The sequence below is a fragment of the Proteus genomosp. 6 genome (assembly GCF_040139785.1).
GTDB lineage: Bacteria > Pseudomonadota > Gammaproteobacteria > Enterobacterales > Enterobacteriaceae > Proteus.
The window spans coordinates 168206-225876 of record NZ_JBEEVJ010000002.1 but is presented as its reverse complement, the minus strand read 5'-3'; the positions used below and the strand labels follow the sequence as shown (position 1 = coordinate 225876).

At 38.4% G+C, this 57671-nt stretch carries 51 protein-coding genes, 2 tRNA genes and 1 pseudogene (2 of these 54 running past the window's edge); 35 read left to right on the top strand and 19 right to left on the bottom strand.

All coding sequences use genetic code 11. The features are described 5' to 3' along the window. Positions 1 to 600: the 5' portion of a YtjB family periplasmic protein gene (locus ABN212_RS03575; RefSeq protein WP_196532861.1), read on the bottom strand. The gene continues 129 nt to the left of window position 1, outside the view; only the first 600 of its 729 coding nucleotides appear in the window; the start codon lies at positions 598 to 600; its stop codon lies beyond the left edge, outside the window. Between the two features lie 109 nt (positions 601 to 709). On the opposite strand from ABN212_RS03575, the gene serB reads away from it, so the two are divergent. The 4 genes from serB (at position 710) to ABN212_RS03555 (ending at position 5893) form a co-directional block, all read left to right on the top strand. Further along, positions 710 to 1687, top strand: a complete 978-nt coding sequence (gene serB / locus ABN212_RS03570) for a phosphoserine phosphatase (protein WP_109374385.1) — start codon at positions 710 to 712, stop codon at positions 1685 to 1687. Between the two features lie 38 nt (positions 1688 to 1725). Further along, complete coding sequence (gene radA / locus ABN212_RS03565; RefSeq protein ID WP_075672711.1) at positions 1726 to 3117, top strand: DNA repair protein RadA; 1392 nt, start codon at positions 1726 to 1728, stop codon at positions 3115 to 3117. Positions 3118 to 3128: 11 nt separating this feature from the next. Continuing rightward, positions 3129 to 4373, top strand: a complete 1245-nt coding sequence (gene nadR / locus ABN212_RS03560; RefSeq protein WP_109374384.1) for a multifunctional transcriptional regulator/nicotinamide-nucleotide adenylyltransferase/ribosylnicotinamide kinase NadR — start codon at positions 3129 to 3131, stop codon at positions 4371 to 4373. A gap of 380 nt (positions 4374 to 4753) precedes the next feature. Then, positions 4754 to 5893: an ElyC/SanA/YdcF family protein gene (locus ABN212_RS03555; protein WP_198620698.1), complete on the top strand. Its 1140-nt coding sequence runs from the start codon at positions 4754 to 4756 to the stop codon at positions 5891 to 5893. A 98-nt stretch (positions 5894 to 5991) separates the two neighbouring features. Here the strand turns inward: ABN212_RS03555 and ABN212_RS03550 are convergent, their stop codons facing one another. The 4 genes from ABN212_RS03550 to ABN212_RS03535 form a co-directional block, all read right to left on the bottom strand. Next, the gene (locus tag ABN212_RS03550; protein ID WP_198620699.1) at positions 5992 to 6486 is read right to left on the bottom strand and encodes a type II toxin-antitoxin system YhaV family toxin; all 495 of its coding nucleotides are present in this window, start codon (positions 6484 to 6486) and stop codon (positions 5992 to 5994) included. A 10-nt stretch (positions 6487 to 6496) separates the two neighbouring features. After that, entirely contained in the window at positions 6497 to 6829 is a 333-nt protein-coding gene (locus tag ABN212_RS03545) for a type II toxin-antitoxin system PrlF family antitoxin (protein WP_198620700.1), read from the bottom strand. A gap of 271 nt (positions 6830 to 7100) precedes the next feature. Continuing rightward, positions 7101 to 7451, bottom strand: a complete 351-nt coding sequence (locus tag ABN212_RS03540; protein WP_198630393.1) for a type II toxin-antitoxin system RelE/ParE family toxin — start codon at positions 7449 to 7451, stop codon at positions 7101 to 7103. Between the two features lie 14 nt (positions 7452 to 7465). Further along, on the bottom strand, positions 7466 to 7735 hold the full coding sequence (locus ABN212_RS03535) for a hypothetical protein (RefSeq protein ID WP_072069015.1): 270 nt from the start codon (positions 7733 to 7735) through the stop codon (positions 7466 to 7468). A gap of 231 nt (positions 7736 to 7966) precedes the next feature. Here ABN212_RS03535 and ABN212_RS03530 point away from each other — a divergent pair, with 231 nt between their 5' ends. The 5 genes from ABN212_RS03530 to ABN212_RS03510 all read left to right on the top strand — a co-directional run bounded on the left by ABN212_RS03530 (position 7967) and on the right by ABN212_RS03510 (position 14221). Then, the gene (locus ABN212_RS03530) at positions 7967 to 9526 is read left to right on the top strand and encodes an alpha/beta hydrolase-fold protein (RefSeq protein WP_349442883.1); all 1560 of its coding nucleotides are present in this window, start codon (positions 7967 to 7969) and stop codon (positions 9524 to 9526) included. A gap of 187 nt (positions 9527 to 9713) precedes the next feature. Beyond that, positions 9714 to 11153, top strand: coding sequence for an alkaline phosphatase (gene phoA / locus ABN212_RS03525; protein ID WP_196532858.1), 1440 nt, complete (start codon positions 9714 to 9716; stop codon positions 11151 to 11153). 420 nt (positions 11154 to 11573) lie between these two features. Further along, positions 11574 to 13199, top strand: a complete 1626-nt coding sequence (locus ABN212_RS03520; RefSeq protein WP_109374378.1) for a Na/Pi cotransporter family protein — start codon at positions 11574 to 11576, stop codon at positions 13197 to 13199. A gap of 2 nt (positions 13200 to 13201) precedes the next feature. Then, complete coding sequence (locus ABN212_RS03515; protein WP_198620702.1) at positions 13202 to 13750, top strand: GNAT family N-acetyltransferase; 549 nt, start codon at positions 13202 to 13204, stop codon at positions 13748 to 13750. A 207-nt stretch (positions 13751 to 13957) separates the two neighbouring features. Continuing rightward, the gene (locus ABN212_RS03510; protein ID WP_198620703.1) at positions 13958 to 14221 is read left to right on the top strand and encodes a DUF1435 family protein; all 264 of its coding nucleotides are present in this window, start codon (positions 13958 to 13960) and stop codon (positions 14219 to 14221) included. A gap of 66 nt (positions 14222 to 14287) precedes the next feature. On the opposite strand, the gene ABN212_RS03505 is transcribed toward ABN212_RS03510, so the two are convergent. The 3 genes from ABN212_RS03505 to rsmC all read right to left on the bottom strand — a co-directional run bounded on the left by ABN212_RS03505 (position 14288) and on the right by rsmC (position 15682). After that, positions 14288 to 14374, bottom strand: a tRNA-Leu gene (locus ABN212_RS03505). A 35-nt stretch (positions 14375 to 14409) separates the two neighbouring features. Next, positions 14410 to 14496 (bottom strand) — tRNA-Leu (locus tag ABN212_RS03500). Positions 14497 to 14665: 169 nt separating this feature from the next. Next, positions 14666 to 15682 (bottom strand): 16S rRNA (guanine(1207)-N(2))-methyltransferase RsmC, encoded by a 1017-nt coding sequence (rsmC, locus tag ABN212_RS03495; protein WP_198620704.1) that lies wholly within the window; start codon positions 15680 to 15682, stop codon positions 14666 to 14668. 129 nt (positions 15683 to 15811) lie between these two features. Between rsmC and ABN212_RS03490 the strand changes: the two genes are divergently transcribed. From ABN212_RS03490 to deoD, 13 genes are all read left to right on the top strand, one after another. Continuing rightward, complete coding sequence (locus tag ABN212_RS03490; RefSeq protein ID WP_023582915.1) at positions 15812 to 16222, top strand: DNA polymerase III subunit psi; 411 nt, start codon at positions 15812 to 15814, stop codon at positions 16220 to 16222. Beyond that, positions 16191 to 16637 carry a ribosomal protein S18-alanine N-acetyltransferase gene (rimI, locus tag ABN212_RS03485; RefSeq protein WP_109374374.1) on the top strand — a complete coding sequence of 149 codons (447 nt, stop codon included), beginning with the start codon at positions 16191 to 16193 and terminating at the stop codon, positions 16635 to 16637. Before ABN212_RS03490 ends, rimI begins: the two co-directional genes overlap by 32 nt. 633 nt (positions 16638 to 17270) lie before the next feature. Continuing rightward, positions 17271 to 18113, top strand: a complete 843-nt coding sequence (locus ABN212_RS03480; protein ID WP_349442880.1) for a type IV toxin-antitoxin system AbiEi family antitoxin domain-containing protein — start codon at positions 17271 to 17273, stop codon at positions 18111 to 18113. Further along, on the top strand, positions 18113 to 18349 hold the full coding sequence (locus ABN212_RS03475; RefSeq protein ID WP_349442879.1) for a hypothetical protein: 237 nt from the start codon (positions 18113 to 18115) through the stop codon (positions 18347 to 18349). The genes ABN212_RS03480 and ABN212_RS03475 overlap by 1 nt, the downstream gene beginning before the upstream one ends. A 277-nt stretch (positions 18350 to 18626) precedes the next feature. Continuing rightward, on the top strand, positions 18627 to 20216 hold the full coding sequence (gene prfC / locus ABN212_RS03470) for a peptide chain release factor 3 (RefSeq protein ID WP_349442877.1): 1590 nt from the start codon (positions 18627 to 18629) through the stop codon (positions 20214 to 20216). Positions 20217 to 20795: 579 nt separating this feature from the next. Further along, positions 20796 to 21140: a BON domain-containing protein gene (locus tag ABN212_RS03465; RefSeq protein ID WP_198620706.1), complete on the top strand. Its 345-nt coding sequence runs from the start codon at positions 20796 to 20798 to the stop codon at positions 21138 to 21140. Between the two features lie 129 nt (positions 21141 to 21269). After that, positions 21270 to 22334 (top strand): patatin-like phospholipase family protein, encoded by a 1065-nt coding sequence (locus tag ABN212_RS03460; RefSeq protein ID WP_109372965.1) that lies wholly within the window; start codon positions 21270 to 21272, stop codon positions 22332 to 22334. Beyond that, a complete protein-coding gene (locus ABN212_RS03455; protein ID WP_198620707.1) occupies positions 22327 to 23121 on the top strand; it encodes a TatD family hydrolase in 795 nt (264 codons plus the stop codon). Before ABN212_RS03460 ends, ABN212_RS03455 begins: the two co-directional genes overlap by 8 nt. A gap of 342 nt (positions 23122 to 23463) precedes the next feature. Next, positions 23464 to 24765 carry a NupC/NupG family nucleoside CNT transporter gene (locus tag ABN212_RS03450; RefSeq protein ID WP_109372967.1) on the top strand — a complete coding sequence of 434 codons (1302 nt, stop codon included), beginning with the start codon at positions 23464 to 23466 and terminating at the stop codon, positions 24763 to 24765. Between the two features lie 519 nt (positions 24766 to 25284). Further along, positions 25285 to 26064 (top strand): deoxyribose-phosphate aldolase, encoded by a 780-nt coding sequence (gene deoC, locus ABN212_RS03445; RefSeq protein WP_109372968.1) that lies wholly within the window; start codon positions 25285 to 25287, stop codon positions 26062 to 26064. A 70-nt stretch (positions 26065 to 26134) separates the two neighbouring features. Then, positions 26135 to 27457, top strand: a complete 1323-nt coding sequence (deoA, locus tag ABN212_RS03440) for a thymidine phosphorylase (protein ID WP_198626229.1) — start codon at positions 26135 to 26137, stop codon at positions 27455 to 27457. A gap of 66 nt (positions 27458 to 27523) precedes the next feature. Then, a complete protein-coding gene (gene deoB / locus ABN212_RS03435; protein ID WP_349442876.1) occupies positions 27524 to 28750 on the top strand; it encodes a phosphopentomutase in 1227 nt (408 codons plus the stop codon). Between the two features lie 77 nt (positions 28751 to 28827). Continuing rightward, positions 28828 to 29544, top strand: coding sequence for a purine-nucleoside phosphorylase (gene deoD, locus ABN212_RS03430; RefSeq protein ID WP_100158856.1), 717 nt, complete (start codon positions 28828 to 28830; stop codon positions 29542 to 29544). A gap of 83 nt (positions 29545 to 29627) precedes the next feature. Here the strand turns inward: deoD and ABN212_RS03425 are convergent, their stop codons facing one another. Next, entirely contained in the window at positions 29628 to 30077 is a 450-nt protein-coding gene (locus ABN212_RS03425; protein ID WP_196532848.1) for a hypothetical protein, read from the bottom strand. Positions 30078 to 30770: 693 nt separating this feature from the next. Between ABN212_RS03425 and ABN212_RS03420 the strand changes: the two genes are divergently transcribed. Continuing rightward, entirely contained in the window at positions 30771 to 32507 is a 1737-nt protein-coding gene (locus ABN212_RS03420; protein ID WP_198620710.1) for a pyridoxal phosphate-dependent decarboxylase family protein, read from the top strand. 171 nt (positions 32508 to 32678) lie between these two features. Here ABN212_RS03420 and ABN212_RS03415 read toward each other — a convergent pair. The 4 genes and pseudogenes from ABN212_RS03415 to ABN212_RS03400 form a co-directional block, all read right to left on the bottom strand. After that, a pseudogene (locus ABN212_RS03415) lies at positions 32679 to 32936 on the bottom strand (DksA/TraR family C4-type zinc finger protein); the annotation flags it as partial. Between the two features lie 158 nt (positions 32937 to 33094). Then, positions 33095 to 34255 carry an MFS transporter gene (locus ABN212_RS03410; RefSeq protein WP_099660231.1) on the bottom strand — a complete coding sequence of 387 codons (1161 nt, stop codon included), beginning with the start codon at positions 34253 to 34255 and terminating at the stop codon, positions 33095 to 33097. Between the two features lie 27 nt (positions 34256 to 34282). Next, on the bottom strand, positions 34283 to 35581 hold the full coding sequence (locus ABN212_RS03405; RefSeq protein WP_198632379.1) for a hypothetical protein: 1299 nt from the start codon (positions 35579 to 35581) through the stop codon (positions 34283 to 34285). A 39-nt stretch (positions 35582 to 35620) separates the two neighbouring features. Further along, positions 35621 to 36808: an ROK family transcriptional regulator gene (locus tag ABN212_RS03400; RefSeq protein ID WP_349442875.1), complete on the bottom strand. Its 1188-nt coding sequence runs from the start codon at positions 36806 to 36808 to the stop codon at positions 35621 to 35623. Between the two features lie 285 nt (positions 36809 to 37093). On the opposite strand from ABN212_RS03400, the gene ABN212_RS03395 reads away from it, so the two are divergent. Beyond that, positions 37094 to 37498, top strand: coding sequence for a Rap1a/Tai family immunity protein (locus ABN212_RS03395; protein ID WP_198620714.1), 405 nt, complete (start codon positions 37094 to 37096; stop codon positions 37496 to 37498). A gap of 106 nt (positions 37499 to 37604) precedes the next feature. Here ABN212_RS03395 and pyk read toward each other — a convergent pair whose 3' ends face one another. Both pyk and ABN212_RS03385 read right to left on the bottom strand, forming a co-directional pair. After that, on the bottom strand, positions 37605 to 39056 hold the full coding sequence (gene pyk, locus ABN212_RS03390; protein ID WP_349442874.1) for a pyruvate kinase: 1452 nt from the start codon (positions 39054 to 39056) through the stop codon (positions 37605 to 37607). A 65-nt stretch (positions 39057 to 39121) separates the two neighbouring features. Continuing rightward, positions 39122 to 40459 carry an MFS transporter gene (locus tag ABN212_RS03385; protein ID WP_151436087.1) on the bottom strand — a complete coding sequence of 446 codons (1338 nt, stop codon included), beginning with the start codon at positions 40457 to 40459 and terminating at the stop codon, positions 39122 to 39124. A 313-nt stretch (positions 40460 to 40772) separates the two neighbouring features. Here ABN212_RS03385 and ABN212_RS03380 point away from each other — a divergent pair, with 313 nt between their 5' ends. The 10 genes from ABN212_RS03380 (at position 40773) to ABN212_RS03335 (ending at position 53294) form a co-directional block, all read left to right on the top strand. Beyond that, on the top strand, positions 40773 to 42062 hold the full coding sequence (locus tag ABN212_RS03380) for an ABC transporter substrate-binding protein (RefSeq protein ID WP_109372977.1): 1290 nt from the start codon (positions 40773 to 40775) through the stop codon (positions 42060 to 42062). Positions 42063 to 42119: 57 nt separating this feature from the next. Then, positions 42120 to 44495, top strand: coding sequence for an ATP-binding protein (locus tag ABN212_RS03375; RefSeq protein WP_198620716.1), 2376 nt, complete (start codon positions 42120 to 42122; stop codon positions 44493 to 44495). Beyond that, positions 44473 to 45750, top strand: coding sequence for a sigma-54-dependent transcriptional regulator (locus ABN212_RS03370; RefSeq protein WP_196532842.1), 1278 nt, complete (start codon positions 44473 to 44475; stop codon positions 45748 to 45750). Before ABN212_RS03375 ends, ABN212_RS03370 begins: the two co-directional genes overlap by 23 nt. Positions 45751 to 46973: 1223 nt before the next feature. Beyond that, complete coding sequence (locus ABN212_RS03365) at positions 46974 to 47540, top strand: fimbrial protein (protein ID WP_109372980.1); 567 nt, start codon at positions 46974 to 46976, stop codon at positions 47538 to 47540. 93 nt (positions 47541 to 47633) lie between these two features. Next, entirely contained in the window at positions 47634 to 50129 is a 2496-nt protein-coding gene (locus ABN212_RS03360; RefSeq protein ID WP_198626226.1) for a fimbria/pilus outer membrane usher protein, read from the top strand. A gap of 26 nt (positions 50130 to 50155) precedes the next feature. Next, a complete protein-coding gene (locus tag ABN212_RS03355; protein WP_198620718.1) occupies positions 50156 to 50902 on the top strand; it encodes a fimbrial biogenesis chaperone in 747 nt (248 codons plus the stop codon). Positions 50903 to 50906: 4 nt separating this feature from the next. Next, on the top strand, positions 50907 to 51392 hold the full coding sequence (locus ABN212_RS03350) for a fimbrial protein (protein WP_109372983.1): 486 nt from the start codon (positions 50907 to 50909) through the stop codon (positions 51390 to 51392). Positions 51393 to 51408: 16 nt separating this feature from the next. Next, the gene (locus ABN212_RS03345) at positions 51409 to 51900 is read left to right on the top strand and encodes a fimbrial protein (RefSeq protein WP_198630311.1); all 492 of its coding nucleotides are present in this window, start codon (positions 51409 to 51411) and stop codon (positions 51898 to 51900) included. Continuing rightward, positions 51900 to 52436 (top strand): fimbrial protein, encoded by a 537-nt coding sequence (locus ABN212_RS03340; protein WP_349442872.1) that lies wholly within the window; start codon positions 51900 to 51902, stop codon positions 52434 to 52436. Before ABN212_RS03345 ends, ABN212_RS03340 begins: the two co-directional genes overlap by 1 nt. A 6-nt stretch (positions 52437 to 52442) precedes the next feature. Next, positions 52443 to 53294, top strand: a complete 852-nt coding sequence (locus ABN212_RS03335) for an MrpH family fimbial adhesin (protein WP_198620722.1) — start codon at positions 52443 to 52445, stop codon at positions 53292 to 53294. 106 nt (positions 53295 to 53400) lie between these two features. On the opposite strand, the gene dhaM is transcribed toward ABN212_RS03335, so the two are convergent. The 4 genes from dhaM to ABN212_RS03315 form a co-directional block, all read right to left on the bottom strand. Further along, a complete protein-coding gene (gene dhaM / locus ABN212_RS03330; RefSeq protein WP_349442870.1) occupies positions 53401 to 54849 on the bottom strand; it encodes a dihydroxyacetone kinase phosphoryl donor subunit DhaM in 1449 nt (482 codons plus the stop codon). Between the two features lie 41 nt (positions 54850 to 54890). Continuing rightward, complete coding sequence (gene dhaL / locus ABN212_RS03325; RefSeq protein ID WP_198620724.1) at positions 54891 to 55523, bottom strand: dihydroxyacetone kinase subunit DhaL; 633 nt, start codon at positions 55521 to 55523, stop codon at positions 54891 to 54893. 29 nt (positions 55524 to 55552) lie between these two features. Continuing rightward, on the bottom strand, positions 55553 to 56617 hold the full coding sequence (gene dhaK, locus ABN212_RS03320) for a dihydroxyacetone kinase subunit DhaK (RefSeq protein ID WP_349442868.1): 1065 nt from the start codon (positions 56615 to 56617) through the stop codon (positions 55553 to 55555). A gap of 272 nt (positions 56618 to 56889) precedes the next feature. After that, positions 56890 to 57150: an ogr/Delta-like zinc finger family protein gene (locus ABN212_RS03315; protein ID WP_109372990.1), complete on the bottom strand. Its 261-nt coding sequence runs from the start codon at positions 57148 to 57150 to the stop codon at positions 56890 to 56892. Positions 57151 to 57654: 504 nt separating this feature from the next. On the opposite strand from ABN212_RS03315, the gene ABN212_RS03310 reads away from it, so the two are divergent. Further along, positions 57655 to 57671, top strand: partial view of a hypothetical protein gene (locus tag ABN212_RS03310; RefSeq protein WP_198626222.1) — the 5' end (the start) only. 319 nt of this gene lie beyond the right edge of the window; 17 of the gene's 336 nt are visible here — the first part of the coding sequence; its start codon is at positions 57655 to 57657; its stop codon lies beyond the right edge, outside the window.

The following is a 57671-nucleotide window of genomic DNA, read 5'->3' as shown; positions in this document are numbered from 1 at the left end:
TAATAAATACGGCGATTGTTGCCAATGAACAGGTGTTAATTGAAGAAGGTTATGAGAAAGCAAAAAGCCAATGGCTAGTGCGACCAATAACATCACACGTAATAAATTCGTGGTGTTATCCACTTGGCTAGATTCAGTGACAAGCTGATGAGTATCCAGTGTGAGCCTTAAAAAGCCTTTGGGTTTATCTTTACCCGGCACAGGCACAACAAGCTGGTGATTAAACGAGCCCCCACTTTTTTGCCCTTCTAGTGCTAATCGCTCTTTAACCGTGACATTTTCACCGCTATGCGCTATTTGTGTGCCATCTTCTAAATAAAGGCTGGCATCAAGTACCCGACTATCATGAGTTAGATGATTTAAATTAGCCATAATGAGGGGATTTACGTTATCTTTGCTACTGTCATCTATATAAGTGGATAAAGAGAACGCAACTTGTTCTGCCAGCGTTTTTGCAAGCTCTTCAAACTGAGTAATACGGGCATGCTGATTAGCACGGCTAAAATAAGACGCGCCTTGCATAAGAAATGCCAATAGTGCGATACAAATCAGTATAATCGCCGTTTTTTGGAGTTTGAATTTTAGTTTGTCTTTAAGCATGTTCATCCTTTTGCGTAAGCAAGTATATGCATGTTGCCAGATGAGCCAGAGATAGAATAGGCTGAATAACGATTATTTTGTTCCGACAGGGGAAAACAGGAGAATAAGTATGTCAAATAGTCTGACCTATTGCTATTTACCGGATGAGATCCGTAAATGGCCAGGTCTGCCGTTATCACTCAGTGGTGAAGAGGTGATGCCACTGGATTATCGTGCGGGTGATAGCGGATGGTTACTTTATGGACGTGAACTTGATAAGAAAAGAATAAGTGAGTTCCAACATAAATTAGGCGTGGCAATCGTGGTGGTTTCTTCATGGCGCATTGACGATTACCAAGTGGTACGTATCGCAGGTAGTCTAACCCGTCGAATTCGCCGTTTATCTGATGAATGTGGCCTAGATGTCGTTCCTCTAGGTGAAATTCCTCGCTTACGTTCTCCAGGACTTTTAGTGATGGATATGGATTCAACGGCGATTCAAATTGAATGTATTGATGAAATAGCCAAACTTGCTGGCGTGGGCGATAAAGTTGCAGAGATAACAGAACGTGCCATGCAAGGGGAAATGGATTTTAGTGAAAGCTTAAAGTTGCGTGTTGCTGAACTGAAAGGCGCTGATGCATCTATCTTGCAAAAGGTGATGGATGATTTGCCTCTTATGCCGGGATTAACCAGCTTAGTGCGTAAACTTCAGGCGATGGATTGGCATATTGCTATTGCGTCAGGTGGCTTTACTTATTTTGCGGATAATTTAAAACAAAAATTACGCTTAGTGTCTGCTGTTGCTAATCATCTTGAAATTAAAGATGGCAAGTTGACAGGTAAAGTCAAAGGTACGATTGTTGATGCGAAGTACAAAGCACAAGTGTTAGCGCGTTTAGCGAAAGATTTAGAGATCCCAATGGAGCAAACCATTGCCATTGGTGATGGGGCAAACGATCTTAAAATGTTGAGAAAAGCAGGGCTTGGTATTGCTTATCATGCAAAACCTAAAGTGTATGCTCAAGCAAAAGTCGCTATTCGTCACGCCGACCTAATGGGTGTATTGTGCGTTTTAAGTGGTGGTCTAAAACACGAAGAGCGTTAAGCGCGTTTTTCTAAAATTGTTATTGTTGGGAGAGATGTGTGGCAAAAGCAGCAAAAAGAGCCTTTGTATGTAATGAATGTGGTGCAGATTATCCTCGTTGGCAAGGGCAATGCTCTGCTTGTCATGCGTGGAATACAATTACAGAAGTGCGCCTTGCTGCCGCCCCTTCTTCCCGTAATGAGCGCTTTAGTGGATTTGCGGGTGATGCAAAAGGCGTTAGCCGAGTTCAAAAGCTCTCTGAAATTAGCCTTGAAGCCTTACCGCGTTTCTCAACGGGCTTTAAAGAGTTTGATCGCGTATTAGGTGGTGGTGTAGTCCCTGGAAGTGCCATTTTAATCGGGGGAAGCCCGGGCGCGGGTAAGAGTACCTTATTGCTACAAACCATGTGTCGTTTAGCAACGGAAATGAAAACGCTATATGTTACAGGTGAAGAGTCACTCCAACAGGTAGCTATGCGTGCACATCGATTAGGTTTACCGACAGCAGAGCTAAATATGTTGTCAGAAACTAGCATTGAGCAAATTTGTTTAATTGCCTCACAAGAACAACCTAAATTAATGGTGATTGACTCTATTCAAGTGATGCATATGGCAGATATTCAATCTTCACCGGGTAGTGTTGCTCAAGTGCGAGAAACCGCTGCTTATCTAACTCGTTTTGCTAAAACCAATGATGTTGCCATTATCATGGTTGGTCATGTGACAAAAGATGGCACATTGGCAGGGCCTAAAGTATTGGAACACTGTATTGACTGTTCTGTCATGCTAGATGGTGAAACGGATTCTCGTTTTCGTACCTTACGCAGTCATAAAAACCGTTTCGGCGCCGTTAATGAGTTAGGCGTTTTTGCGATGACAGAGCAAGGATTACGAGAAGTGAGCAATCCATCTGCTATCTTTTTAAGTCGAGGTGATGAAATCACATCAGGTAGCTCTGTTATGGTTGTGTGGGAAGGTACAAGACCTTTGCTGGTGGAGATACAAGCCTTAGTTGACCACTCAATGTTGTCCAATCCTCGCCGTGTTGCAGTGGGATTAGAGCAAAATAGATTAGCTATTCTGCTTGCTGTTTTACATCGTCATGGCGGGTTACAAATGTCTGATCAAGACGTTTTTGTGAATGTGGTTGGTGGGGTAAAAGTCACAGAAACCAGTGCAGATTTAGCCTTGTTATTGTCATTAGTATCCAGTTTTCGTAATCGTCCTTTACCTCGTGATTTAGTGATATTTGGCGAAGTCGGACTTGCAGGTGAAATTCGACCAGTCCCTAGCGGACAAGAGCGTATTGCAGAAGCAGCAAAACATGGATTTAAACGAGCGATTGTACCTAGTGCAAATATGCCGAAAAAAAATCCCCCTGATATGAAAGTGTATGGTGTGAAAAAGCTGTCAGATGCGTTATCTGTCCTCGATGATTTAGAAGATTTCTAAAGGAGTGAAATATGGGACCTTTTGATTATATCAAACAGGCTATCAGAAAAAATGGTTATACTTTACAACAGGTTGCTGATGAAAGTGATATGACAAAAGGCTATCTTAGCCAATTAATTAATAATAAAATCAAAAGTCCCAGCGCTCAAAAGATGTCGGCATTACACCAATTTTTAGGGTTAGAATATCCCGTAAAAAAGAAAACGATTGGTGTTATTTTTGGTAAGTTTTATCCGCTTCATACGGGGCATATTTATTTAATTCAACGTGCTTGCAGCCAAGTAGATGAATTACATGTTATTTTATGTCATGACGAGCCTCGTGATAAAAATCTATTTATCAACAGTGCAATGTCACAACAGCCAACGGTGAGTGATAGATTGCGTTGGTTATTACAAACCTTTAAATATCAAAAAAATATTCGTATTCATGAGTTTGACGAGCACGGTATAGAGCCACAACCCCATGGCTGGGAAATGTGGAGTGAAGGGATCAAAATGTTTTTGCGAGAAAAGCAGATAACCCCTGATTTTATCTATACCAGCGAACGAGAAGATGCGGATCAATATAATGCTTTCTTGGGGATTGAAACGGTTTTGATTGATCCTGAGCGTTCATTTATGAATATCAGTGGCAGTCAAATTCGCCAAGCACCATTTAAATATTGGGAATATATTCCAACGGAAGTAAAACCCTTCTTTGTGCGCACAGTGGCGATTTTAGGCGGTGAATCCAGTGGTAAATCCACGTTAGTCAATAAGCTCGCCAATATTTTCAATACCACCAGCGCATGGGAATATGGTCGTGATTATGTGTTTTCTCACCTTGGTGGGGATGAAATGGCCTTACAATATTCCGACTACGATAAAATTGCATTGGGACATGCTCAATATATTGATTTTGCTGTTAAATATGCAAATAAAGTGGCATTTGTTGATACGGATTTTGTCACCACACAAGCATTTTGTTTACGTTATGAAGGTAAAGAGCATCCCTTTGTTCAAGCGCTGATTGATGAATACCGTTTTGATTTAGTTATCTTGCTAGAAAACAATACGCCGTGGGTAGCAGATGGCTTGCGTAGTTTAGGCAGTGATAAAGAGAGACGTTATTTCCAAACCTTACTGATGGAAATGCTCGATAAAAATAATATTGAATATATTAAAGTTAATTCCCCTGATTATGACGAACGTTTCTTAAGTTGCGTTGAATTAGTGAGAGAATTATTGATGATGCAATCAAAGCATATTGAATAATATAAAGATTAAAAACGCCATTAGTGGCGTTTTTTACATTGAATAATAAAAATAATTACTCAATTTTAAACGTCTCTCTTCCCTCTAAAGAATAGATCGTTTGTATTCTTTATCACTGATGATCTATCAGAACAAAATCACTTACCAAAAGATAAAAATATATAAAAAAATCTGTCAAATAAGCTATCTACGTAATAATGCTATTTTTTTCAATAAGGTGAAAAAGATTACTGAAAATTAATGCAGGGATCTCTATTATAGATAGCAGGTATAGATTTATCGGTGTGTATTTCTTTTGCCATTAGGTGTGGGGAGTCACACTCTCTATCTTCATTCGCTCAGGTGAAGAAGCAGACTATTTTTCGTAAAAGGACAAGATAATGGCGCAACCTTCCCGTGTTTCACTTCATATCAAGAAAACAGTCATTTCGTTAGCGATCGCTGCTTTAGGTTTTACCGTCTCATCAAATGCATTGGCTTACCAAAAAGTTCATCAACCAGATAATAGCTATCAACAGTATGTCTCTCAGCGCCAAACGGTTGATAGTTTGATCCAAGATGCATTAGATGCTTTTAAGTCACCAGCGCGTGTCTCTGATGCTGGCTTTACGGGAAAACTGCCATCCAATATGGAAATTGTGGCGCAAAAACTACAGCAAGCTTATAAGTTAGAACCTTATCGCCTCGATTTATTATTTAGTACCGCGAGTGCTTATATCTATAACAATGATGTTTCTCGCGCAATTACGATTTATAAACAGATTTTAGAAGCGGCTCCTGATGATATTGATGCGCTAATTTATGTCACTTCATGGACTCGTTTTGAAGGTAAAGATAAAGAGAGCGAAGCGTATTTCAATAAATTGAAATCATTAAATCCAGCAAAAGCAGAAGAAATTAGTCGTTTCTTTGCACAAATTGATCGCGTTAGCAAAATGCCGTTAAGCGATAAATTAACGCCTGCTGATTTAGCGAAATTGAAGAAAACCAAAGATAATAATGCGATTGTGACATTAGGTTATGCGTTAAATCCTGATGGCACTATGAATAAGATTTTAATTGAGCGCTTAAATAAAACTTTAGAAGTCGCTAAACAATTGCCTGAAGCAATGATTGTTGTGACTGGGGGCGTACCTAAAGCGCACCAAACTGAAGGTAAGTTAATGGCAGATTGGCTGGTGAAAAATGGGATTGCACCAGAACGTATTTTCCAAGAGAACTATGCGCGTACAACTGTCGAAAATGCGTTATTTAGCCGCTATGCTTTAACCAAACATCGTATTAAAACAGCAGTGATTATTAGCTCTGGTAGCCATGTTCGTCGTGCTGACGCAATTTTCACTATCGCAAGTTGGCAAAGTGGTCCAAGTGATATTACTTACTTAACGGTTGTCGCTCCTGATAAACCATTAGCTGAATTACAAAAAGCCAGTAAATCAGATATACAGGGCATTTATCGTGATGGCTTAAAAGCGCTAGGATTATGGAGTTTCCGCAGCTATCCATTAGAAGAGCGTTGATTTAGATAAATATTGAATAGTGAAAGAGCCCAAAGATGAAGTAACTCTATAACGTTGGGCTCTTTTTTGGCGAATAAAAGTAACTTTAATAACACTCGCTAGTGATTGAAAAAATCTTGAGTTGAGAGCGTTTCTGATCCTGCTGTGGCAGAAGCTTCTTTTAGCAAGGTTTGCCAATCATTTGGTGGTTTTCCTGCTTTTAGTTTTGATGAAAATACTTTATATGCATCACTTTTAGAATCGTAAGCACGCAGTGTATTAAAATCATTGACCCAACCAATAACGATGATCTTATGTTCTTCACTGCATCGAAAAAATAAACGAAACTGTTGCAAGAACTTAGCTCTAAACCAATGTTTATTATTAGGCCCTAATGTATTTCCTTGGTGAAATATAGGATCGAGCGGATTTCTGGCTATACGCTCTTCTATTACTTTTTTGATTGCTGTAAGTAGTTTAGTTGCGTTTTTTTTCTTATACCCACTTGGATCTGATGCTTTCAATTTTTTGACATTTTCGACCAATTCAATAATCTGGTCTAAAAAGCATTGGTGAAAAAAGATTTTCCAGCCGTTAATTTCTAAAGTATCCATTCCACCTCTGCTAGTCAGTAAGTGGTGCGTCTAAGTCAATTTCAACGCCATCAGTAAGCTCTTTCACCTCAGTCCATAATGTTGCAGGTACTGATTTGATATGCTGTGGATTTTTCTTCATATCTTTTTCAAGGAAAGAGAGAAATTCAGATATAACTGGATCATCTTGTTCTTTTTCTTGTCGAGATATAATGACTCTACCCCCAGGTAATAGAGAATATTCGATTAATTCTCCAGGTTTTAGGTGTAAAGCATCCCGAATGGCCACAGGAATTGTGGTTTGACTACGCTCAGTGAGTCGAGATTCAGCACGTAGAGACACATCCTCAATATTTAGGATCATCTTGTTTCTCCTTAACTTTATCCCATGATCAGATGAGTTTTTTAAACTATCGGGGATTTGCAAGTCAGAGTATTGTAATGCAAATGCATTGTGTAATGCAAATGCATTGTATGGGATTGCAACAAGATAATTTTAAACGACGGCTTAAAAGCGTTGGGCTTATGGAGTTTCCGCAGCTATCCATTAGAAGAGCGTTGATGGGAGCGTTTTAACGTTAATTAACTTAGAAAGAAAGTCTCCTCAATAACAAAAATGATTGAGGAGGTTTTCATCATTTTTTCAATATTAAACAACGATAAAGCATTCCTTCAATATCTTGTTTTGTACTTATAAAAAGTAATATATCGACCGTATTATTTTCTTCATTGAATTCATATAAACAACGAAACTGACTGTTTACATCAATACGTTCACGAATAGCGATCCCTTTATCTGCCAACATTGCATTATAACGATAACGGGTAGGATCTTGAGAAATAGCATCAATAGCTGAGTCAAAAAGTTGATCTATAAATACAGCAGCGTTTTCACTGTTATTGGTGCAACTGAGTTTAAATGATTCCGCATCTTTTAATGACCATAGAGCCGTCTCTGATACTCTAATGTTTACAGTTTTTTTCAAAAGCACCTCTAATATTAAGTTCGAGATCCACGTAGTTTTCTTTTGACATCTTCAGGAGACATAACTTGCTCATTTGCTATATCTTCTTTCGCTATCATTACCAATTTCAATAGAGCATTTGATTGACGCTCTTTTTCTCTTTCTTGTAACTCCAGTTGTCTTTCTTCGGCTGTTTGTACAAAAAGCTCCGCTTGACCATTTTTTGTAATATAAACACCACCTTGAAATAATTCTGGATTACCAAGTCCTTCTCGAGCTAGTTTTTGCGACATCGTTATAGACATAATAATTACCTTCATTTAATTGCTATTCATATGCAAGATAGACATAAATAGCGAACTCCTATAATTATTGACTTTATCTTGCTATCACATAGGGAGTGATAATGATTATTTTATTATTTTTCGCTGGGGTGTCAAATTTATTATAAATTTGTACACGCTTAATTTTTATTGAATTGATAACAATTATCATTACTATTGTTTCTCACAATAGTTTATAACGAGAATAATAAAGTGAGAATTCCTCTGATGATATGTGCATTAATGGCATCTTTCCCTAGTTTTTCCAATTGCTTAACCGTAACCGAAGGCAAAGAAATAACAGGTCAGTTTGATAACAACAACACGTTGTGTTTTACCACGCAACTAGAGAGTCAACGTTATGCCGAACTGAATGTGAAAGGGATACAAAACCTGCGATTAGAAACCCCAAATGGCACACATATCCGTAGCTTATTAAAAGATATTCCTGCGGATGGGCAACAAAAAGTGCGTTTTTTATTGCCTGAAACCGCAAGTTATCAATTAGTTGCACAGGGTGAAAAGGGAAAATCATGGCAACTCATACTGACAACACAGCCTTATCAACCTTTAGATAAAGATGCGAAAATTGCACCTATTAGTCCTCGTTTACAAACACTTGCTCAACAACTCAATCAACAAAGTATTCAGGCATTTTGGCAACAAGTACGCCATGGAGGTACACCCCTTATTGAGCCTTATGATAAGGATAAAAAGTTAGTCACTTTCTTATGGCAAGGTACAAAGAAGAATGTCTATTTATTGGGATCACCAGAGGGTAATCATGATCCATTAACCCATTTAGCCAATAGTGATATTTGGTATCGTAGCTATATCGTACCTAACGATACATTAATGCAATATAAATTAGCGCCTGATGTGCCTATCATTGAAAATGCAGAGCCATTCGAACAACGTCGCGCTATTTTAACCACAGCACAGGCAGATCCGCTGAATTCTCAAGATTCACCAAGCAAATCTGAGGATATTTATAATCACTTTTCTTTATTATCGTTAGATAGTCAACGTGAATGCCAATTGCCTGATATTCTTGATAGAAAAATGAAAGGCAACACAGAAATTGTGCGTTTTCACAGTCAGATCTTAAATAACGATCGTGAAATAGCGCTTTACCAGCCCGCTCAAAAAATGGAAGTACCTCGACTCTTAGTGTTATTTGATGGTCAAACTTATCGTCGTCAATATGGTATTGATCAATTTTTTGATAAGCAGATCGAAGACGGGAAATTGGCGCCGATGATGATCCTCTTTGTTGATAGCATTGATAGTGATCGTCGTAGTATTGAATTACCGCCTAATCCTGATTTTTATCGCTTTTTAGCCGACGAATTATTTGTTTGGTTGGAAAAAGAGAAAGGTATTCACGTATCAGGAGAAGAAACCATTGTGGCAGGTTCGAGTTATGGAGGATTAGCGTCTTCATGGGTGGCATTTAATCGCCCTGATCGCTTTGGTAAAGTGCTGAGTATGTCAGGCTCTTATTGGTGGGCGCCTGAAAATGAAGAGCCTGAATGGCTTATTCGACAATTTGAGCAAGCAGATAAAAAGCCATTACAGTTTTTCTTAGAGGCGGGGTTATTTGAAAACCGTGGTGATAAAGGGGGGATTTTAAATAATAATCGCCATCTTAAACGGGTTTTAGAACAAAAAGGTTACCCAGTTCAATCGCTAGAAATGGCAAGTGGGCATGATTATATCTCTTGGTGTGAAACGCTATATCTCGGTGCGAAAGCATTAACTAAAGAACATTAATATTGATAATGACAGAAGCTTATGAGTGATGATAAACGGCATAAGCTTCTAATTTGTCACCAACCTGTCATAAAGCTGTCATCAAAATCGCATTTACTCTTCATTTCTCTGTCATTTAACTGCCGTAAGCTTTTCCTGACTTAAAACATTAACCCTGTTTTTTACTTTAGAGTGCAAGGAAAAAGCTATGTCTCATCGTTACCAACGTTCTATTTTATCCGTTATTGTAACAACGCTATTAGCTGGCGCGAGTTTCTCTTCTTTTGCTGCTCCCGTTGCTGCTGATGCCATTTTAGCTCAAGATCGTGCAGCAAAAGGTAATATCACGGAATTTGGCGGTGCTCGCCGTATGACTCAAGATCAAACTGAGGCATTAAAAGCCGCTTTAAATAATAACCAAGCGAAAAATGTAATCCTCTTTATTGGTGATGGTATGGGGGATTCTGAAATCACCGTTGCACGTAACTATGCCGAAGGTGCGGGTGGTTTCTTTAAAGGTATCGATGCCTTACCTATTACGGGTCAATACACACACTACGCTTTAGACAGAAAAACCCAAAAACCTAATTATGTAACAGACTCGGCCGCTTCTGCGACAGCATGGGCTTCGGGTGTGAAAACCTATAATGGTGCATTAGGGATTGATGTGTTTGGTAAGGATCATCAAACTATTTTGGAATTAGCAAAAGCCAATGGAAAGGCGACAGGGAACGTGACAACCTCTGAAATTCAAGATGCAACACCTGCGGCTCTGTTCTCGCATGTAACAGGACGTAAATGCTATGGCCCTGTTGAAACCTTAGAGAAATGCTCAACAAACGCATTGGAAAATGGCGGTAGAGGTTCTATCTCTGAGCAATTATTAGTGACTCGCGCTGATGTCACATTAGGTGGTGGAGCAAAAAGTTTTGCTCAAACGGCTGTAGCGGGTGAATACAAAGGCAAAACGTTAGAGCAACAAGCCATTGAGCGTGGTTATCAAATCGTGAAAGATGCCAAATCACTCGATGCGATTACGCTTGCGAACCAAGATAAGCCTGTACTAGGTTTATTCCATGAAGGCAATATGGCAGTGGCATGGGAAGGCCCTAAAGCGACTTACCACGGTAATTTAAACAACCCACCTTTAGAGTGCAAACCTAACGCTAAACTTGATCCGAATGCGCCAACACTGGCACAAATGACCAAAAAAGCGATCGATTTGCTGAAAACCAATGAAAATGGCTTCTTCTTACAAGTCGAAAGTGCCTCTATCGATAAGCAAGATCATAATGCGAATCCTTGCGGACAAATTGGTGAAACTGTTGCGCTAGATGAAGCCGTACAAATCGGTTTAGATTTTGCTAAACAAAACGGCGACACTCTGATTATCGTGACTGCTGATCATGCGCATTCAAGCCAAATTATTGAAGCTGATGTGAAATCCAGCGGGTTAACACAGGCACTTATCACTAAAGATGGTGCGGTTATGGTGGTGAATTACGGTAACTCAGAAGAAGAGTCTCAAGAGCATACAGGAGCACAATTACGCGTTGCCGCTTATGGTCCACATGCGGCTAATGTGGTTGGGTTAACTGACCAAACAGATTTGTTTTTCACAATGCGTGATGCGATGGGTCTGAAGTAAGTTCAAGTTGAATTTATAGTCTGTCTGAACTTGTAGTCGAATTGCCTTACTAAATTGTTGTATTTTCGCGCGACTTAGAGAGATACCCTCTAGTCGCGTTTTTTTATTAAGAATTGAGTCTGCTAAAAATAAAATGATAATAAATCAATAGGTTATTTATAGTCTGATTTTGAAAGTGACACTTTCTCTGCTATAATTAGCAGAATTCACACATTAATCCATATAATATTCTCAACTTCTCCATTGATTATTGCACTTAAGTTGCAATATCTTTTTGTCTAATAACCCAATGTGTTATTAAGGCATTACCAGCAAATATCTTTTCTCAGAGCGTTATCTGCTCATGGTCTTTCTCTTTTTTATGAGATTGAAGGAGAACAGAGTCAAACAAACAACGATAAGAATAAGGTTATTTTTTCTATGCTGACACTGCTTCATTTACTCTCATCTGTCGCGCTTCTTGTCTGGGGAACACATATTGTTCGTACAGGTATTATGCGTGTTTTTGGCTCTGATTTACGCCGAATTTTAGGTAAAAGTATTAATAAAAAATCCAACGCCTTTCTTGCGGGTGTGGGCGTAACGGCATTAGTGCAAAGCAGTAATGCGACGGCACTTTTGGTTATCTCTTTTGTGACGCAAGGACTGATTTCGATTACACCAGCACTTGTTATTATGCTAGGCGCGGATGTGGGTACTGCGTTAATGGCGCGTGTGCTGACATTTGATCTCTCTTGGTTATCGCCACTCCTTATCCTTATCGGTGTTATTACTTTTTTAAGTCGTAAAAAAGAGCGAGTAGGACAACTAGGACGTGTGGGCATTGGTCTTGGTTTGATTTTGTTGGCTTTACAACTCATTGTGGCATCGGCAGAACCTATTATGCACGCAAGTGCAGTCCAAGCTATTTTTACCTCTCTCAGTGGCGATACTATTTTAGCGCTATTGGTGGGGGCACTCTTTGCAATGGTGAGTTACTCGAGCCTTGCGGCAGTGTTGTTAACGGCAACATTAAGTGCAACAGGGTTAATGCCATTATATATCAGCCTTTCCATTGTAATTGGCTCAAATATTGGTAGTGGGTTGCTTGCATTAATAAGTAGTCGGGGACAAAGCGTTGCCTCTCGACAAGTTGTGTTGGGAAGCTTATTTTTTAAACTGATTGGCGCATTGATTGTTTTACCATGGATAACGTATCTTGCTTCTGAAATACAAAAATATGGCTTTTCACCGGCTGAAGTCGTTATCTATTTTCATGTTATTTATAATCTTGCTCGCTGTATTTTGATGATCCCTTTTGTCGGCATAATGGCGAAATTATGTCAGCGACTCATTCCTGAATTACCGACCACGGGCTCTGAAATGGCACCGCGTTATTTAGATCAATCCGCTATTGATACGCCTTCATTGGCAATTGCTAATGCGGTTAGAGAATCACTACGATTAGGTGATGTTATAGAACAAATGCTGCAACGTTTTACTGCGTTAATGGAAGGCGATCGTCAGCAAAAAAGGGAAATTAGCCAGTTAGAAGAAGAGGTAGAATTACTCCACAGCAGCATTAAATTGTATATGGCACAAATTCAACAGCATGATCTAGGAACTGAAGATTCTCGACGTTGGGCTGAAATTATTGATACAGCGATGAATTTACAACAATCATCCGCTATTATTGCGCGTATGTCGGCTGAAGTGGTTAGCAAAGGTTTAAATCACCACTTGTTTTTATCGGAGGAAGGACGTCGTGAATTACAGACACTCCTTGAGCGTCTGCAAAGTAATCTGAATCTGGCGATGTCGGTATTTGTTTCCGGCAACATGGAACATGCTCGTAAATTACGTCGAGCAAAACATCGTTTCCGTTTACTCAACCAGCGTTACTCGTTTGCCCATGTAGAACGTCTTCATTTGCATAATATGCAAAGTATTGAAACCAGTTCACTGCATACCAGTTTGCTCGGTGATATGAAACGGTTGAATTCCTTGTTCTGTGCTGTGGCTTATCACGTACTAGAACGAAGTGAATCATCATCAGAACAGGTTTAATAATGAAATACATTATTCGTCAATTAACACGAAATGAAATTCCACAAGTATGGGCAATTGATAGAACCGAGCTTATTGAAAAGCTATATGTCTTAAAAGAAGGAATATTGCTTTTATCAGAGCAACGCTTTGATATGAAAGGTTGGCCAGAAGGTGAATCAGAACATTACACACCTGTTTTACTTGAAAGTTTTGATCGAGGAGCGCCTTTTTGGGGTGTTTTTAAACAAGATCAGTTGGTCGCGGCGGCAAGTGTTGATCCACAAAAACGGGGTCAAAATGGCACTTTACTTCAACTCTCTTTTTTACATGTTAGCCACCAGCAACGAGGGCAAGGTTTAGCACGAATATTATTTGATTATTGTGTGGAATATGCGAAGAAAAAAGGGGCTGGTGGATTATATATCTCATCAACACCTTCTGAAAATAGCGTGAATTTTTATCAGCATTTAGGGTGTCGTTTAATTGATATTCCTGATCCTGAGCTTTATGAAAGAGAGCCTGAAGATATTCATTTAGTCTTTCATTTTATCGAGCCAAATAACGCTTAATTTTGTTTATTGACTATGATAACAACATAATAAAATGAAATGCTTTATCGTGAAAATGATAAGGCATTTTTTATGCCTGAGACTAAAGAATACACATAACCATTTAAAAAATAAGGATATAAGGTAAGTTTTTTTCTTTATATAAGTTGATTTAGCATAAGTGTTATATATAATAATGAAAATCATTATCATTAATGGTGAGTTATTATGGCTAAATCAACGCGCTTATCTCCAGTTACGTCTTGGACATCTCGCATTAGTTTATGGGAAATGTTGGCGGTTTCTTCTTTACTAACAGTGATCACGCATTCTATTGCAGGAACATCCGCTTTTACGCTGGTTTTAGTGGTTTCAATGCTGTTATCAACCTTGATGCTGTTCCATAAAAAATTACAAATGTGGGTAATGATCCCCGCAGGCGTTGTATTAACCTACAGTTTGATGACACTTTTAGTCGCGTATCATGGATAGAGAAAAGAATACTCGGTGTGTAATCGAATGGGTGTTATTACAAGGAAAAAATAAAGGCTCATTGAGTGGTGCGAAGAGGGGGACTTGAACCCCCACGTCCGTAAGAACACTAACACCTGAAGCTAGCGCGTCTACCAATTCCGCCATCCTCGCAGTTTTACTCAATCATTTTTGCTCTACAAATTGTTTGGTGCGAAAGGGGGGACTTGAACCCCCACGTCCGTAAGGACACTAACACCTGAAGCTAGCGCGTCTACCAATTCCGCCACTCTCGCAATATCAACATCATCTGTGCAGATAGGTGGCGAATTTTATGCTTTTTATTTTTGGCGTCAATTATTTTTTATCAATAAATTATCTTGGTGATGAAAAATAAAACACCTTGGAGCATTACTTAAAATCAGTCCAAAAATAAAGCCCTGTTATAAATAACAGGGCTTGTGATTACTCTTTTTTAGTTGCTTGGTAAACTTTGAATTTACCTGTTGATGCAAGCACTTCATGAGAGCCAAATACATGATCCAGTATATCTGGATAAGGGATAAATGAATTCGCCACAATGCGTAATTTACCGCCTCTTTTTAGATAATTTGGTGCAAGGCGAATAATATCTTCAGCTGCTTCATAGCTTGTACCTAAACCATCATGGAAAGGTGGGTTTGAGATTATCCAATCATAAGTCTCTTCAACTGCTGAATAGACATTACTTGCAATCACTCGACCTTCTAATTCATTCACGTTTAAGGTAGCGATACTAGAAGAAATTGCCGCAGCATTCACATCACACAGTGTTAGTTTCAACATTGGGTTTTTCTTGCCAAGTACAGTAGCAAGAACACCACAACCACATGCCATATCCAGTAAATCTCCAACCATTGCATCATCAAAAGTTGATAGTAATAAACGGCTACCCTCATCTAATGCATTTTGGCTAAATACACCCGGTAATGCCATTACAGTAAGATCGTCATGGCGATAAGTTTGCCACCAGTTATTACGGTCAAACAGTGTTTGATATGTTTGAGTACCAAAAAATAAGCTACAACGGCGTGCTGAATCTATTTTTTTAAGTTTAGCGATACCGTTCATTAATTCTGTGGCACTTTTAACACCGCTACGGTTTTCACCGACGATAAAGATTTCAGTACCCACTTGTAAGTTAGAGCAAAGGCTACGCAGTTGGAAAGTGGCTTCGTTTTTATTTTTAGGCCAAAAATAGATCAAGGTATTGCAATATTTCACAAAGGATTGATCAGCAACTAAACCAAAGAGTACGTTATCACCCATTGATTTTAGTAATGGTAGCCATTGGTGATATTGGTTGGTATATGCTCTGACACTTTTCGCCTGAATTTGCGCCGCGAAAGTATCTTGAAGATCACCTGCAATAAGTACATGCCTGTCTGCGAAATGATCTAGGTGACGAAGAATAACTTCGCTAGCAGGGGACAGTGAGGACATTATGATTATTACTCCTTAAAAAACATGAGACGCATGATATCAGATATAAAGAAACCGACGCTATTTATTGGCGTAGTTTATGCCCTCTGATACTATGTACCGTTGTTCTACACTTGATAGGTAAGCATAATGAGCCGTAAAGACAGAATGTTATCCCAACTTGGAATTCGTCAGTGGGTACTTCGTAAGCCTGCTGTGTTAAAAGGCGAGCATTCTGTTCAATTTCCGGATACAACACGTTTACTTATCATTACTGATGATACCGTTGATCTAAATAACGGGCTTTTCTCTGATATTTTTAGCGCCATGGGGATAGATAAAGACGAAATCTATTGTATTACAACAGATGATGTGAGCATGCTCACAGAATCATTTGATCTTCCCTGCTGGTTATTAGGCACTGATCTCATACTTCCCTCTGAATATACTTCTCTGAGAAGCCCTTCATTACATCAGTTATATTTTGATGCTGATGCAAAACGCGATCTTTGGAAACAAATCTATCAATATGAAGACCATTTCACTCTTAAACCCTGCTGATTTACCTTTAGCATGGCAAATTGAAAAATTAAGTCACTCATTCCCTTGGAGTGAAGAAACATTTTATAGTAACCAAGGAAGTCATTATTTTAATCTGAAAATTTGCATTGATAATATTATTGTAGGTTTCGCAATTACGCAATTAATATTAGATGAGGCAACACTTTTTAATATTGCAATCCATCCTGATTATCAGGGAAAAGGTTATGGCAAAGCGCTTTTACTAGAACTAATTGAAAAACTTGAGAAAAAAAATATCACCACCTTGTGGTTAGAGGTGCGAGAATCTAATGAAAAAGCGTTCAATCTCTATGAATCTATAGGATTTAATTTCGTTTCGAAACGCAAAAACTATTACCCAACAAAGACGGGGAATGAAGATGCGATTATCATGGCTTATCCTATTTCTTTCTAATTAAATTTTTATTTAAGTTAAATTTTAAACGCCTTCTATTAGGCGTTTTTTATTTTATTTAAAGTATTAGAATTTTATTTTTTATTAATTGTATTTAAAATTTATCTTTATTTTTACTTAATGTAAATTTATAAAGTTAATTTCACTTTTGTCATCGTTTAATTTTAAAACACTAGGTGATTATCACGGTGTTAAAAAGGTGAATAGTATTTAAAATAAGTAAATTGAGTATTTATTTTTGTTTTAAATAAAGTGATTGATCTCTAAATATAGAAAAATTAAATCTAAATAAAGGTGTATTTATTTTGGTTTTTATATTCAATCCCAATTTTAACCGAAAATAAATAGGCTAATTCTTTGCTTTATTAGTAGCTCAAAAAGGTAACTTGTAAAATTTTTAGTAAACATCGGTATGCTGAGAGTTTCAATGAAAACAAGGTTACTCTATGAGGCGATAGTTAGATTGGTTCTTACAAAGCAAACAAACCAAAGCATTGCAGATGTTACTCGCAGACTGAACTAAGTAAGCCTTCTAGGTTTTAGTAGTGTGGGTTTAAAAATTGGCTATTATACGGCGATTTTCGCCGTGAAATGATAAAAAGATAAACTAGAGAAAGGATTTGGTGTTTAGAAATGATTAGTCATTCCCTGCGAGAAACGGTGAAAGAGTCTTATAAACAGTCTCTTAAAACTCTTTTACCTTATGGCATGTTAGCTACAAAGAAATGGCTTGCAGAGCAGGGCTTGAGTGCGCATTCATTAGATAACGCTGTCAAAACCGATACGTTATTGCTACTAGCTACAGGTGTTTACAGCCAGTATTCCCGATCTGTCACTTGGGAAGGCGTAGTAGCTTCTATGCAGCGTATGATGGGTAAAAGTGTAGATGAACAACTTCCGCCTGTTGTGGTAGGTGGATTGTCAGCGCTTTCCATATCTGGTTTGTCACAATATTTGTCATTAGGGAGTACACCTCATATTCATTTATATGCAGCGAGAAAGCTTCCCTCCTGGCTTGCGAGACTGTCATTACCAATTAAGTTCGAAGGGCATAGTACAAGTAAACTTTGGTCTGATAGCTTATTCAAAGATAGAGCATTTGTTAAAGAGTATAAATGGGAAGAGCAATTGCCACCTGTGTATTTTTCATGCTCGGAAAAAGCCATATTGGAGGTGTTGGTGGATTTGCCTGAAAGTGAGCCATTTGAACATGCCGATGAGTTAATGCAGGGGTTGGTGAACTTATCTCAAAGAAAGCTTGATACGCTCTTAAAAGCATGTAAAAGCGTAAAGGCCAAACGCTTGTTCTTTTGGCTTGCAAAACGCCAAGCTTATCCTTGGTTTGATAAGTTAAATGTAGAAAATTACGATTTAGGCTCAGATAAACGTGTTGTTGCTAAAGGTGGAAAGTTGGATACAGAGTATCTAATAACAGTACCTCAGCATATGGCATTGGCAAGTAAAGGATCAGTTTAGTGGAACTAGAAGCCGTAAGGGTGCGCCTAGTAGACCTCATTCACCAAGGACTGACCAATATTGAAAAGGCTTTTTTGCTATCCTTCAAAAATCGAAAGCCCAATTGGTCTTTACTCAGCTTGGATGGAGCCAGTGAGCTTCTTGCCATCAAATGGAAACAAATTAATTTGGCAAGAATGCCGAATGAAAAACATGCACAAGCCCTAGAAAAGCTGAAAGATGTTCTCGGTATATGATTTCTAAAAAATAGACATTTATGTCGTGTTGAACACTTCCATGCCGTGCTCCTGTTACAATATTAACTGTTACAAGATCGAGTATTGCAGTTTAAATTGTAGAAATGGTAACCAATTACGCAACCATTGATTGTTTATACTGACAAGATAGGCGAAAATAAGCGCCAATTAAGATTAACTTACGGGTTGAATGTCTTTATAGTCACTTTAATTGTTACTTATAGCAATATATCAGTGTTTTACATTCTCTCGTCTATCAACTAGAAGATCACCATTGATGTCTAATCCTATTTTTCAGCAAGAAGTTGCTCGTCGTAGAACTTTTGCCATTATTTCCCACCCCGATGCGGGTAAGACAACCATCACTGAAAAAGTGTTGTTATTCGGACAAGCAATTCAACGTGCAGGAACCGTAAAAGGCCGCGGTTCAAATCAGCATGCAAAGTCTGACTGGATGGAAATGGAAAAACAACGTGGTATTTCTATTACAACCTCAGTCATGCAGTTCCCTTATGCAGATTGCTTAGTTAACTTATTAGATACTCCGGGGCATGAAGACTTCTCTGAAGATACTTATCGTACTTTAACCGCAGTTGACTGCTGTTTAATGGTCATTGACTCCTCTAAAGGTGTCGAAGATCGTACTCGTAAGTTAATGGAAGTAACACGTTTACGTGATACCCCAATTCTGACCTTTATGAATAAACTCGACCGTGATATTCGTGATCCAATGGAAGTCATGGACGAAGTTGAAACAGAATTAAAAATTGCGTGTAGCCCAGTTACTTGGCCTATTGGTTGCGGAAAGCTCTTCAAAGGGGTTTACCACATTCTGAAAGATGAAACTTATCTTTATCAAACAGGTCAAGGTCACACTATTCAGGATTCTCGTGTCATCAAAGGGTTAGATAACCCTGAGCTTGATGAAGCTATTGGTGATGATTTAGCAAGTCAATTACGTGATGAATTAGAATTAGTATTAGGTGCTTCTCATGAATTTGATCATGAGGCATTTTTAGTTGGTGAATTAACTCCAGTGTTCTTTGGTACAGCATTAGGTAACTTTGGTGTTAACCATATGCTTGATGGCCTTGTAAAATGGGCGCCAGCACCAATGCCACGCGAAACCGATGTGCGTAAAGTTACCGCTTCTGAAGAAACGTTCACAGGTTTCGTCTTTAAGATCCAAGCAAATATGGATCCTAAACACCGCGACCGTGTTGCATTCTTACGTGTTGTATCTGGTATGTATGATAAAGGCATGAAACTGCATCAAGTTCGTCTCAAAAAAGATGTGATAATTTCAGATGCATTAACCTTTATGGCGGGTGACCGTTCTCATGTTGAGCATGCTTATCCTGGGGATATCATTGGTCTTCACAACCACGGAACCATTCAAATTGGTGACACCTTTACTCAGGGTGAGATCCTGAAGTTTACAGGTATTCCAAACTTTGCCCCAGAATTGTTCCGCCGTATTCGTTTACGTGATCCGTTAAAACAGAAACAGTTACTTAAAGGATTGGTACAGTTATCAGAAGAGGGTGCTGTACAGGTCTTTAGACCATTGGCAAATAACGATTTAATCGTAGGTGCCGTGGGTGTGCTTCAGTTTGATGTGGTTGTTGCAAGACTGAAGAGTGAATATAACGTTGAAGCAATTTATGAATCCGTTAACGTTTCAACAGCACGCTGGGTTGAATGTAATAACGAGAAAAAACTCGAAGAGTTTAAACGTAAAAATGAACAAAACTTGGCACTTGATGGCGGCGATAATTTAACTTATATCGCACCAACGATGGTCAACTTGAATTTAACGCGTGAGCGTTATCCTGAGGTTGAGTTCCATCAGACCCGTGAACACTAAATACTCGTTCTTACTCGTCATACTTCAAGTTGCAGCGTTGTTGACTACGTTCATTCGCACTAGTCACATACTGATGTATGCTCCTAGCGACTCATTCAGTTGTCGCCTAGTTGCACCTTGAATTATTTAGAGTAAGGGGGCTGTTATTTGAATATTTAACTCAATGAAAAGGCTATATTTTTAATATAGCCTTTTTTGTTTTTTTACCTCATTGCACATTATTTAACAATAACACTCTGTGAGATACTCGATTTCTCTATCAAATTCGTTTTGTATACCCTGAATATCCTGCCCAAAGCCCTTCTTCATTCGGAATTACTCTTTTTTTTTTCTGCTAAAATTATACTCGTTTTTATACTTATTTATAAATAAATGTAAAATTTTTTATAATTTTATGGGTTGTTAATAGAATAAAATCATTAGGATTAGTCTTTATTTGTTATTTTTTGCTTTATTAAATGCCAATAGATTATTAGTGTAATAGCTTAGTTTGTTAAAATTTTTTAGTACTTAATAAAAATACACATATTAAAAATACACATATTTCCTATCGCAGTTATTGTGATTAGGGGGAGAGCAATGAAACAATATAAAACGCTAAAATTAGCGTTAGTAATGTCAATGGGCTTAACTTTTTTCAGTATGGGCGCGTCAGCCGAAACATCGTGGTATAGCGAAATTAATACTGTAACGAATAACACAGGGCAGAATCTAAGCGATACTTCTATTTCTAATAAAATTAAAGATACGCTATTGGCAATGCAAGATATCGATAGTGACAATATTTCTATTCGTACTGAATTTGGGCATGTCTTTCTTTCAGGTTTTGTTGATAGTAAAGCGCAAGAAGAAAAAATATTGCAAGTTATTGAAAAAATTGCAGGTGTTAAAAGCGTAGACTCAGATGTAAATATCAAATCATAAATATGATTTTCTTTTATATTCGTCATATTCTAAGAAGATATTGTCTAAATTATTTATATGAATACGTAAAAAGAATGACGCCAAAAAAATGTGAGGGTATCCTTTGTTAAGTTGTATAAAGGAGACATTATGGGGAAGTATATACCTGTCACATTAAATAATATTACAGCACTCGAATTTCAATCATCACTGCCACAAGGTAAAGTTGCTTTAGTTTGTGAAGGCGGGGGGCAACGCGGGATCTTTACTGCGGGTGTTCTTGATGAATTTATGCGTTCACAGTTTGATCCCTTTGATATTTTACTTGGGGTATCTGCGGGAGCGCAAAATTTATCTGCTTTTGCCTGTGGTCAGCGTGGGTATGCACGTAAAATTATTAATCGCTATACAACCAATAATCAATTCTTCAATCCTATTCGCTTTGTTCGTGGCGGTAATTTACTCGATCTTGATTGGTATATAGAAACAACGGCTAAAGAAATGCCTCTTGATATGCCAACAGCATTACGCCGTTTTGATGCGGGTCGCGAATTTTATATGGTGGCAAGTCGTTCTGATAATTTTCAGGCAAATTATTTTCAGCCCGATGAACCGACTTGGCTTGAGATAATCAAAGCATCCAGTGCCATTCCTGCTTTTTATCGTAATGGTGTCTTATTTCATGATGTTGTTTATCATGACGGCGGTATCAGCGATGCTATTCCTGTGAGAGAAGCTTATCGACGTGGTTGTCGTACTATTGTCGTTGTTCGTACCGTTCCTTCTGAATATCAATACACAACAGAATGGGTTGAGCGTATGGGAAAATGGTTTGAAAATAGCCGTTTACAGCGCTTTATGGCGATGGCTCAAGTCCATATCGAAACCTATACCGACACAATTAAATTTATCCAATCTCCCCCAGAAGATGTTGTTGTTATTGAAATATATCCACCAACTACATTGCAATCTAGTGCATTAGGAAGTCGTTTAAATGCATTAAATCATGATTATCATGTGGGTAGACGTTGCGGGCGTTATTTTCTGGCGACAATTGGCCAGCATTTTTCTAAGAAAAAATTCAAACAGTACGATAGAAAAGTCTTTAGTTTGTTTGAACAAGAAGCGAAGGCTGATAAAGCGGAGAATGCTTCCATTATTCAACAAGGAACTCGGAGCGTACATCCTGACGTGAGGCAAATTCAGAATGAATAAATTTATTGATACTCACTGCCATTTTGATTTTCCGGTTTTTTATGATGATATTGCCAACAGCTTGTCACTAGCACATCAAGCTCATATTGAAAAAATAATTATTCCCGCCGTTGCACGTTGGAATTTTGATGTTGTTGCAGAGTTAGCGAATAATCATCATCAATTATATTGTGCATTGGGGTTACACCCTTTATATATTGAAGAGCACACTGAACAGCATCTCTTGGAATTAAAACAGAAATTAAAAACAGCTTCTCGTTGTGTTGCCATCGGAGAGATAGGACTTGATGACTATATGGATAATCCTCAGCCTGAGAAGCAAGAGGCGTTTTTAATTGCACAGCTTAAACTAGCGATTGAATTTGATTTGCCTGTGATCCTACATTCACGTAAAACCCACGATAAGTTAAGCGCACTTTTACGCCGTTATGATGTGCCTCGCAAAGGGGTTATTCATGGTTTTGCAGGAAGTCTGCAACAGGCAGAAAAGTTTATTCAGCAAGGCTATTTTATTGGCGTTGGTGGAACTATTACTTATGAGCGAGCACAAAAAACTCGCCGCGCAATTGCCTCGTTACCACTAGAATATCTGTTATTAGAGACAGATGCTCCTGATATGCCTGTGAGTGGTTTTCAAGGTGAACCTAATCGCCCTGAGCGTATTCAGAACGTTTTTTCCCAACTCTGTGAGCTGCGTCAAGGATCACCAGAGGTGATCGCAGAGCAACTCTATCTCAATAGCCTACAATTATTCCGATTAAAAGATAACACCTCGTCTTTATCCTAAACTTATTTAATCAAAAAGATTAAAAATACGCCTTATTTTAATTGTACTTATACAAATAAAACGTTCATTTATTTCTGCTATTTAAGATTAAAGCCATCATTTGTTAATCGAATGATATTTTTTTTAAATTAGCCTATTCAATAAGTGCGTTTTTTAGGTTTATTTATGTGATCTACTTCTCATTTGTGGGTTTTGTGTTGCTTTTTTCAAGCGCTATTTGTGATGGATATAGAGGGTTCTTTTTCTGGACTAGGTATAATTATCTGGCAAAAAGAGTCAATAATCTCAGGCTAGAGCATTATTGATAATCCATTAAATTTTTATGTGAACAGGGATCCTTCAATGCAACTCATTATGAGCTTGGTCGGAATGGCAACATTAATATTGATAGCCATTCTATTTTCCAGCAATCGACGTGCAATTAGACTACGTACAGTTGGTGGCGCATTCCTTATTCAGATTGGCTTAGGTGCATTTGTTCTTTATTCCGACGGTGGTCGCGAAGTGCTTCTTGCGGTTTCTGATGGTGTTAAGAATGTTATTGATTACGGCAATAATGGGATGAGCTTCCTATTTGCAGGCCTAGTATCAGATAAAATGTTCGAGTTGTTTGGTGGTGGCGGTTTCGTATTCGCCCTACGCGTACTGCCTGTTATCGTGTTTTTCTCCTCTTTAATTGCTGTGCTGTATTACCTCGGCATTATGCAAATTGTGATTAAGATTCTTGGTGGTGGTTTACAAAAAGTCCTTGGTACATCACGCACAGAATCGATGTCTGCAACAGCCAATATCTTTGTGGGTCAGACCGAAGCTCCGCTTGTTGTTCGTCCTTATATTGCAAGAATGACAACCTCTGAGTTATTCGCTGTTATGTGTGGTGGTCTTGCTTCTGTTGCGGGTTCTGTTCTTGCTGGATATGCAAGCATGGGTGTGCCATTAGAGTATTTGATTACGGCATCATTTATGGCAGCACCAGGTGGTTTACTCTTTGCTAAGCTGTTGATCCCTGAAACAGAAACGCCAGACGATCAAAAAGATGCGCTGGATAAAATGACCGATGAAGAAAAACCAGCAAATATTATTGATGCGGCCGCAGCTGGCGCATCTTCAGGTCTACAACTGGCACTTAACGTCGGTGCTATGTTACTTGCTTTCGTTGCGTTAATTGCATTAGTCAATGGTATCTTAGGTGGCATTGGTGGCTGGTTTGGTTATGAGAATTTCTCATTAGAATTAGTATTAGGTTGGGTTTTTGCACCTATTGCTTTCTTAATCGGTGTACCTTGGAGTGAAGCGACCGTTGCTGGCTCATTTATTGGTCAAAAACTAGTTATTAATGAATTCTATGCTTACTCTGAATTTAGCAAATATCTACAAGATGAAGCTCAAGTTGCTGCATCAGGCTTAATCATCTTATCAGAGCAAACAAAGATAATTATCTCCTTTGCACTGTGCGGTTTTGCTAACCTCTCTTCCGTTGCTGTACTGCTAGGTGGTTTAGGCGGAATGGCTCCAAATCGCCGTAAAGACGTGGCTCGTTTAGGGATGAAAGCCGTACTTGCTGGTACACTCTCTAACTTAATGAGTGCGACGATTGCAGGTTTCTTCTTTGCATTAACCGCAATGGCTGTTGTTGCTGCTTAATTGATTTTGATTATAAAGAGCAGATGGGTTTTGCCTGTCTGCTCTTTTATGTTTGTTTTCTGCTGTAATGTTAACTACTTTTATTGTGAGAGATATTTCGCAATTTGTATTGAATAGGGTCAATAGCGATATCATTTCATATTGATCTCGCTTTTTTTGCGTTATAAAGACGACTTAGAGGCGTTATTCGAGTAACATTAAACCAGAAAATGACCTAATTGTGATGTTGGTCACACTTATATGTCATTGTTTGCAAGTTGCATTTGATTAGTGTGACGTAAAGCACATCTAATTGTTCCTTAGCGTGTTCAAATAAGATGTGCTGAAACTTCATGGAATGGCGAAGGCTCAATGACGGGTCGCCGAAGTGAGCATAGCGCGGTGAGAGGGAGCTCAGCTGTCGTTGTAGCGCAAGTTACAACAACATCTTCAAGGAACCAAGTCCGCTCGCCAACAAATTTAATCGCTAACCTTAAGCGTACGCCCAAAAGGGCTTGAGAAACATCGTTGGAGAGTTTTATGACAGATTTAACCGCTGCAGCGCGCCTTGCGCTGTCTTTGATGGATTTAACTACATTAAATGATGACGACACTGATGCAAAAGTGACTGCATTGTGTCATCAGGCTAAAAGCCCTGAAGGGAATACTGCCGCTATTTGTATCTATCCACGTTTTATTCCGTTAGCACGTAAAGTGTTACGCGAACAGGGTACTCCAGAAGTCCGTATCGCAACCGTAACTAACTTCCCTCATGGTAATGATGATTTAGATATCGCATTAGCAGAAACCAACGCGGCATTAGCTTATGGCGCAGATGAGGTTGACGTAGTTTTCCCTTACCGTGCATTTATGGCAGGTAACGAGCAAATCGGTTTTGATATCGTTAAAGCATGTAAAGAAGCTTGCGCAGACGCGGGTGCTTTACTGAAAGTAATTATTGAAACGGGTGAGCTGAAAGATCCAGCGCTTATCCGTAAAGCATCTGAAATTTCAATCAAAGCAGGTGCTGACTTTATTAAAACTTCCACAGGTAAAGTACCTGTAAATGCAACACTGGAAAGCGCTGAGTTAATGATCCAAGTGATCCACGATATGGGTGTTGGCAAAGAAGTTGGTTTCAAACCAGCGGGTGGTGTACGTACCGCTGAAGAAGCTGCTCAATACCTTGCATTAGCTAACCGCATTATGGGTGACAACTGGGTTGATGCCCGTCACTTCCGCTTTGGTGCGTCAAGCCTGTTAGGTAATTTATTAGCCACTTTAGGTCATGGCGAACAAAAATCGTCTAGTGGTTACTAATCCATTCGTGAAATACGCCCACTTTTCGTTATTGTGGGCGTTACCAATGCTATAAAACCAGGAGGTTGCAGTGTTTCTTGCCCAAGAGATTATTCGTAAAAAGCGTGATGGTCATCCTTTAACTGAGGAAGAAATTCGTTTTTTCATTAATGGCGTCAGAGATAATACTGTTTCTGAAGGTCAAATTGCTGCCTTAGCAATGACTATTTATTTCCACGACATGACAATGCCAGAGCGTGTTGCTTTGACATTAGCTATGCGTGATTCCGGTTCAGTACTGAACTGGAAAAGCTTAAACTTAAATGGCCCAATTGTTGATAAACATTCAACCGGTGGTGTGGGTGATGTTACTTCACTGATGTTAGGGCCAATGGTTGCTGCTTGTGGTGGTTATGTTCCTATGATTTCTGGTCGTGGATTAGGCCACACAGGCGGAACATTAGATAAGCTTGAAGCAATACCGGGCTTTGATATTTTCCCTGATGATGAGAAATTCCGCGACATTATTCGCAATGTCGGCGTTGCCATCATTGGACAAACTAATTCATTAGCACCTGCTGACAAACGCTTTTATGCTACCCGTGATATTACTGCTACAGTTGATTCAATCCCGCTTATCACTGCATCTATTTTAGGTAAAAAATTAGCTGAAGGCTTAGATGCATTAGTGATGGACGTTAAAGTTGGCTCGGGTGCTTTTATGCCGACTTATCAAAAATCGGAAGAGCTGGCTGAGTCAATTGTCCAAGTAGCAAATGGCGCTGGCTGTCAAACCACTGCACTGTTAACTGATATGAACGAAGTATTAGCTTCTAGCGCAGGTAATGCGGTTGAAGTTCGTGAAGCGGTTCAATTCTTAACAGGCGAATATCGTAATCCACGTCTATTTGAAGTCACTATGGCGCTGTGTGTTGAAATGTTAGTATCAGGTCGTTTAGCGGATGATCGTCAACAAGCTCGCCAAAAACTGCAAGATGTGTTGGATAACGGTAAAGCAGCAGAAGTCTTTGGTCGTATGGTTACAGCACAGAAAGGCCCAACTGATTTTGTTGAAAACTACAATAAATACCTGCCAACTGCGGTATTAAGTAAACCTGTATTCGCTGAGAAAACCGGATTCATCACAGAAATGGATACACGTGCATTAGGTATGTCTGTTGTGACATTAGGTGGTGGTCGCCGTAAAGCGACTGATGCTATTGATTACAGTGTTGGCTTAAGCGACATCGCAGCACTTGGTGCTGAGATCAATACGGATACACCTTTAGCAATGATCCATGCTAACAGTGAAAAGTCATGGCAAGAAGCTGCGGCTGAAGTCCGTAAAGCGATGGTAATTGGTGACAGCAAACGCGAAGCTTCACCAATGGTGTACCGCCAAATCAGCGAATAAGAACTCAATTACGATTTATAAGTGACATATCCGTAGCCTACGGAGAATGACACAGGAGAGAGAATTATGAAACGTGTACATATCATGGTATTAGATTCCTTCGGTATCGGTGCTGCCGGTGATGCGGAGAAATTCGGTGACCAAGGTTCAGACACTTTAGGGCATATCGCACAAGCGTTTGCTGACGGTAAAGCAGATAGAGACGGCCGTAAAGGTCCTCTTCATTTACCTAATCTTTGCCGTTTAGGTTTAGGTAAAGCTGCGGAAGAATCAACAGGTAAATTCCCTATCGGTTTAGACAAAAACGCAGATATTATCGGTGCTTATGGCTACGCGAGTGAAATCTCTTCTGGTAAAGATACTCCGTCAGGCCACTGGGAAATCGCAGGTGTTCCTGTTCTATTTGATTGGGGATACTTCAAAGAACTGAAAAATTCATTCCCACAAGAGCTGTTAGAAAACATCGTTAAACGTGCCAAATTACCTGGATACTTAGGTAACTGCCACGCATCTGGTACAGTGATTCTGGATGAACTGGGTGAAGAGCATATGAAAACTGGTAAGCCGATTTTCTATACCTCTGCTGACTCTGTATTCCAAATTGCATGTCATGAAGAAACTTACGGTTTAGATGAATTATATGAGCTGTGTGAAATTGCTCGTGATGAACTAAACAAAGGCGATTACAACATTGGTCGTGTTATTGCGCGTCCATTTATCGGTGACAAACCAGGTAACTTCGCTCGTACAGGTAACCGTCATGATTTAGCGGTTGAGCCACCAGCACCAACGATGTTGAAAAAACTGGTTGATGAAAAACAAGGCCACGTTGTTTCTATCGGTAAAATTGCTGACATCTACGCAAACGTAGGTATCACTAAGAAAGTGAAAGCAACGGGTATTGATGCTCTGTTTGATGCGACACTTGAAGAAATAAAACTTGCGGGTGATAACACTATCGTCTTTACCAACTTTGTTGATTTTGACTCCTCTTACGGTCACCGTCGTGATGCTGTAGGTTATGGTGAAGCACTTGAGTTATTCGATCGTCGCTTACCAGAACTGATGGAACTGGTAAAAGAAGATGACATTCTTATTTTAACCGCAGACCACGGTTGCGACCCAACTTGGCCAGGTTCTGATCATACTCGTGAGCACATTCCTGTTCTGGTTTATGGTCCTAAAGTTAAACCAGGTTCATTAGGCCATCGTGAAACCTTCGCGGATATCGGTCAAACTGTTGTGAAATACTTCGGTTTATCACCAGTCGATTACGGTAAAGCGATGTTCTAATTTTATTTCGGTAGGTATAGCAATATACCTACCGAATAATATTTAAATAGTAAAAAGATCAATTAAAAGGAAGAGTTATGGCTACCCCTCATATTAACGCAGAAATGGGCGATTTTGCTGATGTCGTTTTAATGCCGGGCGACCCGCTTCGTGCTAAATACATCGCTGAAACTTTTTTACAAGATGTCCGTCAAGTAAATAACGTTCGTGGTATGTTAGGTTTTACAGGTACGTATAAAGGCCGTAAGATTTCTGTTATGGGTCACGGTATGGGTATTCCTTCTTGCTCAATTTACGCAAAAGAATTAATTACTGATTTCGGTGTAAAAGTGATCATCCGTGTGGGCTCATGTGGTGCGGTATTACCAGACGTTGAACTACGTGACGTTGTTATCGGTATGGGTGCATGTACAGACTCTAAAGTTAACCGTCTACGTTTCAAAGACCAAGACTTTGCCGCTATTGCAGATTTTGAATTAGTTCAAAATGCAGTATCTGCAGCTAAAGCAAAAGATATTAAAGTTCGTGTTGGTAATATCTTCTCTGCTGATCTGTTCTACTCTCCAGATCCAGAAATGTTTGATGTTATGGAAAAATACGGCATCCTTGGTGTTGAAATGGAAGCTGCTGGTATCTATGGTGTTGCTGCTGAATATGGTGCAAGAGCACTGACTATCTGTACTGTCTCTGATCACATCAAAAAAGGGACACAAACTACAGCAGAAGAGCGTCAAACGACTTTTAACGAAATGATTGAAATTGCATTAGAATCTGTTCTGTTATTAGAAGACTAATCAATACATCTCGTTGCTTAATAATAGTAAAAACCCAATTCTTTGAATTGGGTTTTTTTATGTCTAATCAATAATATGGCAAATTAAGGTGCATAAATATAGGTTTCTAAATAAGGATCCATTTTAATTGAGTAATTTTTTAAATTATCCAGGCTTGGTGTTAATGGCCCTTTGCACTCTTTTTTACTGATAATATTATTGTCTTTATAAACAATAACACCATTAAATTGCCATCCTCTACCTTCACCGTCGTAAACAACGTAGCTGTAGTTCCCATTCTTAAATCGAACATAAGTCGATGCCCCTGCAACAAACATCTGATGCCCGTAAAAGACATTATTATTGGGTTGTTGAGGTACTGGTAGTGTTATCTCTGTTTTAGCAAGTGTGCCATAACGATACACAGGGGGTTTTCCCTGTTCAGCGGATACACTGACATACTTACCATTTTCAAGTTGGCAGGTAAATTCTTCAGCATGGACACTTGCGGATAATAATACGAATACAGCAACAACAGCCATATGTGCTTTCATATTGTGTTCTCCGTTAATTACCTACTCTATTACTTTAAGTATCGGCAAAGAAAACAAAATATGTAGAGTAAATATTCTGATTATTTAGCCAAGTTACTAATTTTCATTTTAACCAATATTTGTTTTATTTCCAGAATAATCAACTGTGATAATTTCTTTGTTTATTTTTTCATTGAATGTTATCTGCCAAATCAGCCTTATCCGATATTTTATACCTAATAATAGTTAAAATTAGAATTAATTTGCTAATTATGAAAAATATCATAGTGATTTCTTTTGATTTTGTTCTTTTTAATTAAATTAAATGTAATTTTCACTGTGCCAATTGTAGAAATAACAGATTAATTCAATTAATTAAATTAAGAGTTCAGTAATATCAGTTGGTTAGCATTCTATTGTTATATTTTGATTATATTTCAAATAGTTAATAGTATTGCAGGTGATTATTTTTGTTTTTATCTTTATTTTCATTGTGATGTCAGTCACATAAGCATATAAATGAAATAATCACATCTGTAAATTTAACTTTCCGAAAATTTCTATTGTATTGATATTAAATAAAATATTTTGTTTTATGTGGTTGCCAGCAGAACCTATGCGATCGCATGAAGCACTAACTAATTTAATTAGAAAATGTATAGTATTGCTATGCAATCAATTTAAAATTTTGTCGGTTTCTATTTGGAGAATATAGTGAAAAATCAAGATTTATTAGGTCTATCTTCTGCTAACATTCTAAATGCGGAATTTGAGAAGAAATACCACGACGTTATTGCTCACTTTTTCAGCCGAGATCCGAAGTATTGGCCGATATTTCAGGATAAAACCATCCAATCGATTACACAGTTTAGAAAAACAACGACTAATGATAATGACCAATTACAGCGTTATTCTAATGGGCCACAATTACTTGAACGTTTAATGGCAGATACACAAATCCAACAAAACATTAATTACCCAGAAAACGATCCTAATGAATTACTGATGTTAGTTTCGACACTGTGTAAAAACTGGGAAAACCCACTCGCTGTTGAAAACGTTATTGCGATGCCAAGTGATCCAGGTGTTTATGGATCAATCTTAGGATTAATGGGCAATCCTAATATGGTGTATTGCGAATATTCAGGTGTTGCTGATGCGTTAGAAAAAGTGACGATCAAAAAAGTCGCAAAATTAGTGGGATACGATCCTGAAGTTGCCTCTGGTGTATTCACTCAAGGTGGCACCATGTGTAACTTATATGGTTATCTTTTTGGCTTACGCAAATCTATGCCAAATTCTAAACATTTAGGTATGGCAGCAGATCAAGACTATCGCATTATTAACTCTCAAGGTGGTCACTATTCAAACATGACCAACCTTGCACTATTAGGTGTTGATGTCGATAACAAAACGATCCGTATTAAAGTATCTGAAGATAATACGATTAATCTAGAACACTTAGAGCGTGAATTAAGAGCCTGCTTTACTGTTAAGTGTAAAGTGCCAACTATCATGTTAACCACAGGCACAACAGATACCTTTGGTGTCGATGATGTGAAAGGTGTTTGTGAATTACGTGACCGCTTATGTGAAGAATTTGAGATCCCTGTTAAGCCACATGTCCACGTTGATGCTGCCGTTGGTTGGCCGATTATTTTCTTCTTAGAATATGACTTTAGCGGTAACCCTCTAGCAATTAATGATGTCACTTTAGAAGGCTTACGCCAGAACGTTGAGAAATTCAAACATCTGAAATATGCCGACTCTATCACTATCGACTTCCACAAATGGGGATATGTACCTTACACCTCAAGCTTAGTACTAGTGAAAAATGGTAATGACTTCGTTGCACTGGAAAACGATCCTGAAAACTTCACCTATTTTGAGCACGAATTAGAAGGTCAAACCCACTTACAATCAACTATTGAATGTACACGTAGTGGTGTGGGTATTTTTGGTGCTTATTCTGCGATGCACTATATGGGCATTGAAGGTTACCAAACTATTATTGCCCACTGTTTGCAAAACGCGAACTATATGCGCCATCAGTTATTAGAGATGGGCAATGCAAAAGTGATTGTGCCACAAAACCAAGGGCCAAGTGTTGGCTTTAAATTGTATGATCCAAACTTAGTGAAAGATCCTAATGTTGCTTTTGATCTAGAGTTAACGTGCGCTACAGACAAAGAAGCGTATGATTTTATGGTTCACAATACTCAGTGGCATAGAAAACTTTTCTTACAGCGTGGTAGAGAAGGCTTATTTACTAACTGGGTTGATTCTATTGCTTGTTCTAAATATGCAAAAAATAACCGTTATATTTATCTTCCAGGTGAAAAAGCGGTATTTATGAACCCAAATACTGAACGCGCACATATTGATAATTTCATGAAGATTTTAACTGAAATGAGTCAAAATATGAGCTGGAAAAAGGCTGCAAAAATCTAATTAAATCCTTGTCTGATTAAATAAAACAAACTGTACTTTAGTAGAGGAAACTCATATTAAGGTACAGTTTTTGTTTTATATGATAATAGTTGCAGATTATCTGAGTTGGCTATCTTTACTACCACGGCGATTATATCCACTAAAGGCATTATTCTTTTTATCAATTACCTCTTGGCTATCTTTACTACCACGGCGATTATATCCACTAAAGGCATTATTCTTTTTATCAATTACCTCTTGGCAATTTAAACAATAACGTACGCCAGGAACGGCTTTTTGCCGAGCCACAGAGATTGGCTCACCGCACTCATCACAAAACGCAGCGCTTTCGCCGTGTGTCATTTGATTGCGAGCTCTTGCAATTGCATCATCAATGGTGGCATCGATTTGCTCTTGAACAGCACTATCATTAGCCCATCCACTTGCCATCATATTCTCCTACTTTAACAGTGAATATAAACATTATTATTGGGGCTTTGGTGAAAAAATCAACAGAGAGAAAGGGGAAATGCGTCTTAGGATATTGCAAGAGAAATAAAAAACCCCTCATGCAGAGGGGTAAATTTTAGAGGCATAATACGTCGTTGTTATTGTTTTTGTTCTCTAATAAACAGAGAAATAATAAAGAAGAGGGCGACGAATACGATAATTAGGTTAAAGCCAACAGAAACATTATAGCTTTCTGAAACCTGACCGATTAATGAACCAGCTAAGGCTCCGCCCAATCCTGAAGCAACATAAATAAGTCCCATCACCGAGCCACTTTTGCTGGTTAATTTTGTAGCAACCGCTGCGGCTGTTGGAAATAGAACAGATAATGCAAAACCAAACACCATAAATAGATAAACAACATCTTGCACAAAAATACGGCTGACAATAATGGCTATCAGAGAGAACAGTGAGAACAGAATAAGCGTTTTGCGATCACCTAATGCAAGGTTAATAAAGCCACCAATAAAGCGACCGATGGTAAATAAGAAAGCAAAACTAGAAATAACATAAGCCGCTGTTTCTGCTTTTTGCGCATTGCTCATATTCCCAATATCCATAGAGGTATAGAAAATAGGGAAGAAGTTTAAGAACGCGGCTTCGGCGGCAACATATAAAGTGATAAATAAAATAACCAGTAACAGTGACTTTTGTGTCAGTAACTCTAAAAAGTCACTGAATTTCATATCGACTTGTGCGCTACTTTCTATTTTTAAGGTGCTTAATACTAAAATAATCACAGCAACAATAACGGCAACACCCACATAAAAGGTACGCCATGAAATAGAGTGTGAGAAGAGATATTGTAAAATAAGTGGGGTGACAATCATCCCTACACCAAACATGGCGTTAGAGACGTTAAACATCATCCCTGCTTTCTCTTTATAGAAAGTCGGAATAACCGTCACGATAGAGACAAGCATCGAGCCAATCCCTAAACCAATCACCAGATAAAAGCCAAAAAATAGCATCACATTGAAAGCAAGGCTGGTTCCTGTTAAACCGACAGCCATCATTAATGAGCCAATAAACATCATGACTTTTAACCCTTTCTTATCGGTAAAATAGCCCGTTAATAAACTGGCGACTAAAAAGCCGATTTGGAAAAAGGTAATTAATGAGCCTACTTGGCTCATATTTAATGAAATATCATGTTGAACCTGTTCGAGAATAAGCCCTTTTGTATTTTGAATGCCACCGAGTAAAAACATCGTGACAAACAGAAGGAAAAAAACTTTCCATTTTTGTTGTTTAGCCATAATTTGATCCTGATTTTCCACGGTGTATTATTTTTTAACTGTGTTGTTATAAGAGTTATTATTAGGTGTATTGTGTTCACCAATCGCATCAAATAATTCTTGCGTCGCCCATCCGTAGCAATAATAAAGCAGAGAATCACATGCACTTTCTTCTGCAGCAATAACCGCTTCAATTAATTGAGAGGCTGGTAAATTCCACATTTGAATACCGCTATAAATAAAGGTCTTTGGCTGTGAAAGCTGGCGAACTTTATTATTTTGTTCTGCAACAAAGTGAATAGGGAAGCCTTGCTGTTTAAAGGTTTCATATGAAATATCATAAGGTAGTTCAAATAAACGTTTAAACGCAGTAAATGCACGCTCTTGGCTTTCACTGTCATGAGCAAAATGATTAATTAACCCTTGAACATCTGCACCACCCCCTAATTTATGATAAGGGAAATGTTTGAGTGTTGAAGAATAACGCGTTAATTCATGATAGTTCTGACCTAAGATCCAACTGTAAGCGGGTGGCCACAAATCGAGCCATAACGTAATTCCACCTGCTGTTTGTTTTGCATCAGACAGTAATCTTTCAACCAATTGAGTCACACTTTGTTGGCGAAATAGTTGCCATGCTTTTAACAGAGGTTCTTCTTTTAATGCGGTAACAGGCGTTTCGAAATCCCCTTGTTTTAATGAATCAGCTAAAGCAGCAAGGCGATGTTTGATTTTATTAACGGGTAAACCTTGTTGCACCATTTTCTTTTCACAGTGAGGGCAAAAACAGGTAAATAACCCTGCTGGATTCACTTCTTTGCCTGCCCAATCAGGGAATCGAATTCGATCAATTAAAAAGGTGTCATAACCGTAGTTTTGTTTTAATGCTGTGAATGTCTTTTGCCAAAGTTGTGCAACATCGGGAGCGTTAGGGCAGAGCCAATGCGCTTGTGGACGGCCTTTAAAGTCCACTACTTGATTATGTTCTACATCCCCGATGAAGTCGCCATTAAGAATATTAGCCCATGGAATGACTTTATATTTTCCACCATCAGTGGCTTTTTTTATCGTCATTAGCGGATCTGCACCCGATAAAATTGTGGGATCAACACGTTGGCTTAGACGAGGAAAATCGGTATGAGTATTGATGTGTAATGTACCTGTTCCCATAACCACATTATGAATAGGGTTATGAGGCAGATCGCCAACAGGGTAAGGGTTACGTTCAAAAATCGTATTAATTTCGACAAATAAATGCTCAACATGCTTCATACCGTCAAGGCGTTGAAGAATAGCGGGCATGCCTTCGTCTAAAATATCATGTGGGTGAAGATGTATTCCTGCCATGAGTCGCTCCCATCTCGTTTAAAGACTTTTTTATTAGGGTTATCTCAATTGGATCTCGGGCATAAATTGAATTGATGGATAAACCGTAGCTAAGGCGAGAATAGCAATGCCATAAAGCGGGCCTTTTTCCCATAATTCAGAAAGCTCGATATTCACTTTGGTGTTAGCAAATAAATGTCTATCTAGATTTGCCTGAACACGCGGTAAAAAGGTGTCAGCAGAACGGGTGATCCCGCCTGTTAATACCACTTTTTCCAGATTTGCAATGGCGACTAAATTCATAATGCCGATAGCAAGATAATCTGCCATTTCCTCAACTAAGGATTGAGCAAGCGGATCACCTTGTTGTGAGGCTTGAATAATCTCAATCGCACTAAGATTTTCCCCTCGCAAGCTCGCCATTCGCTCACTTAAACCTGAGCCGGAGCAGAAACTCTCAAAGCACCCTTTATTGCGCCAATTACGAAAAAGATGATCACGAGCAAACATCATATAGCCGATTTCACCAGCCGCATTGTTTGCGCCGCGGATAACTTTTCCATCCACCAGCAAGGCGGAGCCTAATCCTGTGCCAATACCAATCAGTGCACAACTGTGTGTATGACGGCAGCGGCCTTTCCACATTTCACCCACAAGTGCTGCACGAATATCATTTTCGAGTACAACGGGTACATTGAGTTTTTCTGTAAGCTGTTGTGCTAAAGGTAAGTTATCCCATTGAGGTAAGTTAGGGGAGCCTTCTAGCACAACACCATTTTTGATATCGATGATCCCTGGTGTGGCGACACCGATAACATTGATCTTTTGACGGTCTACGCCGCTTTTTTCGATCACATTTTCAATACTTTGTGCAAATTGCGTAATAAAGTCATCACGGTCGTCAGTATCAAAGGTAGGTTCTTGATATTCATACAACAATTCGGCATCTAAGTTAAAAACCGCATAAGCTATCTTGGTTCCACCTAAGTCAATGCTGACACCTAAAGTGTGTTGAGGATCGAAGTTAACTAAAATACCTTTTCTGCCTTGTCCGGCTGGCGAACTGACTCCGCTTTCATAAACGATTTTTTCTTCAAGGAGATCGTTAATAATTTCAGACACCGTCGCTTTTGTAATTCCGCTAATTTTGGCTATCTGAGCCCGTGACAAAGGACCTTGATGACGAATGACATTTAATACAAGCGAGGCATTCATTTGCCGTAATGTATTGGGTACGTTCGGTGTCACGTTACTACTCCATTTGTTTAGAAACAAAACTAAAAGATGTTTTTTTTATATAAAATCGTCTGTGTTTGACAGTTATGCACCGTTTTATTTACTTTGTAAAATATAAACCAACTAATTAGTTTAGAAACCATCCTAAATGAGTTTATGATCACAATTTGATGAGTTTGATTTGCACAATGTGATCCTCTAAAAAATCTTCAGTGTATATATTCACTGCACATATTCTTAACGCAATAAAACGGCTAGAATTAAATCCATATCTATTGAAATAAAGAGAACATTAGAATGAAAAAAGGAATGTTATTAAAGGGGATAATAGGGATGTTATTGTTATTCCCAGTGTATTCACAAGCGATAACGCTGAGTGCTTATCTTCAAGTTAAACAATTGCTTACTCAAGATAATCCTGCTAATAAACAATTAGAGTCCGTGACACAAGCTTATTTAAACGGTATTGCGAATGGATTGAATTTTTATGCTGTTGCTGTGAAAATTGAGAATCAAAATAACGATGATTTTCGTCCTCTTTATTGCCCACCGCCTAAAATAGAACAAAATGGAGATTTTATGGTTAAGCATATTGATGCTTATTTAGATAAAAATCCCATTGTTAAGCAGAAACAAAAAAATGCACCCATAGAATTGGTTTATATTCTTGCATTACAAGATGCTTATCCTTGCGATAAGTAGAAAGAAAAATAGCCACACTCCCTGTGGCTAAAATGATTTTGGTGTGCTCTTTTTCTTGTTATTTACTTCAGGTTGCCTCTCTCATAAGCCCCTTAATGGAAGACACTCAAGCCGTCGCTGCTTCAACTTGTTTTACAGGAACAAGATGACAACAATCGCTTTCACCGGTTTTCTCAAAAGTTGATAAACGGGTGATCAAGAGTGAATTCATGTCTGTTAATAATCCCTCTGTTTGCAGTTTTTGCATGATGCTTTCATCGCAGTCATTGTTATTTTGACGTTGATAAGCCACAGGTGTTACACCACGTAATACAGTTAATTGACCTGCAAGTGCGGGATTATCTGTTAATGCATATACGTTGTTGTTCGGCATAAAGCGTGACAATAAGGTCACTGATTTGCCATTTTCTGTTAATGCGGCAACACTTAAATGCTTGTCGTCATGGAATGCTGTGGTTGCCGCGGCTAATGCAATCCAACGACCTGTTTGTGAATAGTAAGACGGTGATTGCCATGGGTTTTCTGCGTTTGCTGCAAAAGAACGCTCAGCTCCCTCAGCGACTCGCGCCATTGCACTAACGGCTTCTACAGGGTATTTCCCTGCTGCCGTTTCCGCTGAAAGCATCACAGCATCCGTTCCATCACCTACGGCATTCGCAATATCCATCACTTCAGCACGCGTTGGCATTGGGCTTTCAATCATCGATTCCATCATTTGAGTTGCGGTAATAACAGGGCAACCTAATGCGCGACAACGTGCAATGAGTTGCTTTTGTGCGCCTGGTAAGCTGGCATCACCAATTTCTACTGCTAAATCACCGCGTGCCACCATAATGACATCAGATGCTTTAATGATGTCATCCATGTTTTCTTCACAAGAAACCACTTCTGCTCGTTCAACTTTAGCAACGATTTTGGCGTGACTCCCTGCTGCAATCACTAAGCCTCGTGCATATTCAATATCAGCACCATTACGTGGGAATGAAACGGCGATGTAGTCTGCTTGAATAGCCGCTGCTGTGTGTATGTCCTGTTTATCTTTGTCTGTTAATGCAGGAGCAGATAAACCACCACCAAGTAAGTTAATGCCTTTACGGTTAGATAATTTGCCTCCAACAGTAACGACAGTCTCTATTTTATTATTATTGACGGCGCTGACTTGTAATTGAATATTGCCATCATCAAGTAACAGAATATTCCCTGGTGTGACTTCTTGAACAAGTTGTGGGTAGTCCAAACCAACTTGTTGTTCGTCGCCTAATGTGCTGTCTAAATCTGCATTTAGAATAAAGCTATCGCCTTGTTTTAATTGAACTGAATCATTTTTAAAGTTAGCGATACGAATTTTCGGGCCTTGCAGGTCAGCTAAGATCCCGATAAATACACGATGTTTTTCTGCGACCTGACGGATAGTTGCGGCTGTGGACTGATGCTGTTCGCGAGTGCCGTGTGAAAAGTTTAAACGAAATACGTTAGCACCCGCCATAATCAGCTTTTCAATCATCTGTTCTGAACAGCTAGCTGGGCCAAGAGTCGCAACAATTTTTGTCTTACGCATAATGACATTCTCTTTTTAAAGAGGGATACCCAAAGGTATCCCTTGATGACAACTTAATTAATTCATTAATCCATGGTAACTTTTTTCGCATTCCAGACTAGCGTCGCTAAAATCATGGAAACGATGGCAGAACCAATCCAGAAATACTGTACTGTGGTGAAGTCGTAGTGAGTGATATCGCCAACTTGTGTGACTTTAATCAGTGATGCTGAAATCAGTTCTTGAGCCGATGCTGCAATGTAAGCGAACAGTCCGATAAAGCCTTTTACTGCACCTACTGCGTTTTTCGGCATCAGGTCACAAGCGGTTAAACCTGCTAAGAACACAACCAGACCACCCATTGCAAAACCAACCATACTTAATGCAATAGCATCCATAACACGGCTTTGTGGACCCCAGAACATCAGTGCAAAACCAGCGATGTTGGCGATACCATAAATTAGAGTTGGAATATGACGGTTAGCGTTAAACAGTTTGTCTGAAGCCATACCCGCTAAGATTGCGCCGAAGAAACCCGCGATTGGGTAAGTAGACATGGCGAAACCCGCATCAATCAGTGAGTAGCCTTTTGAACCTTGTAGGTAAAGAACGGCCCATGAACTGATTGCATAACGAGAGATATACATAGCCGCACATGCTGCTGCGATGATCCACACTGTTGGTTGTTTTAATACGAATAACTGAGCGCGACGTGTTTCTTTAGGATCACTTGATTTAACGGCTTCTGACTCTTCGCCATATGCGGTTGCTGGATCAGGTAAGCCATAAGTACGAGGACGATCTTTCAAAATCATCAGCAAGATGATGCCCGCAGCAATACCTGCGATACCTGCACCGATAAAACCTGCACGCCAGCCGAAGAAGCTCACTATGGTTGCCGTTAAGATCCACGTAATTGCTTCACCGATATTACGCGAGCCACCCCAGATGGAATAAACTGTACCGCGCTGTTTTGGCGAGAACCATTGGAAGATAGAGACACAAGAAGGTGCCGAACCGACAGATTGGAACCAGCCGTTAATACCCCATAATAGGATAAAGAACAGGCTCGCCGTTGACATTCCCATGAAGATACAAACAAAGGATGAGGCAATCAACGAGATGGACATAAAGCGTCCAATATTGGCATAATCTGACAAGAAGCCGTTAGAGAACTTACCAAAAGCGTAGGTAAAGAAGAACGCAGAACCCATTAAACCGAGTTCAGCGGTGGTTACGATACCTGCATCCAGCATAGGTTTTTTCACCACACCGAGTGCCATACGAACCACATAGAACATGGCATAACCAAGAACAAGACCAAAGAAGACCTGCCATTGGTGCTTTTTATATATTGCGCGGATCTTTTCACTTGACGCTTCTATTAGCGGCAGATCCTTTCTGGTTTTAAAGAAACTTAGCATAGAGATGACTCCGAATATTATTCATGTCTGAAGCTGATTTTGGTTTTCAGAGCTGATGCTATTCATTTAGGTCATCTTGGTGCAAAAGAGGGAATTTGAGTCATCGATGACACATTCTGCTGAATCGGTGAGTCAAATTTGTAACATCGCTATTAGGCGTTGGTTTAAAAATGAGTGAAGATATCGTCGTATCATTGTTAGAAATGAGTCATTAAGGACTCATTAGCCCAAAATAATAAATATTGCTAAATATCAGAAGTTTGAAGTTCGACACATTTTTATGTTTATTCAAAACAAAACCAGGGGTATGTCCATGAGAATAAAAATAACACTGAGCCTCGTCTGTTTACTGTTTAGTTGGCTGTTTATCACACCGGTGCGTAGTGATGAGCAGCCACTTGTTATACTGACGACACTTTCAGATACACCAATGCGACCACTTACAGAGGCTTTTAGCGCTCGTTATCCAGATACTAAGGTGCAAGTGGTTTATCGTCGCGTCGCGATTGCAACACGGATGATGAAACAATATCCCACACAGCCAGTTGATATTGTGATGTCGTCATCGGCTAATTTTTTCCATCATCTAGATAGAGAAGGGCTACTAGCTCGATTACCCGTAAATTACGAAACGCCAAAATGGTTAACGCGCCATAGTGATATCTTAAACGATAAGATAACCACGGTTGGTTATTCCGGTATTGGGATTATGAGTAATACGCAATACCTACAAAAACTCGGTATTCCTGCACCTAAAAGTTGGGTTGATTTAAGTGATCCTATTTACCAAGGGCACTTAACCATGACCACTCCAGCGAACTCTGGCACGATGCAATTAATGGTGGAAAATGTGCTACAAGAGTACGGCTGGGAGCGTGGATGGCAGATCTTACTCGAAACCAGTGGTAATCTTTCCTCGATTTCGGCACGTAGTTCCCGTGTCAGTGATGCTATCGCCAGAGGCATTGTAGGTGCAGGCCCAATTATCGATAACTACGCTTTTAATCATCAGAAACGCTTTGATTTTGTCGAATTTAGCTATTTTGATAAGTCGATTATTTTACCGGCTTATGTTGCTATTGTTGCCGAAAGCAGTAAAAGAGACACCGCAGCTAAATTTATTGCCTTTCTTTTATCGGATGAAGGACAAGAGATCATCTATAAAAGTGATATGGCAAAGATCCCATTAAGCAAAGAGATTTTACGTAATAACGATGAACTTGCTAATAACACGGAATTTATTTTAAACAGCAATGAGGCGTATCGCCGTAGTGAAGTCGTTAATGCGTTATTTGATCAAATGATCACCCATAATTTTCCTTTAATGCGCCAAGTTTGGAATGATATCCACGAAGCAGAAAGACAGGAAAATAAAACGCCAGAACGTATTTCTGCGATCAGTAAAGCGCGAAAAATAGCAAGTTCAGTGCTTATTAGCGAAAAAGAGGCTAATTCACCGACATTACAAGCGTTATTTATGAAAGAAGCCGATCAGCGAGAATACTCTGATCAAGCATTAGCTGTGCTGTATCAATGGCGCACATTAGAAGCTGAAAGGCTTGAACAAGCACTGGTTTTATTGAAAGAGACAAAATCACCCTAACCGCCTTGTGGTTCAAATATACAGCAGGAAGCGCTGTTTTTATGAAAGGTATTACGGATGAAATTATTAGTGCCTAAACAATTTGGCAAACTAGGTAGACGCCTGTATATGGCGTTTATCTTTAGTTCTTTACTCACCTTATTGATTGGTGTGGTTATCTTTTTTATGTGGGGAAAACTGGCGACACAAATTAATGCGTCAGTGGGAGAGTCTCTACCGATGTTAACCACCAGCTATACAATGGAGCGTTATAGCACCAATTTACAGATGCTATTAAAAGAGCGAGAACAGACTCAACGAAAATCGATTTCAGAGCAACAACAGCAGGAAATTCATCAGTTATTAGATAATTTGCGTGAGTTTCCTATTGAGCAAAAGCCACAGCGTGATTTTTATACTCAACTTGTTGATGAGTTATCGGAGCTTATTAATCAACAAGATGTATTATTGGATAAACGACGTGAATTAGAAAACCGCCTTGCACAATTATTAGGGCAATTGGCGTGGATGCATGACGCCGTTGGTGAAGACATTAAACCACTCCTTAATGAAATTGAGTGGCATGTCAGCCAAATGATCAATGAAAAAAATGTACAGGAAAACAGCCTACAACTCCTATTGGAATCAACCTTATTACAAGAGTTGTTTACGACAGAAAATGAATTAATCAGCTTGGTTGAAGAAATTGCACATCAACGTTATAGCCGTGATATTGATGTCGCTTTCCACTATATCAGCGTCAAAATTGATGAAATTATTGCCTTAAATCAGAAACTAAAAAGTTATCCATCGACTATTGCCCATCGTCAGGTATTACAAGAGATTATTGCGATCACCCGTTATGACGGTGATATCTATCAAACACTGATTGATGATGTGGAAAACGAGAAAAAGCTCAAAGCATTAACTCCTGAATTAAATGAAAAATTATCACAATTTGATAATGCCGTCAGAGGTAATGTTTTTGCTACAAGTGAAGCGCTAAATAAGCTTAATGATAATACCCGCAAACTAATGGCAACAGGGAAAATCGTTATTGTAGTCATCATTATTGCATCACTATTGCTGAGTATTATTGTGATGAAAATCTTGATTGATAGAAGACTTATCGCAAGATTGAATAAACTAAGTGATGACTTAGCGCATGTAGCCAAAGGTCATTTAACCGAGCCTGTACTGATTGAAGGACAAGATGAAATTGGCCTGTTAAGTCGCCGGCTTCGTCGATTTTGGCGTCAAATGAAAGAAGTTGAAACCAGCAATGCGTTAAATCTTATTAATAATACCGATGCAAGTTTAATTACCTGTCACCACGATGGCAGAATAGAAACGGTAAACCCAAGTGCAGCAACACTATTAGGTACAGGAAAAGAACAAAATAATAAGCCACTTTGGTTACTGTTTAGTGGTGAGGCGAGCACTATGCTTAAAGCGCAATTTAGTTCAAGTGGTCAGCTTTACTTATTAGGGCAGAGTGAATGTACTATCAGGATGGTAAAAGAAGGTGAGCCTCATTTCTTACAATTTAATATTCGAGAATATCCTCATAAAGATGAACACAAATATATTGTGACGATCACGGATATTACGCGCCAAGAGCTAAGCAGATTAGAGCTTCAACGGCTGGTGGCATTAAAAACACAAGATTTGCAGGATAAAAACCAGCAATTAAATGAAGAGATATTGCGCCGTGAACAGGCACAGAAACATTTAATTCAGACACAAGAAGAGTTAGTACAAGCAGCTAAAATGGCAGTTGTAGGGCAGGCGATGACAAGCCTTGCACATGAGCTTAATCAGCCACTCTCTGCAATTAACACCTATCTATACAGTGCAAAACTGACTATGCAGATGGAAAAATACGATCAATTACCTGATTCTATCGAACGCATTGAAAAGCTGTGCGCACGAATGAATCGAATAATTACTGCATTGCGTAATTTTTCACGTAAATCTTCGTCTGAAATTAGCTTTGTTTCAGCGCCATTAAAAGAGCTGGTAGATAGTGCGATGGTGCTGGTGGAGTCCCGTTCTAAACGAGAGCAGTGCATTATTACGAATAATATTCCTGATGAATTAACCATTTGTGCAGACCCGACACAAATTGAGCAAGTCTTGGTTAATTTGTTTGTTAATGCAATGGATGCTATTGCGGGTGTTGGTGAAAGCCAAATCACAATTGATCTTTTATCTGTTGATCCTAAACGAAAATTAGTGGCGATCGCGGACAGTGGAAAAGGATTCAATTCAGATGTTTTACCAAAACTATTTACCCCATTTACAACCACAAAAGATGTGGGGCTTGGGTTAGGGTTATCCATTTGCCGTTCAATTATGCAACGGTTTGGTTATGAAATTTACTTGGCCTCTACATTAAATGGTGGCGCCATGGTTGTTTTGGAGTTTACAGATGACACAATCACACATGCCTGATATCGACGTTTTATTAATTGATGACGATGAAGATATTCTTGAATCTTATCGCCATTTACTCAATCTTGCGGGAATGGTTGCTAGAGTAACCGACTCACCAGAAAAAGCATTAAGCCTTTTAACACCAGAATGGCAGGGTGCTGTTGTACTTGATATCTATATGCCAGCAATGAATGGCATGGAAGTATTAGAGCGCATTAAACAAATTGACTCTCGTATCCCCGTTATCATGATTACAGGACATGGCGATATACCGTTAGCAGTAGAAGCGGTAAAAAAAGGCGCTTATGATTTTATTGAAAAACCGATTAATCCACCTGTTTTCTTAGAGTTAGTGGCGAAGGCACACAAAGAGCGTCAATCCATTCTTTCGCTTAGGAATGCGGTAATAAGTACCACACAAGAGCGATTAGTGGGAGACAGTGCGCAAATCACCGCGATTAGAGAGCAAGTACAACAAATTGCCGATATCGATAAAGATTTAATGATAGAAGGGGAAATGGGAACAGGGCGTCATCTTCTTGCTCAGCTATTGCATGAATTAAGCCCGCATAGTGATAAAGCTATCCAAACAGTCGATTGCCAAAATTTATCGGATATCAAACAGGTTATTGCTCAAATTGAAGCGGATGAAGTAGGAACGCTGATTTTACGTTCTCCATATGATTTATCATCTGAGGCACAACGCTGGTTAAGTTCTTATCTATTAGATATGGAACGCCAAGGAAAGCGCCACTTTAGAACGATTGCGATTTTAGAAAATAATACACAGCAACTGGTAACAGAAGGACGATTAATCCCTGAATTCTATTACTATTTTTCACAAATCACTTTTTCACTGCCTCCGTTAAGTGCCAGACGCCCAGACATTATTCCGTTATTTAGGGCTTTCTTACGACAAAGTGCACAGAGGCTCGGTATTGCGGTACCGAAAATTGATCGTAATTATCTCGATATTTTAAAGCGTTACGATTGGCCGGGTAATATTCGTGAGTTACGAAATGTTGCTGAATTATATGCGGTAGGCATTGTGAAAATGGTTGATAGTGAACAACATCGCGCCATTATTCCACCTGAAGGCCCTTTGGATAATCTTGTGGATGAATATGAGCGTCGATTAATCGAAGATGCGTTATATTTATTTGCGGGACGTGTTAGTGATGTGGCGGATTATTTGGGTATTCCACGTAAAAAGCTGTATTTACGAATGAAAAAACATGATCTCGATAAAGATAGCTATAAACCAAAAGTTTGATTTACCCACTATTCAATAACAAAGAAGCGCCATACTGGCGCTCTTTCACAGTTTTCTTTTGTTGTTATTATATTTAATATTTTATATTAAGTTTATTTTGCCTTTTATTTTACCTGTAATCGTAAAAAGATAGAATTTATCATTTTTTATATCTTAATAGGTCTTGTTGTGGATAAAAACTCTGTTATTTTTTTATTCAGTATTTACACCTTTTGCGTGTCAAAATAGTGAGCTGTTTTAAATTTATTTTTCTTAAAATCTTATTAATAGCTAAATATAAAAATTGGGTGTCTTTATTTGACGTTAATAATGGTATTTTTTATATAACAGTTACGAGATATTATTGTTATTACTCCATAATTGACTATATTAAAAAGAATGCTCTTTAAAAGAGTATCATATTTAATTTGTATTTATAATTTATTTTTAATTCTTGTTGAGAACAAATTAACGATATTTAAATATGTTGTCATAATTAGATTATCTTATTTCTAATTAAATTAAAGAATATAATATAATTTCTCAATTGAGATGAATCCTAAGTGTTTTTGTATATATGCTGGCTTTATCGTGTCAGCAAGATATTATTTTCTATATCTTGATATTTTTTCGTTATAAAAAACTTATTATTTTTATTTGTTTGGTTTTTATATTCATTTTACTTGCTATGAGTGTTAATGATGGCGGCTTTATTTTTTATTAAGTAATAATATCTAATCTATATGTAATTTTAGTTTAAAATACTTTAATTGCTCATCTAAAGAATTGTTTCATTTGATAACTATCCTCTTATTATACTAATAATATCATTTTTTGACTTTTGACTTAATTTACGCCTTTTGCGAGTATTTCATTGCAAAACAAGTAAAGAAATATTATTTAAATTGTTTCTTTTCTTTAATTTCTTACTCTTACTTTCTGATTAAAATTTATTAATTATTTATATGTCAAATTAAGATGTTTTTATTAATTAAGAAACTTAATTTCTAAAATATTTAAAAATGACGTTTTAAAAGTTAATAAGGTTAACTTATTCCGTAAATTAATTTGAATATGAATGCATAAAGGACACATTCGTAGAATATCCCCTATTTTGGTTTTATATGGATCTGTGAAGTTTAAAGAAGTTTAAATTGTAGAAGGGCGATGTATTTATTATTTATCGCTTATTTAGTCAGAAGCCAAGAAATATCACTATCTTTATTGTATATAAAGGAAATTTTATGAAATTTACTAAATTAGCTTTAGGTGTTGCGTTATCTTTAGTTGTTGCTGCTCCTAGCTTTGCAGCAGATCCAGCGGAAAGCCGTGAAGGTAAAGTGCGTTTTACTGGCTTTATCAATGATGTTCCTTGTTCAATCGATGATAAAAGTTTAGATCAAACTGTTAAGTTTGGTGAAATCGCATTGCATGAACTGACTAGCAATAAATTCCGTTCAGATAGCGAAAACTTCGATATTATTCTGAAAAACTGCTCAACTGAAACTTACAAAACTGCAAAAGTATCATTCACTGGTGCAACCGTAAGTGGTTTTGACGGTTATACTGGCGAATTACTGGGCTTAGGTGGCAAAGTACAAAATGCAGGTATCGTTATCACTGACCGTGGTAATAATCCAATTACTTTTGGTCAAGGTTTCCCAGTAGCAGGTCACGCTTTAAATAATGGTGACGGCTCTCTCACAACATTGCAGTTCTCAGCTTACGTGAAAGGTAATGAAGCTGTTGATAAGAAAGCAACAACGGGTTCTTTCGACACAGTAGCTAATTTCAAAGTTATCTACGAATAATTGTTGTTTTTTTTATAAGATGTGTGGCGCTTAGGCGCCATGCATCTCATCAATATTGTCTTCTGTTAATAATGCTGAGGATGGCATAGCAAAATGAAAAGCATGAAAATAAATACGATCACAAAAGTAATGCTTTTATTCTTTGTTCCTTTTTCGTTGCCTATTTTTGCAGAAGAAGCTGTAGATTTTAATACCGATTTCTTAACAGACAAAGGTATTGAAAATACTGACTTTACTAAATTCTCTTACGCAAATTATATTCAACCAGGCACTCATTTACTGGCAACTGACGTTAATAAACAAAGAGTAAGAAACGAAGAGCCTATTTTATTTTTTTCCCCAGATTACAACGCAGAGTTATCTATTCCTTGTATCACCCCAGAGGTTTACCCCATTTTAGGTTTAAAATCTGAATGGGAAAAAAAAGTCACTTGGTTAACAACGAATAATACCCAGTGTCTTGATTTCCGCTCCGTGCCAAATATGAATGCTGTGGGTGATCTCTACACCGGTATTTTAAGTATCAGCATTCCTCAAGCCTTTATGGAATATCAAGATCCAAGTTGGGATCCGCCATCACGTTGGGATGATGGTATTGCGGGATCCTTTCTTGATTACAATATGAGTAATCGCCTTATTCGATATGAAAACAACGATAAAAGGACCGAAACGGGAACCAATATTAGTGGTGTAATGGGCATTAATATGGGCGCTTGGCGTTTTCGTTCAGATTGGCAAGCCTCTGGCGGTAATTTAAATAGCAACGATAAATCATGGCGTTGGAACCAGCTTTATATTTTCCGAGCTATTCGATCTTTAGGTGCAAAATTAACGTTAGGTGAACAATATCTCTCATCAGAGCTTTTTGATAGCTTTCGTTATCTTGGTGCTTCATTAGAAAGTGATAACGCGATGATCCCTCCTCGTTTACAGGGCTATGCACCTGAAATTGCGGGAGTTGCAAGAACTAACGCCACGGTTATTGTGCGTCAAGATGGTCGTATTGTTTATCAAAATGAAGTAAGTCCAGGGCCGTTTCGAATTCAAGACGTCAACACATTTGGGGGCGGTACCTTAGATGTTTCTATTGAAGAACAAGATGGTTCTGTTCAAACATTTAAAGTAGAAACCTCGCGTTTAGGTACACTGACAAGACCTGGCCAGTTTTTATATAAGCTGGTGATGGGTAAGCCAACTAAAAATGAACATGACACTGAAGGTCCTGCATTTTCATTAGGCTCCTTTTCATGGGGGGCAGCGAATAACACCACGATTTATGGCGGATTATTAGCCTCAACTGAATATCAAAATATTGCTTTAGGTCTAGGGCAAGACTTAGCGCCATTTGGGGTGCTTTCTTTTAATATTTCGGCTTCGCGTGCTGAGATGGGCAGTAATTTTGATGATAAGACACTATCTGGTACTTCTTATAACGTTACCTATTCGAAACAATTTGATCAAATAAATAGCCAGATTACGTTTGCGGGTTATCGCTTCTCTCAACGAGACTATTTAAGTATGACTCAATTTTTAGATGGTCGTTATCGTGGGCTTCATATTGACAGTGGTAAAGAGCTTTATACCGCCATCTTTGGTACAGCTTTCCCTGATTACAATATCAATACGTATTTAAACTATTCTCGCCAAACCTATTGGAATCGACCTTCAACTGATAACTACAGTTTTACGGTTTCTAGTTATTTTGATTGGGCTAATTTTAAAAATTTATCCATTAACTTATCCGCGTATAAAGTGGAATCTAGCCATAATAATGACGAAGGAGTTTATGTGTCATTAGGTGTACCGCTAGAGCGTAATGATGCCAATATTAGTTATTCGGGATCATTTAATCGCCATAATACGAGTAATTCTGTTAACTATTATGAGCGACTGAATGAAAGAAGTACCTATAACTTATCTGCGGGTACGTGGGATAGCGATAAAGTGAATCTGTCAGGTTTCTATAATTACGACGGTAATTTAGCAAAACTGACGACAAGTGGAACTTATACCCAAAATAATCAAAGCGCTTTATCGATGCAATTAATGGGTGGGATAACGCTAACCCCAGAAGGGGGAGCATTGCACCGAGTCACTTCAATGGGAAATTCACGCATATTGGTTGATACCAATAATGTTGAAGATATTCCGATTAAAACAGGTTTAACACCAATTGAAACTAACCGTCACGGTAAAGCAGTTTTAATGGGTGTGCAAAACTATTCTCGTAGCCATATTACGATTGATATCAATAATCTTCCTGAAAATGCTGATGCTGTTCAATCATCCCAATACGCTACCTTGACAGAAGGGGCGATCGGTTACCGTAAATTTAACGTGATTGAAGGTGAGAAAGTCTTAGCGGTGATCACGATGGCTGATAAGAAACATCCTCCTTTTGGCGCCAGTGTTTATAACAAAGATAAATTAGAAGTCGGCATTATTTCAGATGATGGTTTTGTTTATTTATCAGGTGTAAAAGCAGGTGAAACATTAGATCTTGCTTGGAATGGCGAAACTTGCCAATTCCAATTACCTCAAGTGCTAGAAAATAATTTAAGCAACATGTTGTTGCTTCCTTGTAAGTAATTAAATTTAAGTCAACGGTGAATGAAATGAAATATATCAATACAAAAACATTGGGCGCTATCGTTACACTTTGCCTTTTTTCTCAATCCGCTTATTCTGCTATCGCATTAGATAGAACTCGTGTTTTATATAATGAAGGTGAGCGCTCAGTCAGTATGGTTTTAGAAAATGAAAATGAATCTAAACCTTATTTAGCACAGTCTTGGCTTGAGAATAGTAAAGATGAAAAAATCAATTCTCCTTTTGTGGTAACACCGCCAGTTCAGCGTATCGAAGCCGGTAGCAAAAGCCAAATTAAAATACAGGCATTACCAGCAACAAATATGTTGCCCACAGACAGAGAAAGTATTTATTACCTTAATGTTCGTGAAATTCCACCTCGTAGTGATTCTCCTAATGTTTTACAGATTGCATTGCAGACAAAAATTAAAGTGTTTTATCGACCAAAAAGCATTGTTGCACCAAGCCGTTTAGAGGCTAATCCAATGGAAAAAGACATTGTGATTGAAAAACAAAGTGACCATTACAATGTGAAAAATCCGTCGCCTTATTACTTAACCATTACCAAAGTCAGAAAGAACAATACGGAAGTAAAAGACTTTGAAGCGGTGATGATTGAACCTTTTGGTCAACGATCACTGGGAACAAAAGTGGGTGATTTAGGTACGACACCTACCCTTGAATATCTCAATGATTTTGGTGGGCTGGTTGACTTAACATTCCAATGTCGTGGAGATATTTGTTCAGCAAATATCAAAGATAAGAAGGCGTAATATTATGCTTATATTCCGAGGTGTAATACTTTTTCTTTGTATGAGTTTTCTCGCTCCTTCTGTATGGGCTGTTTCTGGCTTTTTAAGAGTGACTGTGAGTGGGAGTGTGGAGTCACGCCCTTGCAAGATTAACGATGGTAAACCTATTGAAGTGAACTTTAATGATGTGATGACCACAAGAATAGAAAACGAAAATTATAAACAAAAAATGGATTACACCTTGGATTGTAAAACAACAGGTGACCCAAGTATGTCACTGAAATTTACCGGTGACGGCGCTGGGTTTGATACGCGTTATTTAAAAACAAGCGTGACAGATTTAGGGGTGTTATTTAAAACCGCTGACACCAATGTTTATATGACAGAGCCGTTTAAGTTTAACTATCAAACTCGACCTGAGCTTTATGCTGTACTCGTGAAAAAAAGTGGCGCCGCGCTACCAACTGGCTCCTTTACGGCGACTGCAACTATGCAGGTTTATTACAACTAACGGAGGAATAAACAGTATGCGTTATTATCCATTCCTCACGATGTTATTTTTATTTTCAATATCATCTTCACCTAGTCTAGCGAAAGATAATGAGACACAGGTGCTGATTAAAGGTAATTTATTAACGCCACCACCTTGCAAAGTGAATGACGGTAATATGATTGAGGTGAATTTTGGTCCTGTGGCGATAAAAACGATTAAAGGCTATGACCAAAAAAGAGAAATTAATTACCAAATTACCTGTGAAGAAAATTTAAATAACTGGAATATGTATTTATCGATTGATGGTAATAAAAGTAGCTTCGATCCTAATGGGCTGAGAACCAATATTAATGAGTTAACCGTAAAATTTATGATGGATGATTCCATTATTGATTTAAATAAAAAGTATTCGGTTAATTTAAATAACCCTGAAAAAATTTGGGCAGTATTGGTGAAAAAAGAAAATAGTGAACTGGTACCAGGTAATTTTACCGCGGGTGGCACCTTGTTTGTGGAGTACCAATAATGAATAAATCAATGTTATCTGGTTGTATTATTGGTGGTTGTTTATTGTTTTCATCTTCTATCTTTGCGGCTGAAAATCTTAATATCTTTGGTTCATTAATTATCGCACCTTGCAAAGTTCTACCTGAACACTCTCAGGTTGATGTGGTATTTGATGAAATTCGCTTAGATGATATTTATAAAAGTTATTTTGAATTCGAGAAAAAGGATTTCAAAATTACTTTATCAGAGTGCGATATCTCTATTGCCAAGCAAGTGAAAATCAAATTTGAAGGGGCAACTCATAATGAACTTGCCGGATTATTAGCATTAGACGATAACGCTAATAATCCTGATTTAGGAATACAAATTACGACTAAAGAAGGAGTCCCTATTAAATTAGGGGATTACACTAGCTTATATAATATTCCTAATAATGGCATTTTTGAGCTTAATTTTATTGCTTATTTGCAAGCGACAGCAAAAGCGATCGCAGATAAATCAATTAAGCCGGGGCATTTTTCTGCTACTGCCGTGTTTTCTTTGAAATATGAGTAAAAGATAATGAAAAAAATACAGCAAATTTTAAAGTTATTAATTGTACTATGCAGTTTTTCTCTATTTAGTGTACAAGCAGGTTATTTTACTTATATTACTAAATCAGGTCCTTCTCCAGAAATTAAAGGTAATATTCGTTATGACTATGTGTTGGAATATTGGACGGAAATGGGATTTACGCCAAACCCTTGTAAAAGTTTAGGTTTGAGTGGTCGGTGTTATATTCAATTAAACCACTTCCACTCAAAACCTGATAAAGGAGGAACGGGTACTGAGCATCGAGCGAGATGGCGGTGTGATGTAGATTTACAACATTTAAGCTCTATGGCTGAAATACGCGATGTGGCTGTTAATCAATGCGGGTTGACTTTCCCTTATGTGAATTATAGTACTCATGCTGGATCTGTTACTGTTGATGAATGTATTGCTTTTTTTATGACGAGTAGTGCAACGGGAGGAAGTGGAAGAATGGTACCTGGTGGCGTATGTGGTATTGCTCCACCGCCTGAAGGTAAATGTGCATTTGTTTCTAATAATCTTACTATTTCACATGGTGTACTTGATGTGACACAAGTTGATGGTAATGAGGCGGAAGAACAATTTGCGCTCACTTGTAATGAAACTATGCCAGTAAAAATTACCAGTTCGATGGAAGATCATTTTTTAAACTTAAAACCAGATGGTAGCATCCGTTCTTTTTTAACGTTAAATGGTTCACCTGCATCAATTGGTACACAAGTTAACGCAATAATGAATGAATACACCTATGTAAGAGTGAAGTCAAAACTTCAAACTAATGGCACTCCTTCATTAGGTAACTTTAGTGGTGCTACGACATTGGTATTATCAATACCTTAATAAAATTAGAAGAGTCAATAATGACCTAGATTTGATAGCGTTTTTCGTTGACTTACCCGCACATTATTGTGCGGGTTTTTTTTATGTGGTTAATTTGAAAAGCGGTTTATAACATTATCGGTTCGATAACTAATTCGCTCTTATTGGTATCTAATTTTAACTTTTGGGATTCAGTGACTTTTAATAGTGCGGAACCTAAATTGACTAACATCGGTAAGCGCATTTCAGCCGCGATAATGGCGCTGTGAGAGAGACTATCACCTTTTGCTAAAGCAATACCGACCAATTGACTATCAACTAATTGAATTAATGTGGAAGGGAAAAGCTCTTTTGCGACCAAAATAGCGGGTTGTGAAGGGGTAAAGCTTGGGCGAGTTTTATCTTGTAAATGGTAAAGCACTTGATTACGTAGATCACGAAGATCGAGTTCACGCGCGCGTAAATAGGGATCGGTAAGTGCGCAATACATCTGTGTTCTTTCTTGCATTTCATCCGACCAACTTTGCTGGGCATTGATCTTCTCTGTTTTGATGCGATCTATCACGCTTGTTATTAACTCATCATCATCTAACATCATGATATGACCGTTAAAAATAGCACCAATATGCTCACCTAATTTTTGGCTAGCTTTATTGGCACTCTGTTTTAGTGCTTTTAGCGTACTCTTTATTGCAAAATTAAGTTTGCCAATTTGAGCATCAATATCAATCGGTTCTGATAAGTTTTCGACGGGTGAGAGCTCTATTTCATGCCAAACAAAAGCAGGTGCTTTAATTTGAGATACAGGGGCTAAAATACCGTTTAATGTTATGGTATTAGAATCAGAAGGTAGCTCTTCACCAAAGCCATTTCGGGCAAGTTCAAGAAAAGCCGCAATCGCCTCATTTTCTTGTTCACCAGAGGCAATTAGCGTTATCTCATCGCCTTGACGAATTTGTATTAATGAAAGCTGATTTAAACTGAGAGGATTAATACGTCTATCCCCTTTAACTAATTGATAATCAGCTTGAAAAGTAGAAAGCACCTCAACTAAAGTTGCCGCCGGTCTTACGTGTAAACCATGAGGATTACGAACTACCCAACTTGCCTCTTTACCATGAATTTTGACAGGGGCATTAATATCATTTTTAGGTTGAACGAAATTTTCACCAAGTTGGATTTTCTTTGGATATAAAGAATTTGAAGCTTCTTCAATCACTTTTTCTAGTGATGCCCCTGAAGATGCCGCTACAACTGCTGCAAGTGTACCTTCAACTAAAGGTGCTGAGCAGAGAGTGACTTTCTCAGCTAGCTCGGGATCAAGTAACTCAATCGCAGTTTCTGCACTTAAGATTGCACTGCCTAAATCCATCATCACAACAATAGATTGTGCTTGTGAAAGCGATTCTATCGCCGTCATAATTTTAACGGCATCAGTACCAATCGCATGTTCTTCATCGTTGATACCTGCGGCAACCGCAAGTTGGCAATGAGTCGGATTAAGCATCTGACTGGCAAGTTCTGCCACACCATCAGCGAGATGTTTACTATGAGAAACAATAACAATATTTATCATGGTAGACCTTTATTGGTTGCTTGTATTGGTTGCTTGGTCAGTTATGCATTAATACTATTAGCAAGGGCTTGTATCATCAGTACCACAGAAGCACTGCCAGGATCTTTATGTCCGATACTGCGCTCACCTAAGTAACTTGCTCGCCCTTTTCGAGCTTGCATCGCAATGGTGTTTTCAGCGGCTTTTTCAGCGACAACTTGTGCTTGAGAGAGGGCTTCTTTGATAGAAAGGTTTTGTTCATTAGCGTGTTTTAATGACTCAACCACAGGCCACCAAACATCACACATGGTTTTGTCATTTGGCTCTGCTTTTCCTCGGCTTACAATGCCTTCTACACCTTCTGTTACCATTTCAACAAGTTGATTTAGTTCTAGGTTTTGCAATGAAGCTGTAGGTTTGGCTGCACGAATAAAGAAGGTACCAAATAAAGGACCACTTGCACCGCCAATATTTGAAAGCAATGTCATGCCCGTAGTTTTGAGGATAGTGCCAATATCTTGTCCTGCAAACTCAGGTAGTTTTTCCTGCACTTTTCTAAAGCCACGGTTCATATTTAAACCGTGGTCAGCATCACCAATTTCACGATCTAAATCCGTTAAATAATCACTATTTTGTTCAAACAGTAGTGCACATTGTTGTAACCAAAGAATAATTTGAGCGTGAGTTAAAGCCATTTTGTGTTCCTTTTCTTGTTATTAAAGACTTATTTCACCATCGCAGGTGTATTCACAGGGGCATCCCATAAGGTAAGTAACTCGTTATCAACTTTTAATAACGTAATTGAGATCCCTGACATATCGAGCGAAGTACAATAAGAACCAATTAAAGAACGTTCGATGGTTAAGCCAAATTTTTCACAGCATTGAGTTAAACGGTTATAAACACCATAAAGTTCAGATTGTGGTGTGGCACCAAGGTTATTAACTAAAACAATGACGCGATCGCCAGATTTTAAAGGCTGTTTTTCCTGATTTTCCTCGATCCAAGTGCCGCTTTCACGATCCCAATTGCGGATCACTCGTTGATAGTGACCATTCTCAATCAAGGTATTAAACATGGCATCAACAGTATCATTGAGAGAGGTAAATTTACGACGGTCAATGCCTGGTTCGCCGTGAATACCGACACCAAACTCCATTTCATTTTCAGGTAAAGTAAAAGAAGGTTTTCCTGCGGCTGGAACGGTACAAGCTTCCAAGGCAATGCCGATAGAAAAACCATTGTTATTCATGTGATGACCTAATTTAACCAGTTCATCAAGAGAGTCGCCTCTTTCAGCTGCCGCACCCAGTAGTTTTTCTATTAAAACGGTATTGGCAACACCACGGCGTCCTGCGGTATATAAGCTATCTTTTACTGCTACGTCATCATCAACTAATACCGTTGCAATTTTTACACCATCGTCATGAAGCAGTTCTGTCGCTGTTTCAAAGTTAAGCACATCACCGGTGTAGTTTTTCACGATCATTAAAACGCCTTCACCGCTATTAATCTCTTTGGCACAGTCATACATTTTATCAGGTGTTGGTGACGTAAATATTTCACCAGGACATGCACCATCAAGCATTCCTTTACCGACAAAACCTGCATGCATGGGTTCATGCCCGCTACCACCGCCAGACAATAGAGCAACTTTACCTTTTACTGGAGCATCTTTTCGCGTGACATAAAAAGAGGAGGGATGAAGTTTGATTTCAGGATGGGCTTTAGCAAAGCCTTGTAGTTGTTCAGATAACACATCATCAACTCGATTAATCAGCTTTTTCATCTTAAATGCTCCATTTGAAATTTGTGTTTAGTCTTCAAACCAGAAATGAGGTTTCTGGTTTAGGGGCTGACACATTATTTATTAAAGGATTGGTAAACACGGCATCAATAGGCGATGTTTGTTTTATTTAAAACATAAGAATTATTTTTATTTAGCTTAAAAATGAATCTACATCATTTATCTTTCTATAAGAATAGGTTAGTCAAATAACCTGTCAGAATGGGAGCAAGATCATAAAAATAAATGAAAAAAAGAGTGTCTGTTCGAGATGATTACATGCCTTGCAAAAGAGTAAGTGCTTTCTCTCGTTGCTCTGGAGAAAGATTTTTAATCACGTCTAATAACAACGTATCTTTGTTTTTTGCACTTGGCATAAGAGTGTGACTAAACGTGAGGTTTAAAACAAAGGTATGTCCGCATTCAGGATCACGACAAGCACAATAGAGATCAGATAACTCTTTGTGTTTACGATTACTTTTTTTTATAAGCGCTTTTTCGCCACATTCAGGACAATAAATAGTTAGGACACGCATGTTATTTTTCTCTTTATTATCAGTTCTATTATGCTTTCTATATTAGCTTAAATTTGTATTATAACCAGTCTTATTATTGTTTTTTGATGTAAATAATTGTTTTGAAGCGATTTAAAGGTGCTAAAAACAAATAAAATTGTTTTAAGTGGGTGGGTTAGTTCGGTTATTGTCGGATAAACACACATAACCGATGTTAACCGAACAAACTTACTAGCCTAAAATACAAAGTTTGTAGATAATGGCTTCACGTTAAATCATACGGAGATGAGCAACATATTGAATTTATTGTTTATTTTTTCTGTTGTTTTTCAGTGTGAGTAGAAGGCAATAGACAAGGATGTCTATTACAAGTTAACAAGGAAGTGAGTAAAAATACTTTTCAATAGTTGAGGGCTGGGTGTGAAAGGATTTCGCATAGCGTTCAAGTGAAAAGTGTTAAAAGCTGATCTTTATAATAAAAGTCGATGAAATAAGTTTTGTCTCGAATGACTAAGGAGTTAGGTCATGTTCAACACACAAGC

Coding starts and splice junctions, on each gene's coding strand:
- pyk (WP_349442874.1), bottom strand. CDS start 39,056: ATGCGTAAGACAAAAATTGTTGCGACTCTTGGCCCAGCTAGCTGTTCA.
- ABN212_RS03405 (WP_198632379.1), bottom strand. CDS start 35,581: ATGGCAGGAATACATCTTCACCCACATGATATTTTAGACGAAGGCATG.
- dhaK (WP_349442868.1), bottom strand. CDS start 56,617: ATGAAAAAGCTGATTAATCGAGTTGATGATGTGTTATCTGAACAACTA.
- ABN212_RS03455 (WP_198620707.1), top strand. CDS start 22,327: ATGAATAAATTTATTGATACTCACTGCCATTTTGATTTTCCGGTTTTT.
- dhaM (WP_349442870.1), bottom strand. CDS start 54,849: ATGATAAATATTGTTATTGTTTCTCATAGTAAACATCTCGCTGATGGT.
- ABN212_RS03360 (WP_198626226.1), top strand. CDS start 47,634: ATGAAAAGCATGAAAATAAATACGATCACAAAAGTAATGCTTTTATTC.
- ABN212_RS03345 (WP_198630311.1), top strand. CDS start 51,409: ATGCGTTATTATCCATTCCTCACGATGTTATTTTTATTTTCAATATCA.
- ABN212_RS03425 (WP_196532848.1), bottom strand. CDS start 30,077: ATGAAAGCACATATGGCTGTTGTTGCTGTATTCGTATTATTATCCGCA.
- rsmC (WP_198620704.1), bottom strand. CDS start 15,682: ATGTCCTCACTGTCCCCTGCTAGCGAAGTTATTCTTCGTCACCTAGAT.
- ABN212_RS03550 (WP_198620699.1), bottom strand. CDS start 6,486: ATGGATACTTTAGAAATTAACGGCTGGAAAATCTTTTTTCACCAATGC.
- deoD (WP_100158856.1), top strand. CDS start 28,828: ATGGCTACCCCTCATATTAACGCAGAAATGGGCGATTTTGCTGATGTC.
- ABN212_RS03335 (WP_198620722.1), top strand. CDS start 52,443: ATGAAAAAAATACAGCAAATTTTAAAGTTATTAATTGTACTATGCAGT.
- ABN212_RS03355 (WP_198620718.1), top strand. CDS start 50,156: ATGAAATATATCAATACAAAAACATTGGGCGCTATCGTTACACTTTGC.
- ABN212_RS03375 (WP_198620716.1), top strand. CDS start 42,120: ATGAAATTATTAGTGCCTAAACAATTTGGCAAACTAGGTAGACGCCTG.
- ABN212_RS03465 (WP_198620706.1), top strand. CDS start 20,796: ATGAAACAATATAAAACGCTAAAATTAGCGTTAGTAATGTCAATGGGC.
- rimI (WP_109374374.1), top strand. CDS start 16,191: ATGAAGACCATTTCACTCTTAAACCCTGCTGATTTACCTTTAGCATGG.
- ABN212_RS03380 (WP_109372977.1), top strand. CDS start 40,773: ATGAGAATAAAAATAACACTGAGCCTCGTCTGTTTACTGTTTAGTTGG.
- ABN212_RS03450 (WP_109372967.1), top strand. CDS start 23,464: ATGCAACTCATTATGAGCTTGGTCGGAATGGCAACATTAATATTGATA.
- nadR (WP_109374384.1), top strand. CDS start 3,129: ATGGGACCTTTTGATTATATCAAACAGGCTATCAGAAAAAATGGTTAT.
- ABN212_RS03370 (WP_196532842.1), top strand. CDS start 44,473: ATGACACAATCACACATGCCTGATATCGACGTTTTATTAATTGATGAC.
- ABN212_RS03385 (WP_151436087.1), bottom strand. CDS start 40,459: ATGCTAAGTTTCTTTAAAACCAGAAAGGATCTGCCGCTAATAGAAGCG.
- ABN212_RS03410 (WP_099660231.1), bottom strand. CDS start 34,255: ATGGCTAAACAACAAAAATGGAAAGTTTTTTTCCTTCTGTTTGTCACG.
- ABN212_RS03545 (WP_198620700.1), bottom strand. CDS start 6,829: ATGATCCTAAATATTGAGGATGTGTCTCTACGTGCTGAATCTCGACTC.
- ABN212_RS03340 (WP_349442872.1), top strand. CDS start 51,900: ATGAATAAATCAATGTTATCTGGTTGTATTATTGGTGGTTGTTTATTG.
- deoC (WP_109372968.1), top strand. CDS start 25,285: ATGACAGATTTAACCGCTGCAGCGCGCCTTGCGCTGTCTTTGATGGAT.
- ABN212_RS03510 (WP_198620703.1), top strand. CDS start 13,958: ATGGCTAAATCAACGCGCTTATCTCCAGTTACGTCTTGGACATCTCGC.
- ABN212_RS03395 (WP_198620714.1), top strand. CDS start 37,094: ATGAAAAAAGGAATGTTATTAAAGGGGATAATAGGGATGTTATTGTTA.
- ABN212_RS03480 (WP_349442880.1), top strand. CDS start 17,271: ATGATTAGTCATTCCCTGCGAGAAACGGTGAAAGAGTCTTATAAACAG.
- ABN212_RS03365 (WP_109372980.1), top strand. CDS start 46,974: ATGAAATTTACTAAATTAGCTTTAGGTGTTGCGTTATCTTTAGTTGTT.
- dhaL (WP_198620724.1), bottom strand. CDS start 55,523: ATGGCTTTAACTCACGCTCAAATTATTCTTTGGTTACAACAATGTGCA.
- ABN212_RS03315 (WP_109372990.1), bottom strand. CDS start 57,150: ATGCGTGTCCTAACTATTTATTGTCCTGAATGTGGCGAAAAAGCGCTT.
- phoA (WP_196532858.1), top strand. CDS start 9,714: ATGTCTCATCGTTACCAACGTTCTATTTTATCCGTTATTGTAACAACG.
- ABN212_RS03535 (WP_072069015.1), bottom strand. CDS start 7,735: ATGTCTATAACGATGTCGCAAAAACTAGCTCGAGAAGGACTTGGTAAT.
- ABN212_RS03350 (WP_109372983.1), top strand. CDS start 50,907: ATGCTTATATTCCGAGGTGTAATACTTTTTCTTTGTATGAGTTTTCTC.
- deoB (WP_349442876.1), top strand. CDS start 27,524: ATGAAACGTGTACATATCATGGTATTAGATTCCTTCGGTATCGGTGCT.
- prfC (WP_349442877.1), top strand. CDS start 18,627: ATGTCTAATCCTATTTTTCAGCAAGAAGTTGCTCGTCGTAGAACTTTT.
- ABN212_RS03555 (WP_198620698.1), top strand. CDS start 4,754: ATGGCGCAACCTTCCCGTGTTTCACTTCATATCAAGAAAACAGTCATT.
- serB (WP_109374385.1), top strand. CDS start 710: ATGTCAAATAGTCTGACCTATTGCTATTTACCGGATGAGATCCGTAAA.
- ABN212_RS03460 (WP_109372965.1), top strand. CDS start 21,270: ATGGGGAAGTATATACCTGTCACATTAAATAATATTACAGCACTCGAA.
- ABN212_RS03490 (WP_023582915.1), top strand. CDS start 15,812: ATGAGCCGTAAAGACAGAATGTTATCCCAACTTGGAATTCGTCAGTGG.
- ABN212_RS03515 (WP_198620702.1), top strand. CDS start 13,202: ATGAAATACATTATTCGTCAATTAACACGAAATGAAATTCCACAAGTA.
- ABN212_RS03520 (WP_109374378.1), top strand. CDS start 11,574: ATGCTGACACTGCTTCATTTACTCTCATCTGTCGCGCTTCTTGTCTGG.